Consider the following 56,618-nt stretch of genomic DNA (forward strand, 5'->3'; position numbering starts at 1 on the left):
CCACAACAAATGCACCGGCCTCGGCTGGGGGGTGAAATTCTCCAGTACCCGAATCAGCCGACCATTCGCCAGCTCGTCCGCCACCAGCACCTCCGGTTGTAACAGTAATCCAGCCCCGGCAATCGCCGCCATTCGCAGCCCGTACCCGTCGTTACAGCGCAAGATCGCATCGCGCTTCCAGCGCACCTCCCCCTCCATGCCCGGTAGCCGCCACTCGTTGCGCGCGGTCCACACCGTGTGCGACAGACAAAGATGATCCACCAGATCGTCCGGCGTTTGCGGCGTGCCGTTACGGGCTAAATAGTCCGGTGCGGCGCAGATCACCATTCGGTACGGGCAAAGGTATTTCGCCACCAGATCCTCGGTGTGAATGTCGCCGATACGGATCGCCAGGTCCACCCCCTCCTCCACCAGATCGACCATCCGGTTGGTCAGATCCAGCTCGACGCGCACCTCCGGGAAGCGCTGCAAAAAGGTGGCGGTCAGCGGGGCGATCACGCACCCGCCGAACGAGGTGGGCGCCGTCACCCGCAGCGTGCCCGCCGGGGCGGTACGCAGACGCTCTACCGAGCGTTCAGCGATGGCGACCTGCTCGATGACCCGCTTTGCCTCTTCAAACCAGACCCGCCCGGCATCGGTCAGACTCTGGCGGCGGGTGTTGCGCTCCAGCAGCCGGGTGCCAAGCTGCGCCTCCAGCCAGGCGATGTACTTCCCGACCATCACCGCCGACATCTCCAGCCGCGCCGCAGCACCGGTAAAGCTGCCGCTCTCCACCACCGCGATAAAAGTCTCCATTCCGCGAAGCTTATCCATATTGCAAACCTCTGGTTAGTAATGATCTAACTTTAGCCCAGTTTATCCCTCTTTTAATTTGCTAAACAATGAAGGCTCACAACATAAGGAGTCGGCTATGAAAATCGTCATTATTGGTGCCAGCGGTACGGTTGGTCGCGCAGTCACAGAAGAGTTAAGTCGTCGTCACGACGTCATTCGCGTGGGCCGCACGAAAGGCGATCATCAGGTGGATATCACCTCGCAGGCCAGCGTGCAGGCGCTGTTTGAGAAGATCGGCCCGGTGGATGCGATTGTCTCCGCCAGCGGCGGGCTGCACTTTGGCCCGCTTACGACCATGACCGACAGCGAATTTAACCAGGGGTTGCAGGACAAGTTACTGGGTCAGGTGCGCCTGGCGCTAACCGGCCAGCATTACCTGAATGAAGGCGGCTCGATTACCCTGATTAGCGGGATTGTGGCCCACGAGCCGATTGCCCAGGGCGTGAACGCCACCACGGTGAATGCGGCGCTGGAAGGCTTTGTTCGCGCTGCCGCCTGTGAACTGCCGCGCGGGATCCGCATCAACCTGATTAGCCCGACGGTACTGACCGAATCCGCCGAGGCCTACGACGGCTTCTTCCCGGGGTTTGAAAGCGTGCCCGCCGCGAGCGTGGCCCAGGCCTATCGCCGCAGCGTGGAAGGGGTGCAGAGCGGACGGGTGTATAAGGTGGGATATTAATGGCGATCGGGGCGAGTCGGCCTCGCCCCGGTTAATGTCACAGCCTGCGGCGAATTTTTTCCACCATCGCCGCGGTAGAGATCCCATAGCGGTCGTGCAGGGTCGGTAGCGCCCCGGCATCGAGGAAGGCATCCGGCAGTGCGACGGTATCGAAATCGACGTTCACGCGATGGCGCATCAGGAGCGAGGCCACCGCCTCGCACAGCCCGCCGACGCTGCTGTGGTTTTCCGCCACTACCACCAGCCTGCCCGGCTTCGCCGCCTGCGCCAGAATGGTCTCTTCGTCCAGCGGCTTGATGGTCGGCGAGTGAAGCACGGCCACGCTGATGTTATCTTTGCGCAGCTGTTTTGCCGCCTCCAGCGCCCGCATGGTCATTAACCCGGAGGCGATAATCAGCACGTCGCTCCCCTCTTCCAGCAGCGCGGCTTTACCGATGCGGAACTGGTAGTTGTACTGATCCAGCACCACCGGTACTTTGCCACGCAGCAGGCGCATATAGACCGGGCCATTGTGCGCCGCAATAGCGGGGACCGCCTGCTCGGTATCTATGGCGTCGCAGGGGTCGATAATGGTCATGCCCGGAATGCCGCGCATGATGGCGATATCCTCCGTTGCCTGATGGCTCGGGCCGTAACCGGTGGTCAGCCCCGGCAGCGCTGCGCAGATTTTCACATTGAGATGCTCTTCAGCGATCACCTGATGAATAAAGTCATAGGCGCGGCGGGTAGCAAATACTGCATAGGTGGTGGCGAAGGGGATAAAGCCCTCTTTTGCCATCCCGCCTGCGGCGCCCATTAACAGCTGTTCCGCCATCCCCATCTGGTAGAAGCGCTCCGGGTAAGCCTGGGCAAAAATATGCAGATCGGTGTACTTCGACAGATCTGCCGTCATGCCGACGATCTCCGGGCGTTGCTCCGCCAGCTTCACCAGCGCGTGGCCAAACGGCGCGGCGCGGGTCTCCTGACCTTCGTCGGCAATAGAGGCGATCATGGCCGAGGTGGTTAAACGCGGTTTTTTTTCGCTTGTCTGGCTCATCATTGCACTCCTTCCGGTTTGTTCGCGTCCAGTACCGCGAGCGCTTTTTGCCACTCGTCAGCGTCCACGCGTATGAAATGGTTCTTGTCGCGCTGCTCAAGGAAGGGCACGCCCTTGCCCATCAGGGTGTCGCACAGGATGACGCGCGGCTGGCTCTCCGGGTAGCGCTTCGCGTTATCAAAGGCTGCGACCAAAGATGGCACGTCATTACCGTTGACCCGCTGCACGTACCAGCCGAACGAGGTCCACTTATCTTCCAGCGGCTCAAAGCCAAGGATTTTGTGCGAGTTGCCGTCGGCCTGCTGACGGTTGATATCCACCAGCACGATCAGGTTCGACAGGCCGTAATGGGCGGCAGACATCGCCGCCTCCCAGGTAGACCCCTCGTCCAGCTCGCCGTCGGACATGGAGTTGATCACCCAGGCTGCACTGTTTTTATGCTTCAGCCCCAGGGCCATGCCCACGCCGATGCTTAAGCCCTGTCCCAGCGAGCCGCCGGAGATCTCCATGCCCGGCGTGTAGGTCGCCATACCGGACATTGGCAGACGGCTGTCGTCCGAGCCGTAGGTCTCCAGCTCCTCTTCAGGAATAATCCCCGCCTCGATCAGCGCCGCATAACAGGCGATGGCGTAGTGTCCGTGGGAGAGCAGAAAGCGGTCGCGTCCTTCCCATTCGGGTTCGTCGGGTTTGATGGACATGCCGTGGGCAAAAGCGGTGGCCAGCACATCTGCATAGCCCAGCGCCTGGCCGATATAACCCTGCCCCTGCACTTCCCCCATCCGCAGCGCATAGCGGCGAATGCGCCAGGCGGCAGCGGCAACCTGTTGTACTGTCGTATCAGTCATGTTGATGTCTCCTTAGTGGATCAGCATGCCGCCGTTCACGTCGAGCGTGATGCCGGTGGAGTAGGAAGAGAGATCGCTGCCCAGGAACAGCGCGGCCCGGGCAATATCCTGCGCATCGCCAAGACGGTTCAGCGGGATGCCCGCCAGAATGGCGGTTTTCATCTCATCGGAGAGTTTGCCCGCGGTGATATCGGTCTGAATCAGTCCCGGGGTGATGCAGTTCACGCGCACGTTATCCGGCCCCAGCTCGCGCGCCATGGCTTTTGCCAGCCCCAGCACGCCCGCTTTTGCCGCGCTGTAGTGCGGCCCGCCGAAAATGCCGCCGCCGCGCTGGGCCGATACCGAGGAGATACAGACGATACTGCCGGACTGCTGAGCGCGCATGGTGGGGATCACCGCCTGGGACATCAACAAGGTGCCACGCAGGCTCACGTCCAGTACCGCGTCATAGTTTTCGCGCTTAATATCCATCAGCTTGATGGGCTGGGTGATCCCGGCGTTATTTACCAGAATATCGATACGCCCGTATTTACCCAGCACCTGCTCGATAGCGGCGTTAACCTGCTGCTCGTTGCTGACGTTGGCCGCTAGGCCCAGATGGGCTGCTCCCAGGCTCGCCGCAGCCGCCTGGCTGGCGTCGGCATTTAAATCAATAATGACAACCTTTGCCCCCTGTTCGGCATATAATTTTGCGGTGGCAAAACCCAAACCGCGTACGGAGGCCGCGCCGGTAATAACGGCGACTTTATCTTTCAGTAGCATATATTTACTCCATGATCGTGAGGGGTATTAAATTTATTATTTCGGCTCTTCCAGCAGGAATATCACGAATAAACCAATGGCCGCGCAAATGCCGAAATAAATAAAGACGGAATTAAAACTTCCTGTTTTATCCAGCAGATAACCGGCCAGCATCGGTGAGACAAATCCGCCGAGATTGCCGCCGCTATTAATGATCGACGCGGCAATGGGATAGGTTTTACTGTCTGCCACGGCCATTCCGTAGGCCGTAAAGGCGGGCCAGCCGATATTCAGACAGAGACCGACAAAAAAGAGGCCGATGCAGACCGCCACGGTGCTTTGCGGAATATTGAGCATAATGATCATCATCACCACGGTGCTGATGGCGGTAAACATCATGGTCGGCTTGCGTCTGCGCCCCAGCAGCTTGTCCGAGACGTAGCCGCCGAAGATGGCCCCGATGAACCCACCGATGCAAGGCATGCTGGCGACCAGCCCCATACTCATGAAGGTAAAGCCCTTCTCTTTCACCAGATAGAGCGGGATCCAGGTGAGCAGGCCGTAAAGTACGCTCACCATCATGAAGTAGGCCACGCAGTCGCCCAGAATGTTCTTCGAGGTGAACAGCCCTTTTACCGTGCTTACCGGGGTGAGGTCGCGAACGCGGATCAGGCGGTCAAGCCCGCTAAAGCGCGGTGCGATGACAATATTTTCCCGGCGGGAGGTGGCCGTCTCTTGCCCTTGAGTAATGGTTTCCAGCTCGGCCCGGGAGACAAAGGCGCTTTCACCGGGTTTGGTGCGTACCAGCAGATACCAGACTACCGCGATAACCAGCCCCGGAATGGCGAAGGAGAAAAAGACCCAGCGCCAGCCCCAGGTCATGGCGATCCAGACCGCCAGCGGCGGAACAAAAATGGGCGCAAACATGGTTGCGGCGATATAGACGCCGGTGGCGGTGGCTTTCTCCTTCGGCGGGAACCAGTTGTTGATGGTCGAGGCCAGCCCCACCGGGCATGGCCCTTCCGTCAGCCCGAGGCCGAGACGAATAAACTTCAGCCCCAGTACCGATGTCGCCGTACCCATCAGCCAGGTGAAGGCAGAAAAGCCAAAAATGGAGAGCGCCACCATACCGCGGATGCCTTTTTTGGCGATAAAAAAGCCCGCCGGGATTTGGCTGAGTGCATAGCCCAGAAAAAACATACTGGCGATGGCACCGGCTTCGAAATTATTGATATGGAATTCGTCGATGATAAAGGGAAGTACGGCTCCGATATTTGTTCTGTCTGCATAATTAATGGCATACACAATAAATATCAACGCCAGTACCACGAAGCGATAATTGGTTTTTTTGGTCGCTATGTAGGGGGTAGCTTGTTCTATACGAGACATGTTTTACCTCATTATTCGAACAACGTGAGTCGTTTTAATTTCGTGTTCAACGTCAATATATCGGCTTGCATTTGAAACACCATGCAATAAAACTCATTTATTGCTGAGATAAATTTGATTCGCGATATACGTCATAAAAATAACGCGGAAATTGGCCGGGATATAATGCGCAGAAAAATGTGGCGGGGATCATGTTTAATCCATTCAGCCCGAATAACATTGCTGGCACCAGGCCAGAATGCTATGTTTTTTTACCGCAACAGATTCAAGGAGAACGGGTTATGCCCGCGCAGGATCGCCAGACGCTACCCTTACCCTCGCTGCGAAATATTCAGTCTTTCCTGGCGGTCGCCAATGCCCTGAGTATTCACCAGGCGGCCGAGCAACTTAACGTCACACCATCGGCGGTGAGCCATCAGATTGCGGCGCTGGAAGCCTGGCTGGGCAAAAAGCTGTTTATCCGCAGCGGCAAAGGCGTACTGCTTACGCAGACCGGGGAAAAGTACCTCCGTGACGTGTCGGCGGCCATGAGCGCGATTGGCCGCGCCACCGAGCAGGTAATGAAGGAAGCGGATAACCCGGTGCTGCGCATTCACTCTTCCCCCACTTTTGGCCTGACATGGCTGCTGCGCCGTCTGGGCAAGTTTCGCGCGCACTATCCTGATATCACCGTTAACCTGACCTGCTCGTATGAAAACCTGCAGTTCGCCCGGGATAACATCGATATCGATATTCGTCACGGCATCCCGGACTGGGACGCCTATCGGGTGATGACCATTAAAAACGATGCGCTGGTGGTGCTGGCCTCGCCGGACTATCTGCGCGAGCACCCGGTCGCGTCACCGCAGGATCTCCTGCAACAGGCGTTGATTTCCTCCACCAGCACCCTGGTTAACTGGGAAAAATGGTTCGCGTGGCACAACATCGACAGGCCCTGGCTCAACTTCAGCCTGAGCTTCGACCGTTCCTATATGAGCTTTGAAGCCGCCCGCATGGGACTGGGGTTTATTCTGGAAAGTAAAATGATGGCCACCGACCACCTGAACGACGGTTCGCTGGTAGAGGTGTTTCCCGCCGAGCCGGGTATTGCCATTAACGCGCATCATCTGGTGATGCCGCATATGAACGAGCGCAGCTGGAAGATCCAGCAGTTTGTCGAGTGGATTGACCGGGAGCTGCGATTATCGGGGTATCACCTGTAGCGCCAATACGATCTGTTGTCCTATTCCACAGGGAGGTCGCCTGTTCCCCTCACCCCAACCCTCTCCCCAAAGGGGAGAGGGGGCTGACCGTGCCAGTTTTTTGTGGGGATCCCTCGGCCCACCTGAGTCGCATGTTTCCCCTCACCCCAACCCTCTCCCCAAAGGGGAGAGGGAGCTGACCGTGCCAGTTTTTGTGTGAGGATCGCTTAGCCCACAGGGAGGTGGCATGTTTCCCCTCACCCCAACCCTCTCCCCAAAGGGGAGAGGGGGCCGACCGTGCCAGTTTTTGTGTGAGGATCGCTTAGCCCACAGGGAGGTGGCATGTTCGCCCCTCACCCCAACCCTCTCCCCAAAGGGGAGAGGGGGCCGACCGTGCCAATTTTTTGTGGGGAGCCTCAGCCCACAGGGAGGTCGCATTTTTCCCCTCACCCCAACCCTCTCCCCAAAGGGGAGAGGGGGCCGACCGTGCCCATTTTTTTGTGGGGATCTCTCAGCCTACCGTGCCCCAGACGAGGTTGCCGTTATGGAAGGTGGCGGTACGCGGGGAAATGCGCGCCACCGCTTCGGCGGAACAGGAGGCATCCACCAGCACAAAGCTGGCGGCATCCTGGGCTTTCGGCCATACCCGCTCGCCGTTGTCGTTCAGCGGCAGCACGTCGCCGGTCGCTATCCCTAATGCGCGAGAAAGCGTCTGCTCGTTCGGGCGAATATAGAGCTGGGCATAGAGGTTGGCTTTTTCCAGCATGTCGCCGAGGCCATACGGCGACCAGTGGTCGATCACGCTGTCGGTGCCGGTCATGACAAATACGCCTTTATCGCGCAGCTGCTTAAGCGGCATATGCAGGGTGCCAATTGGCACCGTGGAGGCGATAGTCACCTGCTGCGCCGCCATGCGGGTGGCGATCTCATCCACCTGCTGCTCGTTCATCGTTGCCAGCGCAAAGGCATGGCTGATGGTCAGCTTGCCTTTCAGCTCGGGGGTTTTCTCCACGGTCTGCACCATGTAGTTCACCGCCGCCACGCCCGCCGGGCTGGTTTCGTGCAGGTGGATATCCACCCCTTTGTCGTAATCAAGCGCAATCTGGAACATGAGGTCGAGGGATTTCTCCATCGCGCCATCGACGCTGGTGGGATCCAGCCCGCCGACGTAGTGCGCCCCGGCCTGCATCGCTTCGCGCATCAGCTTTTCAGCGTTCGAGAGCAACAGTCCGTGCTGCGGGAAGGCGACAATTTCACAATCGAAGCCAGGTTTACGCCGGGCCAGTACCGCCTGTAAATTTTCCAGGTTTTTCAGCCCGGAAACCGGTTCGATATTGCAGTGGCTGCGGGCGATGGTGGAGCCTTTCGACTGGATCAGATCGATTAACTTTTCTGCCCGCTCCTGAGTGTAGGGTTGCAGTTCCGGGAGCAGCTTCTGCTCAAGGCGGATCATATCCTGAATGGTGGTGCCCGCCGGACGGTTAAGCGAGCGCCACGGGCCGCCGTAGAAGGTTTTATCCAGATGGATGTGCATGTCGCGCATCGCCGGTAGCAGCAGCTTGCCGCCAGCATCGTAGTGCGGCAGCGTGGCGTCGGCGTGGCTGTTATTGTCCAGCAGCGCGGCGATTTTGCCGTCCTTGATCTCCAGCGTTTTCAGCTCGGTGCGGGTGCTGACGGCCACGTTGCCGTCAAAGTTAAACCCGGCCTCCAGCAGCACGTTGTCCAGATAGTAGTGTGTCGCGGTGATGTTCATCGGTTTGCCCGTCTCGCAGATCGGTTTCGCTGGGTCAGCAGCATACGCGACGGATCCGGTCGCGCCAAACAGGGCGCAGGCGGTGGCAGCAGTAGCGATTTTGCCGCTCTGGCTGAGAAACTCCCGGCGGCTTTTATTCTCTGTCATTGTCTCTTCCTTTTACTTACCTATTCACAACCAGCGGGCCGAAGCCTGCCAGGGTTAATTCATTACACTCACAGCGGACTAAAGCCCGCCGGGGTTAAACCACAACACATGCCGCGAGCTGAAGCGCGCCGGAGTTGAGTCACACCACACACAGCGGGCAGGAAGCCCGCCGAAGTTAAACTCAACACACGCAGCGGGCTGAAGCCCGCCGGGGTTAAGCCACAATATGGGTACCTGTTTCCCCGCGCAGCGCTGCGGGCAGACAGTCCGGCGAGGTGATGATTACCCGCATGCCGCCAGCTGAAGCCCGCCGAAGTTAAGCCACAACACACGCAGCGGACTGAAGCCCGCCGGGGTTAAGCCACAATATGGGTACCGGTCTCCCCGCGCAGCGCCGCAGGCAGGCAGTCCGGCGAGGTGATGATCACCCGCGTGCCGCCGTGGTGCAGGAATGCCAGGCTGGCAACGATTTTCGGCAGCATGCTGCCTGCCGGGAAGTGGCCCTCCTCCATGTAGCGCGTCATCTGCGCCACGTTCACCGTCTCCAGCGCCTGCTGGTTGGGTTTGCCGAAGTTAATGCACACTTTCTCCACGCCGGTGGTGATCACCAGCACATCGGCGCGGATCTCTCTGGCCAGCAGCGCGGTGGAGAGATCTTTGTCGATCACCGCATCCACGCTCTGGTAGTCGCCCTGTTCGGTACGCACTACGGGAATGCCGCCGCCGCCCGCGCCAATCACCACAAAGCCTTTTTGCGTAAGAGCCTTGATGGCGTCGGCTTCGACGATACGCACCGGCTGCGGCGAGGCCACCACGCGGCGGTATCCGCGGCCAGAATCTTCGACGAAATGCCAGTCGGGATGGGCCTGCTGAAGCGCGTCCCGCTGGGCCTCGCTGAAAAACGCGCCAATGGGTTTAGTGGGATGGGTAAAGCCGGGGTCGTTTTTATCCACTTCCACCTGGGTGACCACCGTCACCGCCTTTTGCTCGCCGCGAGCGGCAAGGCGGTTGTTCAGCGCCTGCTGGATCAGGTAGCCGATCCCGCCCTGGGTATCGGCCACGCAGTTTGCCAGCGGGGTGAGCGGCAGTCCTTCCCGCTCGTGGGCAATTTCGGCCCGGCGCAGATCCAGCCCCACCTGGGGACCGTTGCCGTGTGTAAGCACGATGTCATAGTCGGAGGCCAACATTTCCAGCACCGACTCCGCGACCGCTTTCACCGCCTGCGCCTGGTGTTCAATCGACTGGCTGGCGTTATCTTTGATAATGCTGTTGCCGCCGATGGCGACGACCATGAGTTGTTTCATACGTTTTCCTTCGTAACGGTGCGGTCTGGGCCCCTCACCCCTGCCCTCTCCCCCTAGGGGAGAGGGTGTAATCGTTCCCTCTCCCCTATGGGGAGAGGGTTAGGGTGAGGGGTCGCTCTTAAGCTTCAGAAACCGGTGCCGCCGCGCTCGCCGCTTCCCGGCTATCCAGCACATGCTTCACCACAAACATGCCGCTCATCATCAGATAGGCCAGCACGAAGGTCAGCGAACTGCCCTCGGCGAAGCCGACCACCGGGGCGTGGATCACCCCGAACAGGGCCAGCAGCGCACCGACGGCGGCAGCAACGGCACCGCGCAGCGGTTTATTGATGATGGCGAAGATGGCGATACAGCCCCACAGCATGCTGGCGAGGGGGGCACCGTTGCCAAGGTGCATCAGCCCTTCGTAGTAAATCCCTTTGCTGTGCAGCACGTCGGTGCCGATTTTCGCCGCGTTGGTGCCCGCCGCCCCCATCACGCTGTTCATCATGGTCAGCGCCCAGTTGGCGATCCACGGGAACAGGCAGATGAAGATAACGGGCACCTCCACTTTGGGCGTTTCCCTCACCACCTGGTTGGCGGTGACCACCCCGATAAAGACCAGAATCGGCACGATGGCGGTCATCGGGATGATGGCGAGCATAAAGGCCCCCAGCCCGAACAGCGGCACGATGAACATGGTCACGCCGGAGGCCAGCGTATAACCGATGCTCGCCCCCATCGCTTTCCAGCCCGCGTGGCCGACGTAGACCGTTACCGGGAACGGGTTACCCATCAGGCAGCCCAGCATGGAGGCCAGACCGTTGGCCAGCATCACCTTGCGGGTCGGGTACTCATCCCCTGCCGCGTGGGCGCTCTCAATGTTTTCCAGGTCAAAGATGTAGTTCGCCAGCCCCAGTGGAACCGCCGACGCCAGATACGGCAGCGCGTGCGGCAGCCCCTGCATAAAGCTGTCGATATGCACTTCCGGCGGGTTGAAGCCGAAGGAGGACATTGAGGCCTTGATCGCCTCCGGGCTTTGCAGGCCGGAGATCCACGCCAGTGCCGTACCGGCGATCAGCAGAAGCAGACCGGTGGGGATGCGGGCGAAGATCGGCTTTTTGCCAAACCAGTTGATGAAGATCAGCAGCAGCACGATGAATGACACAGTCGGCGCTTCGAACGCCTGCAGCATCGGGTTCATCGCCAGGAGCAGCAACCCTAAACCAGACAGGCACGACAGCAGCACGGTACGGGGGATCATCTTGCGGATGGTTTCACCCAGGAAGGAACCGCCCGCGAGGATCATCGCCTCCACGAAGCACCACACCAGGCCGATCTGGATGGCGAAATCGGCATCGCCGGTCTGCTGATAGACCGGCATCAGCACCAGAAAGGTGACGGTGAAAATCGACGGGGCGCTCGGCCCCGACGGCAGTGCGGTCACGTCGTTACGCCCGGTCTGGCGCGCCATCTGCAGACCAAACCACGCATAACAGACGCTCGCCACCAGTACCGCCAGCCCGAAGGCTGGCGCAATACGGCCATAAACAATCTCTTTCGGGATGCCGACGACAAAAATGAGCAGCCCCATCATGGTCAGCAGGTTCGTCAGGTTGTTGGTCATCAACCCGAAGTACGCCGCCCAGTCACCTCTTTTCCACTCCAGTTTCATGCTTTTCATGGATGCTTACCTTATAGGATGTAGCGATCGCGGAAGGTCAACAGCGCCTTTTCAAAACAGCTAAACGGCGGGTGAACGATGCCCGCCCCAATCATGCCGATCCCGGCGTCTTTATGGGCGATGGCGGTGTTGATCACCGGCAGAATGCCGCTGGCGGCCACGCGGGTGATGTCGATCGCCGTCGGAATGCCCATAAACGAGAGCAGCGGGATGGTGACATTCGGGTTTTCGCCGAGGGTGATCTCACGCATCTGGCGCGAGAAGTCGATGGCTTCTTCGACCGTGCCGCCTACCAGGGCAACAATCGCCGGGGCCGTCGCCATCGCAAAGCCGCCGATGCCGTAGGTTTCGGTAATCGCGCTGTCGCCGATATCTAACCCGGAGTCTTCCGGTTTGTAGCCCGCAAACATCGGGCCAATCACCTGCTGCGCCGGGCCGGTGAACCACTGCCCCGGCAGGCCGGAGATGCGCAGGCCAAACTCGTAGCCGTTGCGCGCCATGGTGGTGACCACGGTGCTGTACTCGATGCCGTGGGCGGCATCCAGCGCGGCTTTGCACATCGCCATCCACGTCGGGCCGGAGAAGTAGTCGCTGCTGGCGACAAACTCAAACACCTCGCGCTGCTGCTCCACCGGATAACCGGCCTGAATCAGACCCGGCGTCAGCGCCTGAATCAGCAGCGTGGTGCCGGCGTTGTTGCGGTTGTGGCACTCGTCGCCCATGTGCAGGGCCTGAGCCAGCATTAAACGCAGGTCGATTTCGCCGATGATCTTCATGGCATCACGCAGCATCGGGCCGAGCACGTCGCGCATCCAGTTCAGGCGGTCGATCACGCTCTGGTCGTTGGCACCCATGCGCAGGATCTTCGCCATCTGCTCGCTGAGGTTGGTGAAGGCGCGGTTGCCGTAGGTTTTGTTCTCGACGATGTGCATAAACATCGACGCGGAGGTGACGCCCGCCATCGAGCCCACGCAGTCGTGTTCGTGGCACGGCGAGAAGGTGATCTCCCCCGACGCCGCCACGCGCTCTGCGTCTTCGATATCTTTCGCCAGCCCTTCAAACACCAGCGCCCCGGTAACTGCCCCTTTCATCGCCCCGCACATGTTTTCCCATGAGACGGGCGGACCGGCGTGCAGGATGGTGGTGCGGGTCATGCCGGGCACCACGTTGATCGCCTGGTCATAACCCACCAGCACCGGGTGGGACTGAATAATGCGTTCAAGGGCGATGTTGTTGGCGGCGGCAATTTTGTCGGCCAGGGTTTTCTCCGCCAGTTGATCCAGGGCATCAACCACCTGCATATTGCCCTGCCCCGGTGGGGTCCAGTCGAGTTGGGTGACCGGAACGTGCTGCTTTTTCAGGTCGTCGCTGAACATGGCGATGCCGACGTTAATGACGTTCAGCGGCTGGTTAAATAAGGTGGTCATCAGGCTTTCTCCCCTTTGCAGACAAATTCACGTGCCAGTAATCCAGTGTTGGTACTGCTGCTGGCCCAGATCACCCCCGCATCGGTCAGTAGCTGGCACTGTTGGGTCAACGACGGGGTATCCTGGTCGGTGCCGAGCACGTAGCCCAGGATCTCAAGCGGCCGGTTGTCGGCACGGGCGATCGCCTGCGCCTCTTTGATCGCCTCGATCATCACCCCCACCGGATCGTCATGCGCGCCGAAGCCGAGCACGAAGTCCATCACGATCACCCCCACTTCGGGATCGCGCGCCTCCTGCAGCAGGCGGCTGATACGGTTGGTCGGGTCGATCATCGGGTGCGGCTTGCCGTTGGTGAAGTCATCATCACCAAAGTCGAGGAAGGTGTGCGCCTGGCTGACGTTAATATCCGCCAGACGTTTAGCCGGATCGGGCTGAATGTTGCTGTACACGTCGTCGTATTTTTCCAGCGCGGCGAACATCGCTTCGTCGCACAGGGTGCCGCCGCAGAACAGGCCGCGAATGTACTTCTGCTGCGGGGTCAGACGGGCGCGCACCTCTTCGATCAGCGGCCAGTTGAGCGGGTGCAGATCGAGCGATTCTTGTTTAATGCCGGTGAGCAGAACGGCTTTCAGCGCCGCGTCTTTGGTGCCGCGGGCGAACTGCAGGCCGTTTTCATCGGCAGGCGGTTCATTGCGGCCGAGGAAACAGGCGATGACAGGCTTACGACAGGCGCGGGCGCGGGCCAGCACTTTTTCGGCTACCGCAGGCGCAGGGGGTTTTGAGATCAGAACGATGACTTGCGTGGCGTCGTCGGCTTCCAGCATTGCGATGGCATCAAGCATCATCAGACCGCCGATTTTTTCACTCAGATCGCGACCGCCGGTGCCGATCAGCTGGGAGATACCGCCGCCGAATTCGTGGATGCGCACGCTCAGCTCCTGGCTGCCGGTGCCGGACGCGCCGACGATGCCAATGGTTCCGCGACGCACCGCGTTGGCAAAGCACAGCCCTGCGCCGTTAATGATGGCAGTGCCGCAGTCCGGCCCCATCATCAACAGCCCTTTTTCGTGGGCCAGCTGCTTGAGCGCCAGCTCGTCGTCGAGTGAGACGTTATCCGAGAACAGCATGACGTTAAGGTTGTTCTCCAGTGCCTGGCGCGCTTCGCGGGCGGCAAAGGTGCCGTTGACGGAGATCACCGCCAGGTTGGCGTCCGGGCGATGTGTTTTGGCGCTGGCGAGGGTGGCATAGCGCGCTTCGTGGCTACCCGCTTGCTCTTTACGGGCGAACAGGGCTTCGATGGCGGCCAGGGTGTCGTCGTTGGCGGCCTCACCTTTAATCACGATCATCAGATCGCCGTTTTTAGCGTCCTCTAATTCCGGCGTCAGCAGGCCGAGATTTTTTAGGACACCTTTATTCATTTCGGTGGCCATGGCGACAAAGGCCTGCTCGACACCGGGCAATTTATTCGCTTTGGTAGAAACCGACATCAGCGAAACAGAATCAAAATACGTATTCTTTTTTATCACGATTTTGGTGGGCATTACGTCCTCCTGAATGCGGGCAAAAGGGGGCCACATCAGGCCCGAAGGCATGATGGAAAAGGCTATTTTTTTTTCAGGCCAGCCTGAAACGGCTGGCCGGGGGTATTACGCGCCGGCGGCGATCAGCAGTTCGGCAATCTCGCTGAAGCCTTTTTCCCGCGCCAGTTCGAGGGGGGATTTGCCGTATTTATCGGTCATGTGCGGGTTGGCGCCGTGGTCGAGCAGCAGCTTGACGATCGCCTGCTGGCGGGGGCCGCCGTCATTCAGGACGATGGCTTCGAGCAGCGGGGTCCAGCCCACGAAGTTGGTATGGTTGACGTTGATGTCGGTGTGGGCCAGCAGCTCCTGGACCACTTCCAGATGGCCTTTCTCGCTGGCCGGGGTGATCCCCACGCCGCCGAAGCGCGTAAGACGATCGAGATCCGGGTTGGCTGGCAGCACCAGGCGCAGCAGAGTGAGATCGTTTGTCAGGCAACTGATCAGGAACGGGTTGAAACAGGTCTGATCCTGCTGGTCGATATTCGCCCCGGCGGCAATCAGTAATTCCACGCAGGGATAATGTTTATTCAGGCTGGCAATAATAATGGCGGTTCGTTTCTGACGGTTGGTGGCATTAATATCCACCCCTTTTTCCAGACAGGCTTTTAATGCTTCGGCATTCCCCTGTTCGGCAGCGAGCAGAAATTCGGTAACGAGTTCATTGCTGGACATATCCACACTCCTGATTTTCCTTTCTGATGGAGTGAGCATAGCAACGGCCTGGTCAGAAAAGAATCCGCTTAAAAATGATTCATCGACAGCGAATTCATTGTTGAGTTAAATTTAACAGTCCGGTCAAAATGTGCGTCTGTGCAACCTTTTCCTTATGTTTTACCGCTTTTTAAGCCCTTAAGCTGCATTCTTCTTATGTTTACGCAGCCCTTGCGCTGTGCGGCTCGCAGCAAATGTCCAGAACTGTGACCGGCGTCAAATGAGTTGTAACCGCGTTGTTAAAATATGTTCAAAACTGATGGGTGCCAGGAGCCATGATATGAATTCCATCTTTACCGAAGAGAACCTGCTGGCCTTCACCACCGCGGCGCGATTTGGCAGCTTTAGCAAATCCGCGGCCGAGCTGGGGGTCACCACCTCGGCCATCAGCTACACCATTAAACGTATGGAGACCGGCCTCGATGTGGTGCTGTTTGTGCGCAATACCCGCAGCATCGAGCTGACCGAATCGGGGTTCTACTTCTACCGCAAAGCCATAGACCTTCTGAATGATTTCCACGCCATCAAGCGCGGGATCGACACGATTTCCCAGGGGATTGAGACGCGGGTGCGGATCTGCATCAACCAGCTGCTCTATACCCCGCGCCACACCGCACGCTTATTGCAGGTGCTGAAAAAGCAGTTCCCGACCTGCCAGATCACGGTGACCACCGAGGTGTATAACGGCGTCTGGGATTCGATCATCAATAATCAGGCGAATATCGCCATCGGTGCCCCGGATACCTTGCTCGACGGAGGCGGGATCGATTACACCGAAATCGGCGCGATCCGCTGGGTGTTTGCCATCGCCCCGGAACACCCGCTGGCGCTGGCGCCCGAGCCGCTGGCGGAGAGCCAGCTGCGGCTGTACCCCAACATCATGGTCGAAGACACGGCGCATACCATTAATAAAAAAGTGGGCTGGCTGCTGCACGGCCAGGAGGCGATCCTGGTCCCGGATTTTAATACCAAGTGTCAGTGCCAGATCCTCGGGGAAGGGATTGGTTTTTTACCAGAACATATGGCCAGAGAGGCGGTGGAGGCGGGGCTACTGGTCACGCGGCGAATCAACAACCCGCGTCAGGACTCGCGCATGCTGCTCGCCACGCAGCATGCGGCTACCGGTCAGGTCACCCGCTGGATCAAACAGCAGTTTGCCCCCCAGGGGGTGTTGACCGGGATCTACAGCGATTTACTGTGGCGAACTTAGCTGCGGCTCTGCACCCAGAACGCATGAATAAGGCCAGGAATGTAGCCCAGCAGCGTCAGGATGATGTTCAGGATAAACGCCCAGCCAAAGCCTTTGCCCAGCAGTACGCCAAGGGGCGGTAAAATGATGGTAATTACGATACGCCAGAAACCCATAAATTCTCCATGCAAGCAGTCAGGTCATTGTATAAAAAGAGGTTTTAACTCTAAGCGTAGTGAGTCTACGCACAGCTGCCAGCCTTCGCGTGCAGTTTTACCCTCTTTTACCCTCTTTACACAGGTTTAGGCTGGCGATTTAGGAGTATTCCGCGCGTGGCGCTGTACCGCGGCCTGCGCCTGGGCTACTGTTAGGGACGAAACTATCATGAGGAGATAACTATGTTTTCTGTTGGCGATTATGTACAACCGCGTATGGGTGGTCCAAAGCTGAAAGTGATCGAAGTACACGACGATCAGATTGTGGCAGTACAGGCGAGTAACGAAGAAGGGGAAAAATATACCCTGAAGGCAGCGGACGTATCGCTGTATAAAGAAGATGGCGATTTTGGCGTCTGCTAAACAGACGCGACCGGGCGGCGTTAATCCGCCCGGTGGGTACGGATTAAATCAGGAAATCATCCAGTGATTTTCCTTCCGCCAGGGCAAGGGTAATCGGCTTCGGCGTACGACCCTGACCGGTCCAGGTTTTCACCTGACCATCGGTATCCGTAAAGCGATATTTTGCCGCACGCGCCTGGCGCTTCTTAGGCTGGGCCGGGGTGTTCAACAGGTTGGAACCCAGCAGGTCTTCTGCCGAAATACCGTCAGCTTTCATCTTCTCCAGCAGAGCGTTAATTTTCTGATTCTGCTCAGCGCGCTGCTGTTCAACTTCAGCCTGTTCATTACGCTTTTCTTCGGTGACGATGCGGAGCTTTTCGAGCATATCTTCCAGCACGTCCAGCGAGAATTCACGCGCCGTGGCGCGCAGAGTACGAATATTATTAAGATTCTGTAACAGCGAAGTCATATAAAATGAAAACCTTTTAAGTCGATAAAATAAGCAATAGCGGTCATGGTAATTCATTTGTTTATGAACATCCAGACGACAGTGCAGGAAAATATAATTTATCTCAAATTAAATGAAACAAAGAAATATAAAGTACGACCCCTTACTTTTTGTATGATTTATTCTTATAACCGGTTTAAGGTTTATTTAACTCCTGACCTTTTCCAGGGCTATTGCCCATTCAATTATTTTGATGGTATATCGAATATTCATTCATTCCTGCTGCATAAAGCAAAAATTCCTATTCCGCTATCTTTTGCTTCTCAACCGCAAACTCACAACATAACCCGCCAGCAAAGCGCAGCGTTATCACGTCGGAACACAGCTCATGCCAGAGGCTGAAATATAAAAATATAAGCCCTTGTTTATAGTGAAAAAAATAAAAGACCGAAGAGAAAATGCCGCCGCGCTCACAAAACCGGTTCGTTTAGAGCATTTTCCCGACAAAACGTCTTTAAATAAAAATTTATCGCTAATTGTAGGTTTTAATGCAGAGAGATACGCTATACACGAAAAATAAAGTAACCTAAAGCACTAGCCTGTCCCGCTTTAGCCTCTCTGATATACGACCCTGAAGGAGTCAGAACATGTTCTCTCGGCAGTCTCGCCTGCGTCACGCGGTAGCGGATACCTTTGCCATGGTGGTCTACTGTTCGGTGGTGAACATGCTGATTGAAATATTCCTCTCTGGAATGACCTTCGAGCAGTCGCTTTCCTCCCGTCTGGTAGCCGTCCCGGTGAATATCTTAATTGCATGGCCGTACGGTTTCTATCGTGATGCGGTGATGCGTTTTGCCCGGCGCTACTCCCCTACCGGCTGGATGAAAAATCTGGCGGACGTCGTTGCGTATGTCACTTTTCAGTCGCCCGTTTATGTCGCGATTTTGTTAACGGTGGGAGCCGACTGGCACCAGATCGCCGCGGCGGTAAGTTCAAATATCGTGGTATCGATGATGATGGGTGCGGTGTACGGCTATTTCCTCGATTACTGCCGACGTCTGTTCAAAGTCAGCCAGTATCATCAGGTCAAAGCGTAAGGCACGGCGACTGGCGAAAAGCCAGTCGCGTCGTTATTGCGAGTCGCCAAACAGGCCTTTCAGAAAACGTTCCAGCGCCATGCGGGAACTGAAGCCATGCGGAATACCATAATGTTCCTGGTTATTGCCCCCTAAATAGAGCGGGAACTGCTCATAATGGTCGCTGGTTTTCATCTCTGAGGCAGGCTCCGCAAAGGAAAGACTTCTCTCTTTCAGCGTGGGATGAATGATCAGCGCCGTGCGCCCCATACGTGCTTCGCGGTTCACATAAACATAATTATCGCCACGACGGTACCCGTATGCTTTTTGGGTTACCACATCCACGGTAAATCCCGCTTTTTCAAGTTCGCGCGCAACCTCATCCGGTCGTAAATACATATTCTTTCCTCATTATCATTCCTGCCCGGCAACCTTACCGTATTCAGCAATAGCAGTGCTTTCAGAAAAATCCATAAACGGCCTGATAAGCCGTGACCGGCTTCAGATATTAAAAAGGTGGTCTAAACTGTTAATTACCGCAAATTCAAGGGAGAAGCATATGTTTAACCGTTCAAACCGAAACGATGTTGATGACGATGTTCAGGATATCCATAACGATGTCAGGAAATTAGCGGATTCGCTGGAGAGCGTTTTGAAATCCTGGGGATCAGATGCGAAGGGCGAAGCGGATGACGCCAGACGTAAAGCCAAATCGCTGCTGCGTGAAACCCGTGCGCGTCTGCAGGGTCGCTCCACCGGCAAGCAGGCCGCCTGTGATGCCATCGGCTGCGCTAACACCTTTATTCGTGAACGTCCGATGTGTGCAGTAGGTACTGTCGCCGCGGTGGGGATCTTTATCGGTGCGCTGCTGGCTCTGCGCAAATAATCCCCGATTCCGTTCTATCGTCTTCGCCCCCATGCCCTCTGGTGTGGGGGTTTTTCTTTTTTAACCCCTGCGCGCGCCCTCTCCCGCTGAACGCATCCCCGGCAGTAAAATCCCGCATATTTTCCCATATCTTGTATGGTTGAAACTTATAGCAACTACATCTAGTATTTCCTTTAGTAAGAGAGACTCACGGTGACGCAGCAACTGGCGTCGGAATCCCATTCTAGATGGAAATACGAATCATGCGCATTATTATTTACACTCGAGCCGACTGCGTGCAGTGCCATGCCACCAAACGCGCGATGGAGAGCCGCGGCCTGGTCTTCGAGCAGGTGTTTGTTGACCAGGTTCCTGATGCGGCAGAGAGCCTTCGTGCCCAGGGGTTCCGCCAGCTGCCGGTGGTTATCGCCGGTGATACCCGGTGGTCGGGCTTCCGCCCGGACATGATTAACCGCCTGCCGCAGCCGGCACAGGCCGCCCGGGCATGAGCCTTCTCGTCTACTTCTCCAGCAGCTCGGAGAACACGCACCGCTTTATCGAGCGCGTGGGGCTGCCCGCCGTGCGGATCCCCCTGAACGAGCGGGAGCGGATCCAGGTAGACGAGCCTTTTATTCTGGTGGTGCCCAGCTACGGCGGGGGCGGAACGGCCGGGGCGGTGCCGCGTCAGGCGATCCGCTTTCTCAACGATCCGCACAACCGGGCGCTTATCCGCGGCGTGATTGCCGCTGGCAACCGTAATTTCGGTGAGGCATTCGGCCGCGCCGGGGATGTCATCTCACAAAAATGCGGCGTGCCGTACCTCTATCGCTTCGAGCTGATGGGGACGCAGCAGGACGTCGATAACGTGCGTAAAGGAGTGAACGAATTTTGGCAACGACAACCGCAGAGCGCGTAATGCAGCGATCAACCGATTTCCATGCGCTGAACGCCATGCTCAACCTGTACGATCGGGACGGGAAGATCCAGTTCAGCAAAGATCATGAGGCGGTGGACGCCTTTTTTAACGCCCACGTCTACCCCAACACCATGACCTTTTCCAGCCCGCAGGCGCGTCTCGATTATCTGGTCAGCGAGAGTTACTACGATCCGAAGGTCCTGTCGCGCTTCGATCCTGCCTTTGTGCTGGCGCTGTTTGCCCATGCTCACGCCAGCGGTTTTCGTTTCAAGACGTTCCTCGGCGCGTGGAAGTTTTACACCAGCTACACGCTAAAAACCTTCGACGGCAAGCAGTACCTTGAGCACTTTGAAGATCGGGTAGTGATGGTAGCCCTGACCCTCGCCCAGGGGGATGAAAACCTGGCCCGCCAGCTCACCGACGAGATGCTGGCAGGCCGTTTTCAGCCCGCGACACCCACCTTCCTCAACTGCGGAAAAGCCCAGCGCGGGGAGTTGGTCTCCTGCTTCCTGCTGCGCATTGAAGACAATATGGAGTCGATTGGCCGCGCGGTAAACTCGGCGTTGCAGCTCTCCAAACGCGGCGGCGGCGTAGCGTTTTTGCTTTCGAACCTGCGGGAAGCCGGGGCACCCATCAAGCGCATTGAGAACCAGTCTTCCGGGGTGATCCCGGTCATGAAAATGCTGGAAGATGCGTTCTCCTACGCCAACCAGCTAGGCGCGCGCCAGGGGGCCGGAGCGGTCTATCTGCATGCCCATCACCCGGATATTCTGCGTTTCCTGGATACCAAACGCGAAAACGCCGACGAAAAAATTCGCATTAAAACCCTGTCGCTGGGGGTGGTGATCCCGGATATCACCTTCCGGCTGGCGAAGGAGAACGCCGACATGGCGCTGTTCTCCCCCTATGACGTGGAGCGCCTCTACGGTAAGCCGTTTGGTGATGTGGCGGTTAGCGAGCTGTACGACGACCTGGTGGCAGACGCGCGCGTTCGCAAGACCTGGATGAATGCCCGCGACTTCTTCCAGCGGCTGGCGGAGATCCAGTTTGAGTCCGGCTATCCGTACATCATGTTTGAAGACACCGTTAATCGCGCTAATCCGATTGCCGGGCGCATCAACATGAGCAACCTGTGCTCGGAGATTTTGCAGGTTAACAGCGCCTCAACCTATGACGAGGATCTGGATTACACCCGGACCGGGCACGATATCTCCTGCAATCTGGGTTCGCTGAACATTGCCCATACCATGGACTCCCCCGACTTTGGCCGCACCGTCGAAACCGCGGTGCGCGGCCTGTCGGCGGTATCGGATATGAGCCACATCCGCAGCGTGCCGTCGGTAGAAGCCGGGAATGCCGCCTCGCACGCGATCGGCCTCGGGCAGATGAACCTGCACGGCTATCTGGCGCGGGAGGGGATCGCCTACGGCAGCCCGGAAGGGCTGGATTTCACCAACCTCTATTTCTACACCATCACCTGGCACGCCCTGCGTACCTCGATGATGCTGGCGCGCGAACACCGTCAGCGTTTCGCGGGCTTTGAACAGTCGCGCTATGCCAGCGGCGAGTATTTTAATCAGTATCTGGAAAACGACTGGCAGCCGAAAACGGAGAAAGTGCGCGACCTGTTTGCCCGCGCTGGCGTTACCCTGCCGACGCGCGAGATGTGGCAGCAGTTGCGTGACGACGTGATGCAGTACGGCATTTACAACCAGAACTTACAGGCGGTGCCGCCGACCGGCTCTATCTCCTACATCAACCATGCGACCTCGAGCATTCACCCTATCGTCTCGAAAATTGAGATCCGCAAAGAGGGCAAAACCGGGCGCGTCTACTACCCTGCCCCGTTTATGACCAACGACAACCTGGCCCTGTATCAGGATGCCTACGAGATTGGCCCGGAAAAAATTATCGATACCTATGCCGAGGCGACAAAGCACGTCGATCAGGGGCTGTCGCTGACGCTGTTCTTCCCCGATACCGCCACCACCCGCGACATCAACAAAGCGCAGATTTATGCGTGGAAGAAAGGGATCAAGACCCTGTACTACATTCGCCTGCGCCAGCTTGCGCTGGAAGGCACCGAAACAGAAGGCTGCGTGTCCTGCGCGCTGTAAGGAGAGAGGATGAAACTGTCACGGGTACAGGCCATTAACTGGAACAACATCGAAGATGACAAAGATCTGGAGGTGTGGAACCGCCTGACCAGCAACTTCTGGCTGCCAGAAAAGGTGCCCCTGTCTAATGACGTGCAGGCATGGGCCACGCTGACCCACGCCGAGCAGCAGCTTACCATTCGCGTCTTTACCGGCCTGACGCTGCTCGACACGGTGCAGAACACCGTGGGTGCGCCGGCCCTGATCGCCGATGCGCTGACGCCGCACGAAGAGGCGGTGATGTCGAACATCAGCTTTATGGAGGCGGTGCATGCCCGCTCCTACAGCTCGATCTTTTCGACCCTCTGTCAGACCAAAGACGTGGATGCCGCCTACCGCTGGAGCGAAGAGAGCGAGGCGTTGCAGCGCAAAGCCCAGCGGGTGCTGGAACATTATCGCGCTGATGAACCATTAAAGAAGAAGATCGCCAGCGTGTTTCTGGAGTCGTTCCTCTTCTATTCCGGCTTCTGGCTGCCGATGTACTGGTCGAGCCGCGGCAAGTTGACCAACACCGCGGATCTGATTCGGCTCATCATCCGCGACGAAGCGGTACACGGGTACTACATTGGCTATAAGTACCAGAAAGGGCTGGAGAAAGTGAGCGAGGCCGAGCGCGAGGCGTTAAAAAACTTTGCGCTGGATCTGCTGATGGATCTCTATGACAACGAACTGGCCTATACCGACGAGCTGTATGCCGGAACGGGCTGGGAAGAGGATGTGAAGGCGTTCCTCTGCTACAACGCCAACAAGGCGCTGATGAACCTGGGCTACGAGGCGCTGTTCCCACCGGAGATGGCCGAAGTGAACCCGGCGATCCTCGCGGCGCTGTCACCCAATGCCGACGAAAACCATGACTTCTTTTCGGGGTCGGGGTCGTCGTATGTGATGGGAAAAGCGGTCGAAACCGAGGATGAGGACTGGAATTTTTAAGGTCCATCCTGAATCTGGCTTAGCGAGATGTTGATCGAATGTAAATAAGTGACTAACATCCGTCCTTTCGGATAAAGAAAATGTCTGTCACCGATTCACTTCTCGCTTTCTCCTTCGCCGCCTTACTGCTGACGCTTACCCCCGGTCTTGATACCGCCCTTATCCTTCGAACGGCCTGCGCCGAAGGGGGAAAGAAAGCATTTCAGGCGGCGCTCGGCATTGATGCCGGCTGTTTCATCTGGGGGGCGCTTGTCGCACTCGGGGTGGGTGCGCTGCTGGCCTGGTCCGAACTGGCGTATACCCTTCTTAAAATCTGCGGCGCGGCTTACCTGAGCTGGCTGGGCTTACAGCTGCTGATGCGCCCCCGATCGTCATTCACTCAGAACGATGAAACGCCCGCTTCCCGAAGCAACTGGTTTGTAAAGGGGATGCTGGGGAACGTACTTAATCCAAAAATGGGCATTTTTTACGTCTCGTTTTTACCGCAGTTCATCCCGGCCGGGCATTCGCCTTTCATCTGGACATTTATTCTGGTCAGCATTCATGTGCTGATCGGCACCCTGTGGTCGGTGACGCTGATCCTGTCCACACAGCTGGCATCCGGCCTCCTGAAAAAAAAGCGCGTCATCATGGCGATGGATCGGGCCACCGGCGGGCTCTTTTTATGCTTTGCCGCCAGGCTGGCTTTCAGCAATCGGTGAGGCAATGCCGTCCGGTTTAAACGTAGCGATTTATTTATTACGCCCGGCAAAAATAAACGCAGCGCGGCCAGGCTAAATTCAGGCAATAAAAAACCCGCTCAGGGCGGGTTTATTTTTTATCAGTAGAGATTAACTGCTCAGGCTATTACCTTCATCGCTATCGTAATAACTACTGATAATTAACGCAGATTACAGAACTGTGACGTTTCCGGCAGCAGGACCTTTAGCGCCATTTTCAATGGTGAAGGAGATTTTCTGTCCTTCATCCAGAGTTTTGAAGCTGTCGCTCTGAATCGCAGAGAAATGTACGAAGACATCTTTGCTGCCGTCATCAGGGGTGATAAAGCCAAAACCTTTATCTGCGTTAAACCATTTTACTAAACCAGTCATTTTATTAGACATAGATAATTCCTTAATTATGAGCCACTTAATCGCGGCAGTGATGGCCTGTATTGAGAGAGTGTCTTACCTGGCACTTAGGAGGAGACTCATGAAGAAGGGTATCTGTGGATAACACCTGAAATGAGGACTGCTTTACTAAAACTGCTTTCGTAAGGTCTGTTTTCCAAACCGATGGCGCTATTAAGACACAGAAAAATTAGCTAAGCAATGTTTATATTATTTATTTTACCCATTCAAACACCCGGATGGCTGAACGGCTGATAAACGCCTTCGTTATTTTATTTTTCCTGACATTCGTATTGCTTAAATATATTCTCGGCTAAAAAATGCGTTGTCTCTTTTTTAAATTTAATGTGGCCCACAATCAGTGAGATATCTTTTTTTCCTGGCGGCAAAAGCAAAAAAAAGCAGCCCCGAAAGGCTGCTTTTGCAGGGTCTGGCATTACCCTCTTGCCAGCTCCTTCAGGTGCTTTTTCAGCCTGTGATATTCATCAATCACGTACTGCTCGGCACCCTGCTGGTCGGCAATCGGCTCCACGCGCACGGCACAATACTTATACTCCGGCGTTTTGGTAATCGGGCTGAGGTTCTCCGTCACCAGCTCGTTACAGGCCCCAATCCACCACTGGTAGGTCATGTACACCGCGCCGATATTCGGGCGATCGCTCACCTGCGCGCGGGTAATGACTTTGCCTTTGCGCGACGTGACCCACACCAGGGCTTCGTCCTCAATGCCGAGGCGCTTCGCGTCGGCGGTATTGATCTGCGCATAGCCCGGTTCGTCGGCCAGCGCCGCCAGCGCGGCACAGTTGCCGGTCATCGAGCGGCACGAGTAGTGACCGACCTCACGCACCGTCGAGAGCACCAGCGGGTACTCCTCGGTGAGCTTGTCGATCGGTGCCACCCAGTCACAGGTATAGAGTTGCCCCAGCCCGTTCGGGGTGGAGAATTCTTTTTCGAACAGGTAATCCGTCCCCTGATCGGCCTCTGACTCGTCGCGGCACGGCCACTGGATGTAGCCCAACTCGCCCATCTTCTCGTAAGTGGCACCCAGGAAATCCGGGCACAGATGACGGAGTTCATCCCAGATCTGCTGGGTGTTGTCATAGTGCATCGGATAGCCCATCCGGGTGGCGATCTCGCTGATGATCTGCCAGTCGGTTTTCAGGTCCCACTTCGGCTCTACCGCTTTAAAGAAGCGCTGGAAACCGCGGTCGGCGGCGGTGTAAACCCCTTCGTGCTCACCCCAGGAGGTGGACGGCAGGATCACATCGGCGGCGGCGGCAGTCTTGGTCATAAAGATATCCTGCACAATGACCAGCTCCAGCTCTTCAAAGGCTTTCCGCACCGCAGACAGCTCGGCGTCCGTCTGGAGTGGATCTTCCCCCATGATGTACGCGGCACGCACTTCGCCGTGAGCGACCCGGTGAGGCAGCTCGCTGATGCGATAGCCGGTATGGGCAGGCAGAGACGCCACGCCCCAGGCTTTGGCGAATTTGGCCCGGTTCTCCGGGTTGTTGATGTACTGATAGCCCGGATAGGTATCCGGCAGCGCACCCATGTCGCACGCGCCCTGCACGTTGTTCTGACCGCGCACCGGGTTAACCCCTGCATACGGCTTGCCGAGGTTGCCCGTGAGCAGTGCCAGGCTGGTCAGGGAACGCACGGTTTCCACGCCCTGGTAGAACTGGGTCACGCCCATGCCCCACAGAATGGCGGCGTTTTCCGCCGCGGCGTACATTCTTGCCGCCTGACGGATCTCCTGGGCGCTCACCCCGGTGATGGCTTCCACCGATTCCGGCGTATAGCCTTCGACGATTTTGCGATACTCCTCGAAGCCTTCAGTACGCGCCGCCACAAACGCCCGGTCGTACAGCTGTTCTTCAATGATCACATGCCCCATCGCGTTGAGCAGCGCGATGTTGGAGCCGTTTTTCAACGCCAGGTGCATATCGGCAATGCGCGCGGTTTCAATTTTGCGCGGATCGCAGACGATAATCTTCGCCCCGTTGCGTTTGGCTTTGATCACCCGGTTCGCCACGATGGGGTGCGAATCCGCCGGGTTATAGCCAAAAATAAAGACCATATCGGCTTTTTCTATACCGACAATGGAGTTACTCATTGCGCCGTTACCGACCGACTGGTGCAGACCTGCAACCGATGGGCCGTGTCAGACGCGCGCGCAGCAGTCGACGTTGTTCGTGCCGACTGCCGCGCGGGCAAATTTTTGCATGATGTAGTTGGTTTCGTTGCCGGTGCCGCGCGATGACCCGGTGGTCATGATTGCATCCGGGCCGTGTGCGGCTTTGATCGCGTTGAGTTTAGTGGCAACGTAATCCAGCGCTTCGTCCCAGGAGACGGCTTCCAGCTTGCCGCCGCGCTCGCGACGGATCATCGGCGATTTCAGGCGCGGGGTCAGGATTTGCGTATCGTTGATAAAATCCCAGCCGTAATACCCTTTCAGGCAGAGATCGCCCTGGTTGGTCTTACCCTGTGCTGCTTCAGCCTTGACGACTTTGCCGTTATTGACCACCAGGTTGATTTTGCAACCCGATGCGCAATAGGGGCAAACCGTGACGACTTTCTTCATCGGTAGTTGCTCCGTTAGTAATATGTCCTCAGCGGTATGCATGAAGTGTGCCAGCAAGCAGTTATAAGTTAACCCACTGAAAAAGAAGAGAAATAACGGAGGGAGAATGCGGTGCGCTGTCCATTCGTCAAAAATGCCATGACGAACGGACAGCGATGACGAGCAGCGCCTAGCGAACCACCAGCGCGTCGTAGCCTTTGAAGCGGTAGTTAATCAGCGAGGCGATCCAGCAGACGATAAACAGCCCGACCACGATAAACCCGGCGTTGCCCAGATTGTCGTTCAGCGCTGCCACGCTATTCCACAGCCCGCCCGTCAGGCCAAACTTATCGGCCAGCAGGCCCAGCGCTTCCAGCCCGCCGATAAACAGCGCCACCACCACCGACGTGCCGGTGATGGTGATGTTGTAATAGAGCTTGCGCTGCGGCTTATTGAAGGCCCAGCCATAGGCACCCACCATAATCAGGTTGTCGAGGGTATCAATCAGCGCCATGCCGCTGGTAAACAGCAGCGGGAACACCATGATCGCCCACACCGACATCCCGCTGGAGGCACCGGCTGCGGAGATCCCCAGCACGCCGATCTCCGTGGCGGTATCAAAGCCCAGACCAAACAGAAAGCCCACCAGATACATATGCCAGCTGCGGGTCACCAGGCGGAACGCCGAGCGGAACAGCCAGTTCATCACCCCGCCGTGGGCAAAGGAGACCGCTTCCGGCACCTTCTCACCGCGCTTCATTTTATTAAAGCTGCCCCAGACATCGCGCAGGATCACCAGGTTCACCAGCGCCATCGCCAGCAGGAAAAAGGCCGACACCGCCGTGCCGATCATGCCGCCGGTTTCGTGGAACCATTCCATATTGCGGCTGAAGGCCGTGGCGGTCGCCGCGATGGCGATGGAGGCCAGCACCACAATGGTGGAGTGACCCAGCGAGAACCAGGCCCCAATGCCACACGGGCGTTTGCCCTGCTGCATCATCTTGCGGGTAACGTTATCGATGGCGGCGATGTGGTCGGCATCCACCGCATGACGCAGGCCGTAGCACCAGGCCAGCAGGCTGGCCGCCATCAGCGACGGGGTGTTGTGAAAGATGTAAAACGCCGTCCCCCAGGCGACAACATTGGTGGCGATCAAAGCCAGCATCAGCGCCATGGCTTTAGGGTGGTTATTGAAGTATTTGATAAACATCGTGATATCCCGATTTAAGAAAAAGACGCGGCAGCGATCACCGCCTGTCCAAATGCAATCGCGCCGTCTCCGGCGGGCAGCCGCCCGGGAAACAGCACGGTAAAATCGCTCAGCCAGAAATGCAGGCGTTCCCGCAGGAGCCGGTTATGCAGGACCCCGCCGCTGCAAACGATAGTATTGAGGTTGCGCATCCAGGCATGCGACGCCGCCAGCGTTGCCAGCCCTTTTGCCAGCGCGTCGTGAAACGCCCAGGCGCGTTGTTCGGCACTGGCCTGCCAGCCCAGCCACTGTTGCCAGAACGTCGCCATATCCAGCTCGCCGTCGCGTACCGGCAACGTGACCGGATGGCTGACCGGCCCGCCACGGAGCGCCAGAGCCTCCAGCCGACAGGCGGCCTCCCCCTCGTAGCTAAGCTGCGCCGGGGCGCAACCTGTTGCGGCGGCCACGGCATCAAACAGCCGTCCGGTGGATGAGGCCGTTGGGCAATTCACCCCCCGCGCGATCGCCCGGGCCAGCGGCTGCCAGGGTTTATCCCGCAGCGCATCGGCCTCGGGCAGGGTCTGCCACTCGGGCACAAACGCCTGCCACTGGGCCAGCAGGTTGCGCCACGGCTGGCGCGCCGCCAGATCGCCGCCGGGCAGCGCCACCGCCGGCAGGCCGCCGAGCCGGTCACTGCGACGGTAGTTGACCCGCAGGCACTCCCCGCCCCACAGTGCGCCGTTTTCCCCCTGGCCGATACCGTCCAGCACCAGGGCGATCACATCCCCGCCGTCGCGCGGCCAGCCGTGTTCCGCCAGGCAGGCCGCGGCGTGGGCATGGTGATGCAGCACGCGATAGTGCGGATATGACATCTGCTCCCCCAGCAGGGTTGAGCGATAGCCGGGATGGGCATCGGTCACCACCCCCTCCGGGATAAACTGCCAGAGATCCTGCAACGCATTCAGGGCCTGCTGCCACTGGCCCAGCGCGTCGTCATCCCCCAGATCGCCCAGATGCTGGCTCAGGATCGCCTCCCCACCGCGCACCAGGCAGAAGGTGTTTTTCAGATCCGCCCCAAGACACAACAGCGACGGCACAGCGTCAAAACCGGGCGGCAATGGCAGCGCATCCGGGACAAAGCCCCGGGAGCGGCGCAGCATTTCCCCGCTGGCGCGCAGCACCGAGTCATCCATGCGCTGGACGATCTCGCGGTTATGCAGCAGCCAGCCGTCAGCAATGCCGGCCAGATCCTGTAATGCCCGGTCGTTGGTCAGCGCAGGCGGGCAGCCGTTCAGGTTGCCGGAGGTCATCACCAGCGGGCGATCCAGATCCTGCATCAACAGGTGCTGGAGCGGGTTCGCCGCCAGCATCACCCCCACCTCGTTCAGCCCCGGCGCGATGGCCTCGCAGCAGGCCAGGAGCCGCTTATCCACCAGCACAATCGGCGCGGCCGTTGAACGCAGCAGCGCCTGCGCCCCGGCGGGCAGGGCCTGGGCTAATCGCCCGGGAATCATCACCGCCAGCGGCTTCGCCGGACGCTGCTTGCGCTCGCGCAGGCGGTTGACCGCCTGCGCATCGCTGGCATCGCAGGCCAGATGAAAGCCGCCGAGGCCTTTTATCGCCACGATCCCGCCCTGCTTAAGCATCGCTTCCGCGGCCCGCAGGGCGTGGTCTTTCTCTTCCCGCGCTTCGCCGCACACCCAGCTAAGCTGCGGCCCGCAGTCCGGGCAGGCCACCGGCTGGGCGTGAAAGCGCCGGTCGGCCGGGTCGCGGTACTCCGCTTCGCAGGCCGGACACAGCGCAAACGCCGCCATGGTGGTGGCCGGGCGGTCGTAAGGCATCGCCCGGATAATGGTGAAGCGCGGCCCACAGTGGGTGCAGTTGATAAAGGGATAACGGTAGCGACGCTCGCGCGGATCGTTCATCTCGGCCAGACAGTGCGGACAGGTCGCGGCATCCGGCACCACCTGGGTGGTCATCTGCCCCTGCTGGCTCGGCAGAATGGTGAACGCCACCGGCAGCGGCGACCAGTGCCACGGCTGCTCGCTGATATCATCAATACGCGCCAGCGGCGGGCCACCGGCGGCCAGTTGGGTGATGAAGTCCTGCGTCTCACCGCTGAGACGCACCACCACGCCTGCCCCGTCGTTGCAGACGTCGCCCTTCAACCCCAGTTGCCGGGCCAGTTGCCAGACCCAGGGGCGGAACCCCACCCCCTGGACTTTGCCGCGAATGCGCAGCAGCGTGCCGTTTGTACACATGCGTTAACTCTCTACCGCCTCGCGCAGGCGTTGTTTCATGGCGCTGTAGGTGGTCTGGGCATAGTTTTCCGCCCAGGATTGATCGGCAATGGTATCGATCTTCACCGCGCAGTATTTGGTTTCGGGGGTTTTCGAGACCGGGTCGAGGTTGTCCTGGGTCAGCTCGTTGCAGGCCCCAATCCACCATTGATAGGTCATGTATACCGCCCCTTCATTGATGCGTTCGTTGACGTCGGCGCGGCTGATCACCTTCCCGCGGCGGGAGCTTACCCACACCAGCTGGCGATCGCGGATGCCGAGCTTTTCCGCATCCTGCGGGTTGATCTGCACAAAGCCCGGCTCATCGGCCAGGGTTTGCAGCGCCGCGCAGTTGCCGGTCATCGAACGGCAGGAGTAATGCCCCACCTCGCGCACGGTGCAGAGCACCAGCGGATAGTCGGCGTCCGGCATCTCTGCCGGTTTGCGCCACGGGGCGGCGAACAACTGCCCTTTGCCGCTCGGGGTGTCGAAGCGGTTGTCCGCGTAAAGCCACGGCGTGCCCGGATGATCGAGTGTCGGGCACGGCCACTGGATGTGTCCCATGTCGCCCATTTTTTCGTAGGTCACGCCGTAGAACAGCGGGCAGAGTTCGCGCATCTCGTCCCAGATCTGCTGGTTATCGCGGTACGCCATCGGGTAGCCCATCGCGGTGGCGATCAGGCTGATGATCTCCCAGTCGCGCTTGACGTTGCCCTTTGGCTCAACGGCTTTTTCAAAGCGCTGGAAACCCCGGTCGGCGCAGGTAAAGACCCCGCCGTGTTCGCCCCAGGAAGTGGCGGGCAGCAGCACATCTGCCGCCTCGGCGGTTTTGGTCATAAAGATGTCCTGCACCACCACGAAGTCGAGCGCGTCAAACCCTTTACGCACCAGGCCCAGATCGGCTTCGGTCTGGAGCGGATCTTCCCCCATGATGTAATAGGCTTTGACCTTGCCCTCCAGCGCAAGGTGCGGCACTTCGGTGATCCGCACGCCGACCTGGTCATCCATCAGGGCGGGATCGACTCCCCACGCCCGGGCGAATTTCTCGCGCACATGCGGGTCCGTCACGTTCTGATAGCCGGGGAACTGGTTGGGGATCACCCCCATGTCGCACGCGCCCTGCACGTTATTCTGCCCGCGCACCGGGCCGACGCCGCAGTGCTCGCGCCCGAGGTTGCCGGTGAGCAGCGCCAGGGTAGAAAGCCCTTTCACCACGTCAACCGCCTGCCCGAACTGGGTGACGCCCATCCCCCACATCACGGTAGCGGACGGCGCGGCGGCGTAGATGCGCATCGCCTCACGGATCTCCCGGGCGCTGACGCCGGTAATCTCCTCGACATTTTCCGGGGCGTACTCACTGACCGTTTCGCGCAGCACGTCCAGCCCCTCGGTGTAGCGGGCCACGTAGTCGGCGTTATAGAGGTTTTCGTCCAGCAGGGTGTAGATGAAGGCGTTCACCAGCGCCATGTTGCAGCCGTTGTGGATCTGCAGATGCCGGTCGGCAATGCGCGCAGTTTCGATTTTGCGCGGATCGCAGACGATCACCCGCGCGCCGTTCTGTTTCGCTTTGATCACCCGCCGGGCGACGATCGGATGCGAGTCGGCGCAGTTGTAGCCGAAGATCAGCAGGCATTTTGAGTTTTCGATATCGCTGATGGAGTTGCTCATCGCACCGTTGCCCAGCGTCTCCTGCAACCCGGCCACGCTCGGCCCGTGGCAGACGCGGGCGCAGCAGTCGACGTTGTTGGTGTTGAGCACCCCGCGGGCGAACTTCTGCATTACGTAGTTGGTTTCATTCCCGGTGCCGCGGGACGAGCCGGTGGTCATGATGGCGCGCGGGCCATAGTTGGCCTTGATTTCGCTCAGACGTCGGGCGGTATAGCGAATGGCCTCCTCCCAGGAGACCGGCACAAACTTGCCGCCTCTCTGGTAGCGGATCATCGGCTGGGTGAGGCGCGGCGTCAGCAGCCGGGTATCGTTGAGAAAATCCCAGCCGTAATAGCCTTTCAGACACAGCTGATTCTGGTTGGTGACGCCCTGCGCGCCTTCGGCACGAACAATTTTATTGTTATCAACGACAAGTTTTAATTTACAGCCCGCACCGCAGTACGGGCAGACGCTGGTGATTTTTTTCATCAGTAACAGACCTGCTAAAAGTGAAAAGAAGGCAGAGGCTTACAGCATCTGCGAGGAAAGTGTGTCCATCGCCGCACGGCGGCGTTTTTCCAGACTCAACTGCTCAAGCTTCTGCCTGTCGATACAGACGATGGCATTGGTCGGGCAGGCCTGAATGCAGGCGGGGCCGTCCGGCTGGTGGTAGCAGAGGTCGCACTTGTTGGCCTCGGCCTTTTCCGACATCACATTCAGCCCGGCGCCGATGCTGCGCACAACCGGACGCAGCACCACTTCCATCGCGCCGTACGGGCAGGCCACCACGCAGGTTTTGCACCCGATGCAGCGCTCCTGGTGGACGTGAACAAAATCGTTATCGCGGGTGATCGCCCCGTTCGGGCAGACGCTGGCGCAAGGGGCGTCTTCACACTGGCGGCACATGGTGGCCGTGGAGACGTTGACGCCTTTAATGACATGAATGCGCGGCAGGAAGTTCTGCGGGGTCAGCGAGGCGCAGTCCTGAGTGTCGTGGTGCGACACCACGCAAGCCACTTCACAGGTACGACAGCCGATGCATTTGCTGGCATCGGCGATGATGAAACGGTTCATCCTTAATCTCCGGGAATGATGGTTAGCTTGCCGGAGGTATGCATGAATCGGGCCAGAAATTAATATCTTGAAATTAAAAGGTTTTATTTGGAGGGGTGGGTGTCATCGACATAAGTGACGATGACAGTGTTGACGGGTTTGCTGTAGGGGGTGAAAGCGCCGGGAAGATTATTCATTTGAAAAGCGACGTCATTGGCATGGTAGATCGGGCAAGCAAAGCACCCCCAGCATGGCCTTTCTGGAAGGATGCTCGCAAACCTTAAAGTAACCTTATGTAATTCAGGGTTAAGACTTTTAATCCCGAAATCAGGCTCGTAAAGTGACGGCGTTGCGGCACATCCGCAATCGGGCGTAGGAACCCGTGTTCCACATAGCGATATTTATATGTCGCGACAGTGCTTATCCCGTAAAATCACGGTGGCGCTGGCGGAGCAGCCGAAAGGCTGGCCGTTTTCTATGTGGGCGGTATTCCTACCTCCGTCAGCGCTACCCTCCGAGCGTAGGAACTCACTGGGTAGTTAAATGGACTACACGTAGAGGATGTCATGATGACTACTATTTCAACCCTGACTTACCCGCAATCTGACGAACAGATTATTCCCCCTTCCCTGACTATGCCGCTTTCTGCTGCTGCGGATCTCTTCGAGGTCGCCGATCGCTGCGCCGCGCTGGTGAGCGTATTGATTGAAACGGACGACAGAGCCTCCCGCACTACGCTCTGCGAAGGTCTGCTGCACGCGCTGCACCTGCTGCGTGAACGCTGTGATGCTGAACTTCCGCCACACCTTATCGCCCAGTTGATCCAGGGGGAAACGCTTAACTCCTGTATGCCGGACTGCTGGCAGGAGACCGCGCCCCAGGTGGATTATGCGCTGGCTTTGGTGCAGGCAATTCTGGGTGGAACCTTGCCCGCAAGTGTCGAGAAAGAACTGGCGGGGCTGCTGCACGATCTGGTCTGGCTGCTGAATGAGTTTGTGAAGGAGCCGTATATCAGGGTGCATTGAGTGTGAGTGGAAGTTGGTGAAGGCTGACTGATTTCAGGTTTGATAAGGGGCTATGGTTGGCCCCTGAATGGGGTTGAGGATGGGGTTGGCATTGGGCGGTTGTAGTGTTTGACTTTTTATACGCTAGCAGTATTGGTGGTGGCATTCATCGTTTGAACTCACAGCCAAAAGTGGATTTACTGAAGAGCCGCAAGGTCAGCTAAGAGCGAAAAACGGACATTAGTATTGACTGTGAATTCACTTACTAGAGCCATCCAGGGGCTATGATACGTCTATTTACCAATGGCGGTGGAGTGAAGATAATAGGCGATAAAAATCCATAACATCATGAAATAAGTGTAGATTACAGATAAAATCTTTATTCACGTCTCTATATGCCCAAACTCACGTTCTATGCAATAAAGAATTCACTAGAATACTAGAAGAAGGTGTGACCAGTTTCTCAACATCAGGTGTGTAAGCAACACAAACTATCTCGGTTAAGCTACAAACAGTATGTGATAACTCTCAACTGGATCTGGAAATTTCCTTTCATTCCAAAGAATGATTAGATCTTAGGCAAGTCTATTAGCATAAGTTTAAGCAATTAAGCCGATTCTAAAGCCAGCGAAATCGTATCATCGGTAACATATGATTATATCTCACCAAAAATACGTAAGTATTTCGAAACTGATCACAATAACGTTATATCAGGTCAATAACTTTCCTTCAATTCTTTTTTCTCTATCATCTTTAAAAGATTTAGCTCATCCCACTTGACAAACCAGTAAAATTTGAGCAGAGACGCTAGATCATTCTCGATCTCAGAGTGTGTCCTTTGCTTTTTTGGCTCAAAACACTTGAGATATTTTTTATAAATAAGCCTTCTTGTTTTTATTGACACAAATGGGCAAGACATTACATCCAAAAATAAATGTGCTTTTTCTGAAGACTGTAACAAATCCATATCCGAGCATAGTAAATCTACAATTTTTCCCTCAACTATACCTTTGAGTTCTTGGAATGGATTCCTATTTCGAAAATAGAAAAGCAATGAAATTATCGTAAAATAATCCAATTTCTTTTTATGCAAAATCCCATTAAAGAAAGATGTGTTTATCAGGTAGTTATCTCCAAAAAATGTTGCTGCCAAAATTAAATTTACTTTTTCAATAGATATGTAATCATCAATAAACAATCCATTGTCATTATCACCAAAATTGATATTCTCTGCAGTGTTTACCAGTGATGTCATAAAAATATTGCTATAATCAGTAGAAATCTCTTTCAAATAATTATTAACGATAATCATCGTTTTAGATAATTTGTATGAGGATGATACTGTTGGGTTTACGCTGAAAAAGAACAACATTAAATCAGATAACGTAAATATGACATCTTTTATTTTTTTAACTTCCTCATTTTTACCTTCTCCAAAAGAAAAGTAATGGATGAGCGATATTAATCTTTTAGATAATGAGGATAATATATATGCCGACACATCTGAATATGAAGACTGACGATCTAAGCATATAGACTTTATATTATTAATCATATAAATTTTTAAATCATGCTTACTTCTTATGTTATTAAGTGTAATAACACCTTCGTCTTTTTTATATAATTTTGATTCCAAACTTTGAATCAATTCATTAATCTTAATAATCAATCCCGTTTTGCTGGTGCAGAATGGTCTAGAATATTTTTTGAATTTATTTACATTTAACTGAAGATTAAACTCATTTAACCTCATGTTAATGGTTTTAGATATCATTTCAGCATTAGATTCATTGTTGCAAAATACAATAAAATCATCTACATACCTTAATATAACATAGTCTTTTTTATTTACCCACCCATGCTCATTCATAAGGTCCGACTCAATATTATTGTCGATACGCTGGAAGATTAATTCTGCAAATACCCGACTAAATTCTGAACCTATTGGGATACCATTTGTTTCATTATTATTGCTTCGTTGCATTAGTGTGTCTAACTCTTGACCAAATTGATTGCCATTAGCCACATGCTTACGAATAAAAGTTTTATTTTTTAAAGCCCAAGATACGGAATGAGTATAAATACTATCAAAACAATGGGATACATCCAACATCCACATTGTTGAGAATCTTTTCTCAAGATCAAAAAAAACTTTACTTTGAAATAATTTATATATTCTATTGAAACCACCATATGAAAAATATGAAGAAGAATATCTCCTCATTAATTCATCCTCAGTCGTTTCAATATCCTCTCCTTTGTATCTTTCCGCTTCATTTCTCTCATATAAAAAAAATGAATTGGCAACCTTCTTAGGAAATCTTATTGAATAATTACTTTTTGAGGAGTTATAGGTTATTACTGACGAGTAATTTTTGTAAAATTCACAGTAATTAAGTTGAGATCTAGGGTGAATTAAAGAAAGGCGTCTTAAACTAAAAACATCCTTAACAATGCAATAACCGAAAGGAAAACTTTGTTTTCTCTTTTTTTGTTCTCTTTCATCAACAGAGATAGACAAATCCAATGAAGGATTGATAATGTTTTTTAAGAAAGATGAAAAAGGGGTGAAATCTGTCGATACTCTATAGTTCACCTCAAAATCGGCTAAATTCACATAAAGCCCATCATTTGAGAAAATAATCGGGCAATCAGCGGGCTGAGTATCACACAATAAAGCCCTGGTGTAATCCTTCTTATCAAGTTTGATATTCTTTTTCAGAGCCATATTTTTGTAATCTCTGTATAACGTTTGAAATTATATTTTCTGTAAACTCTTTCAGAAAAACCTTTTGTAAAATTATTTCGCAACAACTCTTTTCTTTGGCTTAGGGTCAAGGAATATTTGGAAACATTACTTAAACGCCCTTTATTTGACATGGCACAATATATTAAAAATTTATCAAGTTGCTCTAATGCCTTAGAGTTTTCATCTAACCTTGCGTTACTATAATATATTCCAGTACTAATTTTGCTTTTCTCAATTGAACTCAATGATTTAATTTTTCTATTTAAATCTCTATTACTTGTTAGAAAAGAAATCCTGTCTAGCAGTAATTTATAATCACCATTATTTTTAAATGCATAGAAAGATCTTGATATTCTGGTCTTTATTTTTTTTAGTCTACTATTTGATAGATCAACAACTACACGTCTATATATACTGTTTACTGCATTTTTTGATAATGCCGTATCCACAATTGAAAAAGAATACCCAAGAAAATCAAATTTATGAAGTAACTTATCATTATTATTATCACCTTTACTTCTTTTAGGGATCAATGGAGAAATATTTAGCTTGTCTTTATTTATCCTCAAACCGTTAGGAAGAAACAATTCCACCTGTTTCATAAAAGAAACTTGTTCTTCATTTCCACTTGAAACAATTACCATGTCATCTACAAATCGCGAGTAATAAAATACTTCCGGATGCCGATTAATATTGTAGTCAAACTCAGACAAATATAATTCAGAGAGCATCGGACTAATTTCAAGGCCTCTAGGCAAACCTTTTGTTTCATGAATACGCTCACAGGCTTTAAGATACCACTCTAAAAGATTTTTTGTATGTCTAGATAGTCTCGACTCATCATGCATATATTTAAAAAGCTGAGGCAAGTGAATTGATTCAAAAAAAGATTTTATATCTAGTCGATAAACCTTAAATTTCGTACCTTCCTTAAGATAAATCTTTAACTCATCGATTATTTTATTTCTTTGCTTGGGCAATAATGATTCCAAGCACTTCAAGTTAGAATTACAATGCCTTAATATCAATTTCTCTTTTAAGTTAGATGCGGAATAAACACAGCGTCCTTTTACATTTAATTTTTTGACACTTACTCCAGAGCGAAAATTTTCATCAGCAATCAACATTGCCTCATTGATTAATAACTCTAATCCTTTACTATTTATTTTACTAAAGTAAAAACTTTTCTCAGATTCACTTAAATTACGCTTAAGTGCAGATGAAGTAAATGGCTGCCGGTTCATTGAAACCTCTCAATACTATTTTTTTATGCTTTTTATAACTTTTTAAATCGTTAGGCGCAATCCTATACTTGCTCGACACTGAGTGACCGTCCGCTTTTGGCACAAAGCGGTCCCTCATAATAGTTCTCAGGCTACCGCCGCACATCAACCCCAGCCTTTTGAAAATCCGGATACATCTTTGAATTGTTAAACCCCGGGAGCTTCGCTTTTTCGGCTTCCATTTTTAACGACACACAGTAGCCTTTGTTGCCGCCCTGATCACCCGCGTCTGTGCGCCCCAGAAATCCCGATCTTCCCAGCGCCCAGAACTGCAACTCCCTATTGCCGAGGTTTTGTGGCATCACGAAGGCTGTAACGGTGTGCAACCTGATGCCAGGCTCACCACCACTGCAAGCATGAACATCTCCCCTGGCATTTCACATGCTCCGACTCCCAGAACACTTATCCTCATGCATCCATTAAAATCCCTGGCGCGTTTTATCCCGCATCCTGGATTATCAGACAACGGCAGTTAATTTTTCCCTGCTCAACACACAAAAAAGAGTCCGCATCTCCGCGAACCCTTTCCCCATAACCCCGTTAACCAGAGCGCCTACAACTCCCCAAACGCCCTCCCCCCATCCCTATCCACCAGACTTTCATAAACCCTCTCGACGGCCCCCTTCACCTTCTCCGTCATCGGATAATAAAACCCTACAATATCCGGCTGTATCCCGAGGAAAATCACCTCCCCCACATCCCCCTTCAGCTGATCCACCAGGTAGTTCAGCGGCATATTGTGGGTCGTCATCATAAACATCTCGGCGATGTCGTCCGGGTCGATGCGGCGGATCTCGCCGGGGTTCAGCCCCATATCCGTCGCATCGACAATCAGCAGGCGCGCCGGGCGCAGCTCGCGGATGGCGACCACGTCGTTTTCCGGGGCGCTGCCGCCGTCGAACACCACCCAGTCACCGCGGGGTGCTTCGCGGCACATCTCGGCCAGCAGCGGACCGGCACCGTCGTCGCCCATCATGCTGTTGCCGACGCAGAGTAAAACATCAGTCACGTTGCCTCCGAACCATCAGATAGATGGCGTTTTCCTGGTGAATGGCATGGAGCATGCCAAGCAATGCTTCGCTCCACGCCTGCTGTTGCGCCGTCTGCCGCGCCATTGCGGCGTCGAAGGCGCTGGCCAGCATCACGATATGATTAGCGTCGATGACGATCTCCCCGTAGCGCGGCACGCCCTCCATTTTGCGCCGCGCCTCGCTGCCCGTTTCCAGGGTGGCGATCCACGCCAGGTAGTCCTCCCACGGACAGGTCAGCGCCGCTTCCAGGCAGTCGATCACCCCCAGATGGTGGCCGATGGCCAGCCCGTAGTAGATCACCTGTTGGGCGTCATCGGGGGTGTTGTCATTTTCGTCAATGAACTTGCGGCTGAGCTGGCTGAACACCACGGTTTCGCTCATCAGATACGCTCCTGCCCGACCACCTCAAGGAGGTTCGCCACAATCTCATTCAAGCGCGGGTCGTTCTCCTGAGCCAGCCAGGCCGCCACGCTTTTATCTCCATCCACCAGATGGCGCATAAAGTCGTCGGCGATCTGGCGGCCATAGCGGTAGCCCGCCAGACGGCGCGCGGCGCGGTCGATGCGTACCCGCAGGGGCTGAACCATCTCCGGGTGCAGCAGTTCCGCGGGCTGGTTGTCCAGGCTGCCCGGTTCGCGGGCGTGGATTTTTTGCTCCAGCAGCCCCAGCGCCATGGCAAAGCCATACAGGGTGGCGGCAGGCGATGGCGGGCAGCCGGGGATGTACACGTCCACTGGCACGATTTTGTCGGTGCCGCCCCAGACGCAATAGAGGTCGTGGAAGATGCCGCCGGAGTTGCCGCACGCGCCATAGGAGATACAGATTTTAGGATCCGGGGCCGACTCCCACGCGCGCAGCGCCGGGGAGCGCATCGCGCGGGTGACTGCGCCGGTAAACAGCAGAATGTCGGCGTGGCGTGGGGATGGCACCACTTTGATGCCGAAGCGTTCGGTATCGAAAATCGGCGACAGGGTGGCGAAGATCTCGATCTCGCAGCCGTTACAGCCGCCGCAGTCCACACGGTAGACGTAGGCCGAGCGCTTGATTTTTTTCAGCAGCGAGGCCTTCATGCTGGCGATAGACTCATCCACCGTCACCGGCACCGGGATCCCCTGTTCGTTACGTGGGCCTAAGAGTTCGCTCATCGTGTCGCTTCCTTCATCTCGCGGGTCAGATGGATTTTGTCCGAGGGGGTCAGCCCTTGCAGGCGTTTGCAGTCCGGGCAGGTCTCAAAACTTTCCCGGTGACGTTCCGCGCGTTTGTCGCCGTTGTGGCGCAGCAGTTCGATCACGTAGTCGATCTCTTTCTGCACCGCGTACGGGCGCTCGCACACCCGGCAGTGGCAGATGTCGAAGCGCGACTGCTGGAGGAAATCGGCCTTACTCCACACCGCCAGCTCATACTCCTGGGAGAGTTTAATGGCGGTGGTCGGGCAGACCTCCTCGCAACGTCCGCAGAAGATGCAGCGCCCCAGATTGAACTGCCAGAACAGCGCGCCGTTCTTTAAATCGGTCTCCACCGTCAGCGCATTGGACGGACAGGCGTTCACGCACGCCGCGCAGCCGATACACTGCTTAGGGTCGTGCTCCGGCTTGCCGCGCATATTTTTGTCGACCGCAATCGGCTGGAGGGGATACGACTCCGTCACCGTGCCGGTTTTGATGACTTTTTTGATAAAGGTAAACATGGGTGCTCCGGGTTATTTCAGCGGCGAGTTTTTGCGTTCGATGCTGTAGCGTTCCAGTTCTTTATAAGGAACCACCTTGCTCTTCTTCTTGCGCACGTCCACCACCGTCATGCGGTCGGTGCAGGAGTAGCACGGGTCGAGGCTGCCGATAATCAGCGGCGCATCGGAGACCGTGTTGCCCCGCAACATGTAGCGTAGCGTCGGCCAGTTGGCGTAGGTGGCCGCCCGGCAGCGCCAGCGCCACAGCTTCTGGTTGTCGCCGGTCATGCTCCAGTGGATATCGTCCCCGCGCGGCGCTTCGCTAAAGCCCAGCGCAAAACGGTTCGGGATATAGGTAAAGCCTTCTACCATCAGCTCGCCGCCCGGCAGGTTGTCGAGGCCAAAATCAATCATGTTCAGGGCGGTGAAGACTTCGTTGATGCGCACTTTCAGGCGGGAGATCACGTCGCAGCCCTGCTCGGTGTGGACCTCCATCGGCAGCAGGCCGTACCCGACAAAGGGGTGATCGGCGCGGGTATCGCGGGCGTGGCCGCTGGCGCGTACCATCGGGCCGACGTTGCTGAAGTCGCGGGCGATCTGCGGGTCGAGGCGACCCACGCCAACGGTGCGCTGGTCGATATTCGGCGTGCTCAGCAGGATATCCACCAGATCCTGCACCTCGCGGCGCATCTGCTGTGCCAGCAGACGGGTGGCGATCATGTCGTCTTTCAGCAGGTCGCGACGGATGCCGCCGATCAGGTTCAGGCCGTAGGTTTTACGCGCCCCGGTGAGGATCTCCGCCATCTTCATCGAGGTCTCACGCACGCGGAAGAACTGCATAAACCCGGAGTCAAAGCCGACAAAGTGGCAGGCCAGGCCGAGGTTCAGCAGGTGCGAATGCAGGCGTTCCACCTCCAGCAGGATGGCGCGGATCATCTGGGCGCGTTCCGGCACCACGATCCCCATCGCATTCTCCACCGAGGTGGTGTAGGCCGTGCTGTGGGCAAAGCCGCAGATACCGCACACGCGATCCGACAGGAAGGTGACTTCGTTGTAGCCCATGCGGGTTTCGGCCAGCTTCTCCATGCCGCGATGGACGTAGAACAGGCGGTAGTCGGCGTCGATGATGTTCTCGCCGTCAACGAACAGGCGGAAGTGGCCCGGCTCATCGGAGGTGACGTGCAGCGGGCCAATCGGCACCACGTTGTTTTTCTTGTCCCCGACTTCGTTGATGAACTCGTAAGTTTCTTTGTCGGTGGTCGGGGCCGGACGCTGACGGTAATCCATGCTGTCTTTACGCAGCGGATAGAGTTCGTCCGGCCAGTCATCCGGCAGCACCAGACGGCGCTCGTCCGGCAGGCCGACCGGGATCAGGCCATACATGTCGCGCACTTCGCGCTCGCCCCACACCGCAGCCGGTACGCGCGGGGTGACGGACGGGAACTCCGGCTTATCGGCGTCCACTTCCACGCGCACGGTCAGCCAGCAGCGGGTGCCCTGCTCCATCGACAGCACGTAGTACACGGCATAGCTGCCGCAGAGCTGGCGTTCGTCGTTGCCAAACAGCACCGACAGCCAGCCGCCCTGCTTGTAGTACAGGAACTCGACCACTTCCGGCAGGTAGTTAACTTTCACCGTCACGGTGATTTGGTCTTTGGTCTGCCAGGCTTCATCCAGCACCACGCCAGGGAAGGCCTGATGCAGGGCGGCAAGATAGTGTTGACCAACTTTTTCTTCAGACATGGGGATTCTCTACAGTCACGCCGCCAGCAAGGAGACGAAAGCTAAAAATGCCAGACCAAAACCGGTCCAGGTTATCCGGGAGGTGGCGTTAAAGCGCAGACGCGCCATGCTGTTCTCGAACAGCGCAATCACCAGTACGCCCGCCACCAGCTTGATCGCTGCGATGACCAGCGCCAGCAGCAGACCGCCTGCGGAGAAGTGCGTCATCTGCCCCCAGGGGATAAACACCCCGACGAACATCTGCAGCACCACCAGCTGTTTCAGGCTGATGCCCCACTTGAGCAGGGCAAAACCCGCGCCGCTGTATTCCGACAGCGGGCCTTCCTGTAGCTCCTGCTCCGCCTCGGCGAGGTCAAACGGCAGCTTGCCCATCTCGATAAAGGTGGCGAAAGCGCAGGCGCACATCGCCAGAATCAGCGTCAGGCTGTGCGCCACCGGCCAGTGATAAATCGTCGCGGTCACCGCGCTGATGTGGGTCGTGCCTGCCACCTGGGCGGCGACCCACAGACTCAGCAACAGGATCGGCTCTACCAGCACGCCGAGCATCGCTTCGCGGCTGGCACCGATCCCGGTGAACGGGCTGCCGGTATCCAGCCCGGCAATGGCGAAGAAAAAGCGGGCGATGGCAAAGAGGTAGATCAGGGTGATCAGATCCCCCAGCGCAGGCAGTGGGGAGCTAACGGTGATCACCGGCAGCGCGGTGGCAATGGCGAGCATCACCGCCACCATCACAAAGGGCATCAGACGGAAGACCCAGCCGGAGGCCGCCGGGGCCACGCTCTGGCGGCCCAGCAGTTTGATCAGATCCCGGTACTCCTGGAAGATATCCGGCCCGCGACGGGTATGCAGACGGGCACGCGCCACGCGAGTAATGCCCGCCAGCAGCGGCGCCATGGCAAACAGCACCAGCGCCTGAAGCAATGCATAAATGAGGGTCATGTTCAGGCTCCTCGGGAGATAACGACAACCACCAGCACCGCCAGCTCAATCAGGGCGATACGGTGGAACAACACGGCGGTGCTGCTGCACTGCCAGCCGGGGATAAAGCGGACCGGGTTAAGCCACTTGCGCAGCTTCAGCACCGGGGCAAAGGACTCTTTCACCGGCATCGCAAAGCCGTGGGCGGTGATGACCATCGCAGCTTCGTGATCGTAGCCGCAGACCCAGGCAAAGCCGCGGGAGCGGTTCGGCAGGCGATCGCCTTTGCAGAGCACCATCAGGATGAACGGCAGCAGCAGACCGGCGAGCAGCAGGAGGGTAATCATCGGCTGCGACACCGTGGAGATCTCGCCGCCGCTCACCGGGAACAGCTGGCTTACGATGGGCAGGAACCAGGGGGCCGCCACGCCGCCTGCCACGCAGCACAATGCCGCCAGCACGGTGCTGGCGGTCATCAGCCAGGGCGCGCAGCAGGCGTTTTCCGCCTCCTTCGTGCGCGGTGCGCCCAGGAAGGTGACGCCATAGACTTTCGCCATACACATCACCGCCAGCGCGCCGGTGATCGCGAGGCCGGTCGCCAGCAGCGGCCCCAGCAGGCGGGCGATAAAGGCGTCGTGGGTGCCGAGGTTAAAGAAGGACTGATAGATCACCCACTCCCCGGCAAAACCGTTCAGCGGCGGCAGGGCCGCCATCGCCATCAGCCCCACCAGCATCGCCAGCGAGATGAGCGGCATTTTTTTGCCGATGCCGCCCAGCTTCTCGATATCGCGATGGCCGGTGCGATACCACACCGCGCCCGCGCCGAGGAACAGCGTGGTTTTAAACAGCCCGTGGCTGACCAGATGGTAGAGGCCACCGGTGAAGCCCAGCGCAATCAGCAGATTGCTGTGCAGCGCAATACCGGTGACGCCCGCCCCGAGGCCGAGCAGGATAATGCCGATGTTTTCCAGGGTGTGGTACGCCAGCAGGCGCTGGATGTTGTGCTCCATCAGGGCGTACAGCCCGCCGATAAAGGCGGTGAGCATCCCCATCACCAGCAGCAGCACACCCAGCCACAGCGGAGGCAGCGCGCCACTGAGGGAAACGGTGAGCATGCCGTAGAGACCGACCTTCATTACCACCGTAGAGAACAGCGCGGCAGCGGGGGCGCTGGCATTGGCATGCGCCTGCGGTACCCAGCCGTGCAGCGGGATCACCCCGGCCAGCAGGCCAAAACCCGCCAGCCCTGGCAGCCAGATGCTGGCCCCCGGTGCCTGCGCGGTTGCCAGCGCACTCATCGCCCCAAAGTTCAGGGTGCCGTAGTAGCTCCACGCCTGCCAGCAGGCGATGGCCAGCAGGACCGTCCCCAGACGACCCAGCACAAACCATAGCTTGCCGGACTGGGCGCAGCCGGTGAGAAACGCGCCACACAGGGCCATCACTTCCGCCATCACCACCAGCCAGCCGAGGTTATCGACCATAATGGCGGCCACGGCAGCGGCCATCAGCAGGTTGGTCAGCAGGCCGTTGGCTTTCGCCTGCGGGTGGCGGTGCCAGGCAATGGTATACAGGCTGACCAGGCACGCTGGCAGGCCAATGGCGATAAGCCATATCGCGCGGATACCGGTCATCTGCATGCCGATGTGCAGCCAGGCCATCTCTGCGTACAGCGGCCCGGTTTGTGAAGCGATCAGCGCGATCGCCCCTGCCCCCACCGTCATGGCGCTGGCCATCGCCCCGCCGATCCCGGCGATAGCGCCGCTGAGCGGCTTGTGGGCACAAATCACCCACGCCAGCACGGCGCTTATCACATAGATGCCCAGCGCCGGGTTAATTAACGAAAAGGCGTTCATCAAAGCTCTCCTTGTTGCGACTGGAACAGCGACAGATCGCCCAGATACGTATGCAGGGTGAGTTCGCGCTTGTTCCGGCTGGCGCGCGCGATGTCCTCGTTGTTAATCAGACGCAGGGATTTGGTCGGGCAGGTGCGCACGCACGCCGGGCCGTCGGGGTCGAAGTAGCACAGGTCGCACTTCACCCCGATGGCGCGCACGCCGGGCACCCAGTCCAGGAACGGGCTGACGCGGGCGGGTGCCGGAGCGGCCATCGGTGCCTTGCTGGTATTACAGTTGGCAGGAATGGCCCGCGGGCGGCTCCCGGCAAACTCGACGGCGCCAAACGGGCAGGCAATACCGCACAGCTTGCAGCTGACGCACAGGCTTTCATTGAGCTGGATGGCTCCGTCAATCCGGGTGATGGCATTGACCGGGCACACCTGGGCGCAGGGGGCGTCTTCGCAGTGATGGCAAAGCTGCGGCGCAGAGTCGGTGTTGTTACGCATCACTTTCAGTCGCGGCTGGCTTTGCAGGCCATGCTGGCGATGGTTTTCTGAGCAGGCTGCTTCACAGGTATGGCACCCGATACACAGCGTGGGATCAGCAATTACAAAACGATTCACCTGGTTTCCTCTGGTGATAGTCATTTTTGACGAAAAATGGCGGAAGTGTCATTTTCGACACCTGACGACATCGCATTCAGACGGCGGCGTGGTGCTGCGCAAGTGTCGCCAGCGTCAGTGATTCGCCGCGTTCGGTTGCGGCGTACAGCGCGGCGTAGACCCCGTTGATTTTCTCGAGGAAATGGTCGAGCACCGCCTCGCGCTGGTCGATGGCGATGGTGCCGTCCAGCATCCCGTCGTCGCTCAGTCGGGCTCGGCCAATCAGCACGCTCTCCTCGTTGTCACGCGCTTCGATGGTGTAATTGAAGATATGCCCGTTAAACGCCTGCTCAGGCGTCACGCGGATAAGGAAGTGGTCGAACAGCCAGAAACCAAGCCCGCTGTCGTTATTGCAGCCCACACTCAGGTAGAGACTGGCTTTAGAAAGGGTAATGGCCTGAACAAGGGAGTTGCCGTAGTGGTTCCAGTGGGCGCGGAGCGTCCGCTGTTGTCCGGCAATAAAATGGGCTTTTTCGCTCAATTCGGTAAGTGTCATGGTGTTATACCTGATGCGTCCTGTATAAAGAGTTCGCTTCACTAAGCACATTTCATGCCATTTTTTAACTTACTGATTTAAGACACATTTAAATTCTAAAGCCCGCCCATTCACAAAAAATGACATGTCATTTCGTCATCTTTGTCAGGCCCGTTATTACTTTCCGCTTTTCCCTCTCTAAAAGATGGCATCAATATTGCTTTACCCGGCAAGACTCCACCGGGAATAGCACAATGCACGAAATTACCCTCTGCCAGCAGGCGCTGGAATTGATCGAACAACAGGCCCATCAGCATCACGCGAAACGGGTGACAGATGTCTGGCTGCGCGTCGGTGCCTTTTCCTGCGTGGAAAGCAGCGCGCTGCAATTTTGCTTTGAGCTGGTGTGCCGCGGCACCCTGGCCGAAGGCTGCGGGCTGCATCTGGAAGAACAGCAAGCGGAATGCTGGTGTCAGGACTGTCAGGAGTACGTCCAGTTGCTTACCCATCGCGTACGACGCTGCCCGCAATGCGGCGGCGCAAGTCTGAATATCGTCGCTGACGACGGACTGCATATCACGCGTCTGGAAATTGAACAGGAGTAAACCATGTGTACCACCTGCGGTTGCGATAGCGGCAACCTCTATATAGAAGGTGACGAGCGGAATGCGCATTCCGCTTTTCGCAGCGCCCCTTTCTCCCCGGCACCACGTCAGGCGTTTCACGTCACGCGGATTGGCGGCGGGGATTTTGCCCCCACAGAACAGCAGCCGGGTCAGCTGGATTACGGCCAGGGGGTCGCGGGCACCCATGCGCCGGGCCTGAGCCAGCGTAAAATGGTTGAGATTGAAATCGACGTGCTGAGCAAAAATAATCAGCTCGCCCAACGCAACCGCCAGCGGTTCAGCGCCCGGCAACAACTGGCGCTGAATCTGGTCTCCAGCCCCGGGTCCGGTAAAACCACCCTGCTCACCGAGACCTTAAAGCGCTTACAGCATCGCGTGTCCTGCGCAGTGATCGAAGGCGATCAGCAGACCGTGAATGACGCCGAGCGGATCCGCGCCACCGGCACCCCGGCGATCCAGGTCAACACCGGCAAAGGCTGTCACCTGGACGCACAGATGATCCATGATGCGATGCAGCGCCTGCCGCTGGACGACGGCGGCATTATGTTTATCGAGAACGTCGGCAATCTGGTCTGCCCGGCCAGCTTCGATCTTGGTGAGCGCCACAAGGTGGCGGTGCTCTCCGTCACCGAGGGCGAAGATAAACCGCTGAAATATCCGCACATGTTTGCCGCAGCCTCCATCATGCTGCTCAATAAAGTTGACCTGCTGCCGTACCTTAACTTTGACGTGGATAGATGCCTCGCCGCCGCGCGGGAAGTGAACCCGGATATTGCGATCCTGCTTGTCTCCGCCACGCGGGGAGACGGCATGGATGCCTGGCTTAACTGGCTGGAGGCGCAGCGATGTGCATAGGCGTTCCCGGTAAAATCAGCGCCATCGCGGACGGTATGCAGGCCAGAGTGGAGGTCTGCGGCGTGCTGCGCGATGTGGATCTCACCCTGGTCGGCGCATGCGATGAAAACGGCAACAGCCGTCTCGGCCAGTGGGTGCTGGTGCATGTTGGCTTCGCCATGAGCGTGATTAATGAAGAGGAGGCGCTGGACACCCTCGCCGCGCTACAGAATATGTTTGACGTCGAGCCGGACGTCGGCCCGCTGCTGTTTGGCGAGGAGTCCCGCTGATGCGTTTTGTTGACGAATACCGCGACCCGCAAAAAGTGATGCGCCTGATTGAGACGCTTAACGCCCGGGCCAACGCCTTGCCTTACACCCCGCAGCGCCCGCTGCGGATTATGGAGGTGTGCGGCGGCCACACTCACGCCATCTTTAAGTTCGGCCTGGATCAGCTCCTGCCGGAAAATATCGAGTTTATTCACGGCCCTGGCTGCCCGGTGTGCGTCCTGCCGATGGGGCGGATCGACACCTGCATTGAGATCGCCAGCCACCCGGAAGTGATCTTCTGTACCTTCGGCGATGCAATGCGGGTGCCGGGTAAAGACGGCTCCCTGCTGGATGCCCGGATGCGCGGCGCGGATGTGCGGATTATCTACTCCCCCACCGACGCGTTGAAGCTGGCCCAACAGCACCCGGAACGTAAAGTGGTGTTCTTCGGCCTCGGGTTCGAAACCACCATGCCCGCCACCGCCCTGACCCTGCGTCAGGCGAAAGCGGCCAACGTGCAGAACTTCTTCTTTTTCTGCCAGCACATCACCCTGATCCCGGTGCTGAAAAGCCTGCTGGAACAGCCGGAAAATGGCATCGACGCCTTTCTGGCACCCGGCCACGTCAGCATGGTGATTGGCACCCACGCCTACGATTTTATCGCAGATGAATATCAGCGCCCGCTGGTGGTAGCCGGGTTTGAACCGGTGGATCTACTGCAAGGAGTGTTAATGCTGGTTGAGCAGAAAATCGCGGGCGTGAGCGAGGTAGAAAATCAGTATCGCCGCATCGTGCCGGAAGAGGGTAACCCGCTGGCGCAGGCGGTTATCGACAAGGTGTTTACCATCGAAGGCGAAAGCGAATGGCGCGGGCTGGGGGTAATTGATCACTCCGGCGTGCATCTTACCGACGCGTATCGCCAGTTTGACGCCGAGCGCCACTTCAGCACCCGCGCACAAGACATCTGCGACGATCCTCAGGCACGCTGCGGCGCGGTATTGACCGGGCGCTGCAAACCGGCCCAGTGCCCGTTATTTGGTAATAAATGCACGCCGCAAAGCGCCTTTGGCGCGCTGATGGTGTCATCAGAAGGGGCGTGTAGCGCCTGGTATCAGTACCGTTCTCAGGAGTGTGAAAGTTGAAACAGATAACCCTCGCCCACGGGAGCGGTGGACAGGCCATGCAGCAGCTGATCGGTGAGCTTTTTATGCGCGCCTTTGCCAACCCGCTTTTGAACGAGCAGGAAGATCAGGCCCGCATTCCCCTTCAGGAACTGACCGCCCAGGGCGATCGGCTGGCCTTTTCCACGGACAGCTACGTTATCGACCCGCTGTTTTTCCCCGGCGGCGATATTGGCAAACTGGCTGTCTGCGGTACGGCTAATGACGTGGCCGTCAGCGGCGCAATTCCGCGCTGGCTCTCCTGCGGCTTTATTCTGGAGGAGGGGCTGGAGATGGCGACGCTGGAACGCATCGTCGCCAGCATGGCCGCGACAGCCGCGGCGGCGGGTATTACCATCGTGACCGGCGATACCAAAGTCGTCCCCCGTGGGGCGGCGGATAAAGTGTTTATTAACACCGCCGGTATCGGTTCGATTCCCGCAGGCGTAAACTGGGGCATGCGCCAGATTGCGGCGGGCGATGTGCTGCTGGTCAGCGGCACGCTGGGGGATCATGGTGCCACCATCCTGAATCTGCGTGAAGGTTTAGGTCTGGATGGCGATCTGCACAGTGACTGCGCCGTGCTGACGCCGCTCATTCAGGCGCTTCGGGCAGAGCCGGGCATTAAAGCCCTGCGCGATGCGACCCGCGGCGGTGTGAATGCCGTCGCCCATGAGTTTGCCGCCAGTAGCGGCTGTGGCATTGAATTACAGGAGAGCGCCCTGCCCGTGAAGCCCGCCGTGCGCGGCGCGTGCGAGTTGCTGGGACTGGATCCGCTCAACTTTGCCAACGAAGGCAAGCTGGTGATTGCCGTCGGACGCCATGAAGCGGAGCGCGTGCTAGGCTTAGTACGTCAGCATCCTCTGGGCCAGGACGCGGCCATCATTGGCGAGGTGGTAGAGCGTAAAGGCGTCCGGCTTGCCGGGCTTTACGGCGTGAAGCGAACCCTGAATTTGCCGCATGCCGAACCGCTACCGCGCATTTGTTGACCCCGGCAGCACCTATTCGCTTCTCATTTTTCTGGATATAACGCATGTCGTATACACCCACGAACGATCCCCTCGATCAAGGATTGTTCGATATTACCCGAACCCTGCTGCAACAGCCGGATCTCTGCGCCCTCGCGCGGTCACTGGCCTGGCATGCCCGGCAGATGAACCTGGCCGATCGCGCGAATATTCTGCTCTGGCAGTCAGAGCAGCGTCGCGTTTATCTGTACAGTACCGACGAGCAGGATCGGGATATCCGCTATGAAGATGAGCCGCTGCTGGCAAACGGGCCTTTTCGCCGCATGCTGTCGCGCCCGGACGTGCTGCACTGCCAGGCAGAGACCTTTAAAGAGACCTGGCCGGCGCTGGCTCGCCTCGACCTGTACGCCCCCCTGGCCCACTATTGCCTTACGCCACTGGCGGCCGATGGTCGGATCTTTGGTGGCTGCGAGTTCCTGCGTAACAACGATCGTCCCTGGAGCGACAGCGATTTTTCCCGGCTGCAAACGCTGACTCAGGCGGCGGGTCTGGCGGTCGAGCAGTTGATGGCCCGCCAGAACAGCAGCGACAGCTATGAGGTGCTGTGCCGGGAACGCAACGACTTTCGTCTGCTGGTCGCCATCACTAACGCGGTGCTGTCAAAACTCGACCTCGACGAGCTGGTGACGGAGGTTTCCCGGGAGATCCAGCGCAACTTCGGCATTGATTCCATCAGCATGGTGTTGCGCAGCGAGCGCAAGGGCAAGCTCCTGGTCTATTCCACCCATTACCTGGATAAAAACGCCCCGCTGTACGATCAGAGCGAGGTGGACGAGAAAGGCACGCTGTCTGAAAAAGTCATGCGTAACAAAAAGATGCTGATGCTTAATCTGCACAGCCGGGATCAGCACGCCCCTTACGAACGCATGCTGTTTGATATGTGGGGCGAACAGGATCAGACCCTGTGCCTGTTCCCGCTGATCTTCCGCGAGCGGATCCTCGGCACCCTGAAGCTGGCGCAGTGCAAGGCGCAGGTGTTTACGGCTTCGAATCTGGAACTGCTGAACCAGATTGCCGAACGCATCGCTATTGCCGTGGATAACGCCCTCTCCTACCGCGAAATCAGCCATCTTAAGGAGCGGCTGATCGACGAGAACCTCGCCCTCACCGAGCAGATCAATAACGTCGCCACCGATTTTGGCGAAATTATTGGCCGCAGCTCGCCGATGATGACGGTGATGAAGCAGGTGGAGATGGTCGCGCACAGCAACAGTACGGTGCTGATTCTGGGCGAGACCGGCACCGGCAAGGAGCTGATTGCCCGCGCCATTCATAACCTGAGCGGGCGTAGCGATCGCCGGATGGTGAAGATGAACTGCGCGGCAATGCCCGCCGGGCTGCTGGAAAGCGATCTGTTCGGCCACGAGCGCGGAGCTTTTACCGGTGCCAGTGCCCAGCATATTGGCCGCTTTGAACTGGCGGACAAAAGCACGCTGTTTCTCGATGAAGTGGGGGATATGCCGTTAGAGCTTCAGCCCAAGCTGCTGCGTGTGCTCCAGGAGCAGGAGTTCGAGCGGCTCGGCAGCAACCGCACCATCCACACCGACGTGCGCCTTATTGCCGCAACTAACCGCGACTTAACGCAAATGGTCGCCGATCGTGAGTTTCGCAGCGACCTTTACTACCGGCTCAACGTGTTCCCGATCTTCCTGCCGCCGCTGCGGGAACGCCCGGAAGATATCCCGCTGCTGGTGAAGTCATTCACCTCCAAAATTGCTCACCGGTTAGGGCGCAATATCGACAGCATCCCGGCGGATACGCTGCGTCAGCTCAGCAAGATGGAGTGGCCAGGCAACGTGCGCGAGCTGGAAAACGTGATTGAGCGCGCCGTGTTGCTCACCCGCGGTAATGTCCTGCAACTGTCGCTACCGGATATCGATTATCCCCGGTTTGTCAGCGCTACGCCGCCGGAGACGGCAGTCAGTACGCTTCGTGAAGGCGAAGAGGAATATCAACATATTATGCGCGTGCTGAAAGAGACTAACGGCGTGATCGCCGGACCAAGAGGGGCGGCCCAACGCCTGGGCCTGAAGCGCACCACACTTCTGTCGCGCATGAAGCGCCTGGGCATTGATAAGAACGATCTTTTGTAAGGCGCAGGGGGGAAATATCACCGGCATGAGAGCAATATTATTCTCATGATTTTGGGGTGATATTTCCCGGCCCTCACCCGCGTCATTCTTCTGTCATATTCTTCTGTATTTTTGTTCTCTCTTCGCGAATTTCGCCTCAATAAGACATTTCTTAAGAAAAACTCATACCGCGCCCAGCCCTTATCTCATGGGAAATTGCGCCGGTTCGCGCGCGGCAAAAATCATGCCACAAGCCAATTCAGGGTTGTCTCAGATTCTGAGTATGATAGGGTATGGCCGGTTAATTATATTCACTGGTAAATATATCGACGTAAATAAATAACGGGACATTCTTTATTGCATGGCAATTAAATTAGAAGTTAAGAATCTTTATAAAGTATTTGGCGAGCACCCGCAGCGCGCATTCAAATATATTGAAAAAGGACTTTCAAAAGAACATATTCTGGAAAAAACCGGGCTGTCGCTTGGCGTTAAAGACGCCAGTCTGGCCATTGAAGAAGGCGAGATTTTTGTCATCATGGGGTTATCCGGTTCGGGTAAATCCACTATGGTTCGCCTTCTCAATCGCCTGATTGAACCCACCCGCGGACAGGTGCTGATTGATGGCGTGGATATCGCCAAAATATCGGACGCCGAGCTTCGCGAGGTGCGCAGAAAAAAGATCGCGATGGTGTTCCAGTCGTTCGCTTTGATGCCGCATATGACGGTGTTAAATAACACCGCCTTCGGTATGGAATTGGCCGGTGTACCGGCCAGTGAGCGTCAGGAAAAAGCGCTGGATGCCCTGCGTCAGGTCGGGCTGGAAAATTATGCCCACGCCTACCCGGATGAACTTTCTGGTGGGATGCGTCAGCGCGTGGGATTAGCCCGCGCATTAGCGATCAATCCCGATATATTATTAATGGACGAAGCTTTTTCGGCGCTCGACCCGTTAATTCGTACCGAGATGCAGGACGAGCTGGTAAAACTGCAATCGCGGCATCAGCGCACTATTGTCTTTATTTCCCATGATCTTGATGAAGCCATGCGAATTGGCGACCGCATTGCCATTATGCAAAACGGCGAAGTGGTGCAGGTGGGAACCCCGGATGAAATTCTGAATAATCCGGCGAACGATTACGTGCGCACCTTCTTCCGTGGCGTGGATATTAGTCAGGTATTTAGCGCCAAAGATATTGCCCGCCGCACCCCGAACGGCATTATCCGCAGAACCCCAGGCTTCGGCCCGCGCTCGGCGCTGAAGCTGTTGCAGGATGAAGACCGCGAATACGGCTATCTGGTTGAACGCGGTAATAAATTTGTTGGTGTTGTCTCCATCGATTCCCTGAAAACCGCCCTTGGCGAAAACCAGGGTATCGATGCGGCGTTGATTGACGCTCCGCTTGCCGTGGACGCCGAAACGCCGCTCAGCGAGTTGCTCTCTCATGTTGGCCAGGCGCCTTGCGCGGTGCCGGTAGTCGGAGAAGAACAACAGTACGTCGGCATCATCTCAAAACGGATGCTGCTGCAGGCTTTAGATCGCGAGGGGGCAAACAATGGCTGATCAATCTAACCCGTGGGGCACCACAGACGCCGCTGACAACGCGGCACAATCCGCTGATGCGTGGGGTTCCACCCCGGCTACGCCAGCACCTGGCGCTGACAGCGCGGCACAATCCGCTGACGCGTGGGGTTCTTCCCCGGCTGCGCCAGCACCCACCGATGGCGGCACGGCTGACTGGCTGACCAGCGCCCCGGCACCGGAACCTGAGCATTTCAACATTATGGATCCGTTCCATAAGACGCTGATCCCGCTCGACCGCTGGGTAACCGAAGGGATCGACTGGGTGGTGACCCACTTCCGTCCGGTTTTCCAGGGCATTCGTGTGCCGGTGGATTACATCCTTAACGGCTTCCAGCAGCTGATGCTGGGCATGCCAGCACCTGTGGCTATCGTGCTGTTCTCGCTGATTGCCTGGCAGTTTGGCAGCGCGGGGATGGGCGTGGCGACGCTGATCTCGCTGATCCTGATCGGTGCGATCGGTGCCTGGTCGCAGGCGATGATCACCCTGGCGCTGGTGCTGACCGCCCTGCTCTTCTGCGTGGTGATCGGCCTGCCGATGGGGATCTGGCTGGCGCGCAGCCCGCGGGCGGCCAAAATTATCCGGCCGCTGCTGGATGCGATGCAGACTACCCCGGCGTTTGTCTATCTGGTGCCGATTGTGATGCTGTTTGGCATCGGCAACGTGCCGGGCGTGGTGGTGACCATTATCTTCGCCCTGCCGCCTATTGTGCGTCTGACCATTCTGGGGATTAACCAGGTGCCTGCCGATCTGATTGAAGCCTCGCGCTCGTTTGGTGCCAGCCCGCGTCAGATGTTGTTTAAGGTTCAGCTCCCGCTGGCGATGCCGACCATTATGGCCGGTGTGAACCAGACCCTGATGCTGGCCCTGTCGATGGTGGTGATCGCCTCGATGATCGCTGTCGGCGGTCTTGGCCAGATGGTCCTGCGCGGCATTGGCCGTCTCGATATGGGGCTGGCCACCGTGGGCGGCGTGGGGATCGTGATCCTCGCCATCATTCTTGACCGCCTGACCCAGGCTGTCGGTCGTGATTCACGCAGTCGCGGCAACCGTCGCTGGTATACCACCGGCCCTGTCGGGTTAATCACCCGTTTTTTCCCTAAATAATTCGGGTTGCAGGAAGGCGGCCAGAGAGCGAATCCCCAGGCACACAGATAACGCTGTGGCTGGGGTAAGCGATCAGAGCCAACGCACCTGCAACGTAAATGATGACGGGTACATTTCTAAAATAAGGAACAACGATGCGACATAGCGTAATTTTTGCCACAGCGTTTGCCACCTTTGTCTCTACCGGCACATTCGCCGCTGAACTGCCTGGCAAAGGCATTACCGTGCAACCGGTACAGAGCACCATCTCCGAAGAGTCGTTCCAGACCGGGCTGGTCAGCCGGGCGCTGGAGAAGCTGGGTTATACCGTCAATAAGCCCAGCGAAGTGGATTACAACGTGGGCTATACCTCGATTGCCTCCGGCGATGCCACCTTTACTGCCGTGAACTGGCAGCCGCTGCATGACGATATGTACGCCGCGGCGGGCGGTGATAAGAAATTCTACCGTGAAGGGACGTTCGTTTCCGGTGCGGCACAGGGTTATCTGATCGACAAGAAAACTGCGGATCAGTACCACATCACCAACATCGAACAGCTGAAAGATCCCAAGATTGCCAAACTGTTTGATACCAATGGTGACGGCAAAGCCGACATGATGGGCTGCTCCCCGGGCTGGGGCTGTGAGGCGGTGATTAACCATCAGAACAAAGCCTTCGATCTGGCCAAAACCGTGGATGTCAGCCACGGCAACTACTCGGCGATGATGGCCGATACCATTGCCCGCTTTAAGGAAGGCAAGCCGGTCATCTATTACACCTGGACGCCGTACTGGGTCAGCGACGTGCTGAAGCCAGGTAAAGATGTGGTATGGCTGCAGGTGCCGTTCTCCTCTCTGCCGGGCGAGCAGAAGGATATCGACACCAAACTGCCGAACGGTATGAACTATGGCTTCCCGGTTAACACCATGCACATCGTTGCGAACAAAGCCTGGGCTGAGAAAAACCCGGCCGCAGCGAAGCTGTTCTCGGTAATGAAGCTGCCGCTGGCGGATATCAACGCCCAGAACGCGATGATGCATGCGGGCAAATCGTCTGAGGCCGATGTTCAGGGTCACGTTGATGGCTGGATCAAAGCCCACCAGCAGCAGTTTGATGCATGGGTAAATGAGGCGCTTGCAGCGCAGAAGTAAGTGCGCGCGGTTTCCCCTCACCCTAACCCTCTCCCCTGAGGGGAGAGGGAACCTGATTACCCTCCCCCCCCCTTTGGGGAGAGGGTATCTGAGCATCTTCTAACCTCTGAAGGGAGAGGGGATCTGAACACCTTTTATCCTCTGAAGAGAGAGAACCTGAATACCTTCTTTCCTTT

General features: G+C 56.7%; 53 protein-coding genes and 2 pseudogenes (1 of these 55 cut by a window edge). 21 read left to right on the plus strand and 34 right to left on the minus strand.

The annotated features are described in order from the left end of the window. Positions 1–813, minus strand: the 5' portion of a protein-coding gene (locus tag ABIE02_RS13170) for a LysR family transcriptional regulator (RefSeq protein WP_164540924.1). Its footprint begins 81 nt before the window's first position; 813 of the gene's 894 nt are visible here — the first part of the coding sequence; the start codon lies at positions 811–813; its stop codon lies beyond the left edge, outside the window. Positions 814–910: 97 nt separating this feature from the next. On the opposite strand from ABIE02_RS13170, the gene ABIE02_RS13175 reads away from it, so the two are divergent. Next, positions 911–1,513, plus strand: coding sequence for a short chain dehydrogenase (locus tag ABIE02_RS13175; protein WP_032613438.1), 603 nt, complete (start codon positions 911–913; stop codon positions 1,511–1,513). 37 nt (positions 1,514–1,550) lie between these two features. On the opposite strand, the gene ABIE02_RS13180 is transcribed toward ABIE02_RS13175, so the two are convergent. Genes ABIE02_RS13180 through ABIE02_RS13195 form a run of 4 tightly spaced genes read right to left on the minus strand, consistent with a single transcriptional unit; the run spans position 1,551 to position 5,524 of the window. Next, positions 1,551–2,549, minus strand: coding sequence for a transketolase family protein (locus ABIE02_RS13180; RefSeq protein ID WP_103792513.1), 999 nt, complete (start codon positions 2,547–2,549; stop codon positions 1,551–1,553). After that, positions 2,549–3,394: a transketolase gene (locus tag ABIE02_RS13185; RefSeq protein WP_032613440.1), complete on the minus strand. Its 846-nt coding sequence runs from the start codon at positions 3,392–3,394 to the stop codon at positions 2,549–2,551. The genes ABIE02_RS13180 and ABIE02_RS13185 overlap by 1 nt, the downstream gene beginning before the upstream one ends. A gap of 12 nt (positions 3,395–3,406) precedes the next feature. Continuing rightward, positions 3,407–4,156, minus strand: coding sequence for an SDR family NAD(P)-dependent oxidoreductase (locus ABIE02_RS13190; protein WP_150872201.1), 750 nt, complete (start codon positions 4,154–4,156; stop codon positions 3,407–3,409). Positions 4,157–4,192: 36 nt separating this feature from the next. Beyond that, complete coding sequence (locus ABIE02_RS13195) at positions 4,193–5,524, minus strand: MFS transporter (RefSeq protein ID WP_059307341.1); 1,332 nt, start codon at positions 5,522–5,524, stop codon at positions 4,193–4,195. A gap of 281 nt (positions 5,525–5,805) precedes the next feature. Here ABIE02_RS13195 and ABIE02_RS13200 point away from each other — a divergent pair, with 281 nt between their 5' ends. Then, positions 5,806–6,726, plus strand: a complete 921-nt coding sequence (locus ABIE02_RS13200; RefSeq protein WP_059307340.1) for a LysR substrate-binding domain-containing protein — start codon at positions 5,806–5,808, stop codon at positions 6,724–6,726. 490 nt (positions 6,727–7,216) lie between these two features. Here the strand turns inward: ABIE02_RS13200 and ABIE02_RS13205 are convergent, their stop codons facing one another. The 7 genes and pseudogenes from ABIE02_RS13205 to ABIE02_RS13235 form a co-directional block, all read right to left on the minus strand. After that, positions 7,217–8,605: an amidohydrolase family protein gene (locus tag ABIE02_RS13205; RefSeq protein ID WP_234549208.1), complete on the minus strand. Its 1,389-nt coding sequence runs from the start codon at positions 8,603–8,605 to the stop codon at positions 7,217–7,219. A gap of 214 nt (positions 8,606–8,819) precedes the next feature. Next, positions 8,820–8,903 (minus strand): annotated as a pseudogene (locus ABIE02_RS13210) (hypothetical protein); the annotation flags it as partial. A 58-nt stretch (positions 8,904–8,961) separates the two neighbouring features. After that, positions 8,962–9,909: a carbamate kinase family protein gene (locus tag ABIE02_RS13215; RefSeq protein WP_151586234.1), complete on the minus strand. Its 948-nt coding sequence runs from the start codon at positions 9,907–9,909 to the stop codon at positions 8,962–8,964. Between the two features lie 118 nt (positions 9,910–10,027). Continuing rightward, positions 10,028–11,572, minus strand: a complete 1,545-nt coding sequence (locus ABIE02_RS13220) for a hypothetical protein (RefSeq protein ID WP_059307337.1) — start codon at positions 11,570–11,572, stop codon at positions 10,028–10,030. A gap of 11 nt (positions 11,573–11,583) precedes the next feature. Further along, positions 11,584–12,999, minus strand: a complete 1,416-nt coding sequence (locus tag ABIE02_RS13225) for a DUF1116 domain-containing protein (RefSeq protein ID WP_336995054.1) — start codon at positions 12,997–12,999, stop codon at positions 11,584–11,586. Then, positions 12,999–14,540: an acyl-CoA synthetase FdrA gene (fdrA, locus tag ABIE02_RS13230; RefSeq protein ID WP_032613472.1), complete on the minus strand. Its 1,542-nt coding sequence runs from the start codon at positions 14,538–14,540 to the stop codon at positions 12,999–13,001. The genes ABIE02_RS13225 and fdrA overlap by 1 nt, the downstream gene beginning before the upstream one ends. A gap of 105 nt (positions 14,541–14,645) precedes the next feature. Beyond that, a complete protein-coding gene (locus tag ABIE02_RS13235) occupies positions 14,646–15,251 on the minus strand; it encodes an ankyrin repeat domain-containing protein (protein WP_032613474.1) in 606 nt (201 codons plus the stop codon). A gap of 319 nt (positions 15,252–15,570) precedes the next feature. On the opposite strand from ABIE02_RS13235, the gene ABIE02_RS13240 reads away from it, so the two are divergent. Further along, positions 15,571–16,500, plus strand: coding sequence for a LysR substrate-binding domain-containing protein (locus ABIE02_RS13240; protein ID WP_336995055.1), 930 nt, complete (start codon positions 15,571–15,573; stop codon positions 16,498–16,500). Here the strand turns inward: ABIE02_RS13240 and ABIE02_RS13245 are convergent. After that, positions 16,497–16,655, minus strand: a complete 159-nt coding sequence (locus tag ABIE02_RS13245) for a YqaE/Pmp3 family membrane protein (protein ID WP_032613478.1) — start codon at positions 16,653–16,655, stop codon at positions 16,497–16,499. The genes ABIE02_RS13240 and ABIE02_RS13245 overlap by 4 nt on opposite strands. 222 nt (positions 16,656–16,877) lie before the next feature. Between ABIE02_RS13245 and ABIE02_RS13250 the strand changes: the two genes are divergently transcribed. After that, on the plus strand, positions 16,878–17,057 hold the full coding sequence (locus ABIE02_RS13250; protein ID WP_059307334.1) for a hypothetical protein: 180 nt from the start codon (positions 16,878–16,880) through the stop codon (positions 17,055–17,057). Positions 17,058–17,100: 43 nt separating this feature from the next. On the opposite strand, the gene stpA is transcribed toward ABIE02_RS13250, so the two are convergent. Next, on the minus strand, positions 17,101–17,505 hold the full coding sequence (gene stpA / locus ABIE02_RS13255; protein ID WP_032613482.1) for a DNA-binding protein StpA: 405 nt from the start codon (positions 17,503–17,505) through the stop codon (positions 17,101–17,103). Between the two features lie 626 nt (positions 17,506–18,131). Between stpA and alaE the strand changes: the two genes are divergently transcribed. Then, entirely contained in the window at positions 18,132–18,581 is a 450-nt protein-coding gene (alaE, locus tag ABIE02_RS13260; protein WP_032613484.1) for an L-alanine exporter AlaE, read from the plus strand. A gap of 33 nt (positions 18,582–18,614) precedes the next feature. Here alaE and ABIE02_RS13265 read toward each other — a convergent pair whose 3' ends face one another. After that, positions 18,615–18,959, minus strand: coding sequence for a DUF2002 family protein (locus tag ABIE02_RS13265; protein WP_032613486.1), 345 nt, complete (start codon positions 18,957–18,959; stop codon positions 18,615–18,617). A 160-nt stretch (positions 18,960–19,119) separates the two neighbouring features. Between ABIE02_RS13265 and ABIE02_RS13270 the strand changes: the two genes are divergently transcribed. From ABIE02_RS13270 to ABIE02_RS13295, 6 genes are all read left to right on the plus strand, one after another. Beyond that, on the plus strand, positions 19,120–19,446 hold the full coding sequence (locus ABIE02_RS13270; protein ID WP_032613488.1) for a DUF883 family protein: 327 nt from the start codon (positions 19,120–19,122) through the stop codon (positions 19,444–19,446). A 227-nt stretch (positions 19,447–19,673) separates the two neighbouring features. Further along, a complete protein-coding gene (gene nrdH, locus ABIE02_RS13275) occupies positions 19,674–19,934 on the plus strand; it encodes a glutaredoxin-like protein NrdH (protein ID WP_071886424.1) in 261 nt (86 codons plus the stop codon). Continuing rightward, positions 19,931–20,341 (plus strand): class Ib ribonucleoside-diphosphate reductase assembly flavoprotein NrdI, encoded by a 411-nt coding sequence (nrdI, locus tag ABIE02_RS13280; protein ID WP_077226180.1) that lies wholly within the window; start codon positions 19,931–19,933, stop codon positions 20,339–20,341. The genes nrdH and nrdI overlap by 4 nt, the downstream gene beginning before the upstream one ends. After that, positions 20,314–22,458: a class 1b ribonucleoside-diphosphate reductase subunit alpha gene (nrdE, locus tag ABIE02_RS13285; protein WP_336995056.1), complete on the plus strand. Its 2,145-nt coding sequence runs from the start codon at positions 20,314–20,316 to the stop codon at positions 22,456–22,458. The genes nrdI and nrdE overlap by 28 nt, the downstream gene beginning before the upstream one ends. A 9-nt stretch (positions 22,459–22,467) precedes the next feature. Beyond that, positions 22,468–23,427 (plus strand): class 1b ribonucleoside-diphosphate reductase subunit beta, encoded by a 960-nt coding sequence (gene nrdF, locus ABIE02_RS13290; RefSeq protein ID WP_117386739.1) that lies wholly within the window; start codon positions 22,468–22,470, stop codon positions 23,425–23,427. Positions 23,428–23,507: 80 nt separating this feature from the next. Then, the gene (locus ABIE02_RS13295) at positions 23,508–24,128 is read left to right on the plus strand and encodes a LysE family translocator (protein WP_103792524.1); all 621 of its coding nucleotides are present in this window, start codon (positions 23,508–23,510) and stop codon (positions 24,126–24,128) included. 189 nt (positions 24,129–24,317) lie between these two features. On the opposite strand, the gene cspE is transcribed toward ABIE02_RS13295, so the two are convergent. From cspE to hydN, 7 genes are all read right to left on the minus strand, one after another. After that, complete coding sequence (gene cspE, locus ABIE02_RS13300; RefSeq protein WP_032613504.1) at positions 24,318–24,530, minus strand: transcription antiterminator/RNA stability regulator CspE; 213 nt, start codon at positions 24,528–24,530, stop codon at positions 24,318–24,320. Positions 24,531–24,808: 278 nt separating this feature from the next. Further along, positions 24,809–24,973: a hypothetical protein gene (locus ABIE02_RS13305; RefSeq protein WP_336995057.1), complete on the minus strand. Its 165-nt coding sequence runs from the start codon at positions 24,971–24,973 to the stop codon at positions 24,809–24,811. After that, positions 24,973–27,120 carry a formate dehydrogenase subunit alpha gene (fdhF, locus tag ABIE02_RS13310; protein WP_103792525.1) on the minus strand — a complete coding sequence of 716 codons (2,148 nt, stop codon included), beginning with the start codon at positions 27,118–27,120 and terminating at the stop codon, positions 24,973–24,975. The genes ABIE02_RS13305 and fdhF (ABIE02_RS13310) overlap by 1 nt, the downstream gene beginning before the upstream one ends. 169 nt (positions 27,121–27,289) lie before the next feature. Beyond that, positions 27,290–28,309, minus strand: a complete 1,020-nt coding sequence (locus tag ABIE02_RS13315; protein WP_336995058.1) for a HoxN/HupN/NixA family nickel/cobalt transporter — start codon at positions 28,307–28,309, stop codon at positions 27,290–27,292. A 14-nt stretch (positions 28,310–28,323) separates the two neighbouring features. After that, positions 28,324–30,549 carry a carbamoyltransferase HypF gene (gene hypF, locus ABIE02_RS13320; protein ID WP_336995059.1) on the minus strand — a complete coding sequence of 742 codons (2,226 nt, stop codon included), beginning with the start codon at positions 30,547–30,549 and terminating at the stop codon, positions 28,324–28,326. Positions 30,550–30,552: 3 nt separating this feature from the next. After that, positions 30,553–32,703 (minus strand): formate dehydrogenase subunit alpha, encoded by a 2,151-nt coding sequence (gene fdhF, locus ABIE02_RS13325; protein WP_336995060.1) that lies wholly within the window; start codon positions 32,701–32,703, stop codon positions 30,553–30,555. Positions 32,704–32,742: 39 nt separating this feature from the next. Next, positions 32,743–33,288: an electron transport protein HydN gene (hydN, locus tag ABIE02_RS13330; RefSeq protein ID WP_032613517.1), complete on the minus strand. Its 546-nt coding sequence runs from the start codon at positions 33,286–33,288 to the stop codon at positions 32,743–32,745. Positions 33,289–33,836: 548 nt separating this feature from the next. On the opposite strand from hydN, the gene ABIE02_RS13335 reads away from it, so the two are divergent. Then, positions 33,837–34,292: a hypothetical protein gene (locus tag ABIE02_RS13335; RefSeq protein WP_336995061.1), complete on the plus strand. Its 456-nt coding sequence runs from the start codon at positions 33,837–33,839 to the stop codon at positions 34,290–34,292. Positions 34,293–34,986: 694 nt separating this feature from the next. On the opposite strand, the gene drt3b is transcribed toward ABIE02_RS13335, so the two are convergent. The 12 genes and pseudogenes from drt3b to ABIE02_RS13395 form a co-directional block, all read right to left on the minus strand. Beyond that, positions 34,987–36,999 carry an antiviral reverse transcriptase Drt3b gene (gene drt3b / locus ABIE02_RS13340; protein WP_336995062.1) on the minus strand — a complete coding sequence of 671 codons (2,013 nt, stop codon included), beginning with the start codon at positions 36,997–36,999 and terminating at the stop codon, positions 34,987–34,989. Next, positions 36,990–38,264 (minus strand): antiviral reverse transcriptase Drt3a, encoded by a 1,275-nt coding sequence (drt3a, locus tag ABIE02_RS13345; protein WP_336995063.1) that lies wholly within the window; start codon positions 38,262–38,264, stop codon positions 36,990–36,992. Before drt3a ends, drt3b begins: the two co-directional genes overlap by 10 nt. Positions 38,265–38,395: 131 nt before the next feature. Then, positions 38,396–38,661, minus strand: a pseudogene (locus ABIE02_RS13350) (tolA family protein). A 195-nt stretch (positions 38,662–38,856) separates the two neighbouring features. Continuing rightward, a complete protein-coding gene (gene hycI / locus ABIE02_RS13355; protein WP_336995064.1) occupies positions 38,857–39,312 on the minus strand; it encodes a hydrogenase maturation peptidase HycI in 456 nt (151 codons plus the stop codon). Continuing rightward, positions 39,305–39,715 carry a formate hydrogenlyase maturation HycH family protein gene (locus tag ABIE02_RS13360; RefSeq protein ID WP_144839306.1) on the minus strand — a complete coding sequence of 137 codons (411 nt, stop codon included), beginning with the start codon at positions 39,713–39,715 and terminating at the stop codon, positions 39,305–39,307. The genes hycI and ABIE02_RS13360 overlap by 8 nt, the downstream gene beginning before the upstream one ends. Then, positions 39,715–40,479 (minus strand): NADH-quinone oxidoreductase subunit B family protein, encoded by a 765-nt coding sequence (gene nuoB, locus ABIE02_RS13365; protein ID WP_059349865.1) that lies wholly within the window; start codon positions 40,477–40,479, stop codon positions 39,715–39,717. The genes ABIE02_RS13360 and nuoB overlap by 1 nt, the downstream gene beginning before the upstream one ends. Next, on the minus strand, positions 40,476–41,021 hold the full coding sequence (locus tag ABIE02_RS13370) for a formate hydrogenlyase complex iron-sulfur subunit (RefSeq protein WP_077226167.1): 546 nt from the start codon (positions 41,019–41,021) through the stop codon (positions 40,476–40,478). Before ABIE02_RS13370 ends, nuoB begins: the two co-directional genes overlap by 4 nt. Before the next feature lie 12 nt (positions 41,022–41,033). Next, positions 41,034–42,743, minus strand: a complete 1,710-nt coding sequence (gene hycE, locus ABIE02_RS13375; RefSeq protein WP_336995065.1) for a formate hydrogenlyase subunit HycE — start codon at positions 42,741–42,743, stop codon at positions 41,034–41,036. Between the two features lie 15 nt (positions 42,744–42,758). After that, positions 42,759–43,682 carry a respiratory chain complex I subunit 1 family protein gene (locus ABIE02_RS13380; protein ID WP_336995066.1) on the minus strand — a complete coding sequence of 308 codons (924 nt, stop codon included), beginning with the start codon at positions 43,680–43,682 and terminating at the stop codon, positions 42,759–42,761. Positions 43,683–43,684: 2 nt separating this feature from the next. Then, entirely contained in the window at positions 43,685–45,514 is a 1,830-nt protein-coding gene (hycC, locus tag ABIE02_RS13385) for a formate hydrogenlyase subunit 3 (RefSeq protein WP_336995067.1), read from the minus strand. After that, complete coding sequence (locus ABIE02_RS13390; RefSeq protein ID WP_336995068.1) at positions 45,514–46,119, minus strand: 4Fe-4S dicluster domain-containing protein; 606 nt, start codon at positions 46,117–46,119, stop codon at positions 45,514–45,516. The genes hycC and ABIE02_RS13390 overlap by 1 nt, the downstream gene beginning before the upstream one ends. Before the next feature lie 76 nt (positions 46,120–46,195). Then, the gene (locus ABIE02_RS13395) at positions 46,196–46,654 is read right to left on the minus strand and encodes a hypothetical protein (protein WP_032613542.1); all 459 of its coding nucleotides are present in this window, start codon (positions 46,652–46,654) and stop codon (positions 46,196–46,198) included. A 233-nt stretch (positions 46,655–46,887) separates the two neighbouring features. On the opposite strand from ABIE02_RS13395, the gene hypA reads away from it, so the two are divergent. The 9 genes from hypA to proX all read left to right on the plus strand — a co-directional run bounded on the left by hypA (position 46,888) and on the right by proX (position 56,442). Further along, positions 46,888–47,238, plus strand: a complete 351-nt coding sequence (gene hypA, locus ABIE02_RS13400) for a hydrogenase maturation nickel metallochaperone HypA (protein ID WP_032613544.1) — start codon at positions 46,888–46,890, stop codon at positions 47,236–47,238. A 3-nt stretch (positions 47,239–47,241) separates the two neighbouring features. After that, a complete protein-coding gene (hypB, locus tag ABIE02_RS13405; RefSeq protein WP_117386725.1) occupies positions 47,242–48,114 on the plus strand; it encodes a hydrogenase nickel incorporation protein HypB in 873 nt (290 codons plus the stop codon). Beyond that, positions 48,105–48,383: a HypC/HybG/HupF family hydrogenase formation chaperone gene (locus tag ABIE02_RS13410; RefSeq protein WP_144839315.1), complete on the plus strand. Its 279-nt coding sequence runs from the start codon at positions 48,105–48,107 to the stop codon at positions 48,381–48,383. Before hypB ends, ABIE02_RS13410 begins: the two co-directional genes overlap by 10 nt. Then, positions 48,383–49,504 (plus strand): hydrogenase formation protein HypD, encoded by a 1,122-nt coding sequence (gene hypD, locus ABIE02_RS13415; protein WP_336995069.1) that lies wholly within the window; start codon positions 48,383–48,385, stop codon positions 49,502–49,504. Before ABIE02_RS13410 ends, hypD begins: the two co-directional genes overlap by 1 nt. Next, positions 49,501–50,511, plus strand: a complete 1,011-nt coding sequence (gene hypE, locus ABIE02_RS13420) for a hydrogenase expression/formation protein HypE (protein WP_032613552.1) — start codon at positions 49,501–49,503, stop codon at positions 50,509–50,511. The genes hypD and hypE overlap by 4 nt, the downstream gene beginning before the upstream one ends. Before the next feature lie 44 nt (positions 50,512–50,555). Next, positions 50,556–52,643 (plus strand): formate hydrogenlyase transcriptional activator FlhA, encoded by a 2,088-nt coding sequence (flhA, locus tag ABIE02_RS13425; RefSeq protein WP_032613554.1) that lies wholly within the window; start codon positions 50,556–50,558, stop codon positions 52,641–52,643. A 340-nt stretch (positions 52,644–52,983) separates the two neighbouring features. Next, on the plus strand, positions 52,984–54,186 hold the full coding sequence (proV, locus tag ABIE02_RS13430; protein ID WP_032613556.1) for a glycine betaine/L-proline ABC transporter ATP-binding protein ProV: 1,203 nt from the start codon (positions 52,984–52,986) through the stop codon (positions 54,184–54,186). Next, positions 54,179–55,312 carry a glycine betaine/L-proline ABC transporter permease ProW gene (gene proW, locus ABIE02_RS13435; protein ID WP_032613558.1) on the plus strand — a complete coding sequence of 378 codons (1,134 nt, stop codon included), beginning with the start codon at positions 54,179–54,181 and terminating at the stop codon, positions 55,310–55,312. Before proV ends, proW begins: the two co-directional genes overlap by 8 nt. Before the next feature lie 134 nt (positions 55,313–55,446). Next, on the plus strand, positions 55,447–56,442 hold the full coding sequence (gene proX, locus ABIE02_RS13440; protein WP_077226157.1) for a glycine betaine/L-proline ABC transporter substrate-binding protein ProX: 996 nt from the start codon (positions 55,447–55,449) through the stop codon (positions 56,440–56,442). Positions 56,443–56,618 lie beyond the last annotated feature (176 nt).

It is taken from the genome of Leclercia sp. 1548 (assembly GCF_050435045.1).
GTDB classification, from domain to species: Bacteria; Pseudomonadota; Gammaproteobacteria; order Enterobacterales; family Enterobacteriaceae; genus Enterobacter; species Enterobacter adecarboxylatus.

Excerpts from the sequence above, each read along its gene's own strand:
- ABIE02_RS13315 (WP_336995058.1), bottom strand. The coding sequence starts at position 28,309 with ATGTTTATCAAATACTTCAATAACCACCCTAAAGCCATGGCGCTGATG.
- ABIE02_RS13250 (WP_059307334.1), top strand. The coding sequence starts at position 16,878 with ATGTTTTCTGTTGGCGATTATGTACAACCGCGTATGGGTGGTCCAAAG.
- ABIE02_RS13270 (WP_032613488.1), top strand. The coding sequence starts at position 19,120 with ATGTTTAACCGTTCAAACCGAAACGATGTTGATGACGATGTTCAGGAT.
- flhA (WP_032613554.1), top strand. The coding sequence starts at position 50,556 with ATGTCGTATACACCCACGAACGATCCCCTCGATCAAGGATTGTTCGAT.
- proW (WP_032613558.1), top strand. The coding sequence starts at position 54,179 with ATGGCTGATCAATCTAACCCGTGGGGCACCACAGACGCCGCTGACAAC.
- drt3b (WP_336995062.1), bottom strand. The coding sequence starts at position 36,999 with ATGGCTCTGAAAAAGAATATCAAACTTGATAAGAAGGATTACACCAGG.
- ABIE02_RS13190 (WP_150872201.1), bottom strand. The coding sequence starts at position 4,156 with ATGCTACTGAAAGATAAAGTCGCCGTTATTACCGGCGCGGCCTCCGTA.
- cspE (WP_032613504.1), bottom strand. The coding sequence starts at position 24,530 with ATGTCTAATAAAATGACTGGTTTAGTAAAATGGTTTAACGCAGATAAA.
- nrdI (WP_077226180.1), top strand. The coding sequence starts at position 19,931 with ATGAGCCTTCTCGTCTACTTCTCCAGCAGCTCGGAGAACACGCACCGC.
- ABIE02_RS13215 (WP_151586234.1), bottom strand. The coding sequence starts at position 9,909 with ATGAAACAACTCATGGTCGTCGCCATCGGCGGCAACAGCATTATCAAA.
- fdhF (WP_336995060.1), bottom strand. The coding sequence starts at position 32,703 with ATGAAAAAAATCACCAGCGTCTGCCCGTACTGCGGTGCGGGCTGTAAA.
- ABIE02_RS13175 (WP_032613438.1), top strand. The coding sequence starts at position 911 with ATGAAAATCGTCATTATTGGTGCCAGCGGTACGGTTGGTCGCGCAGTC.
- drt3a (WP_336995063.1), bottom strand. The coding sequence starts at position 38,264 with ATGAACCGGCAGCCATTTACTTCATCTGCACTTAAGCGTAATTTAAGT.
- ABIE02_RS13185 (WP_032613440.1), bottom strand. The coding sequence starts at position 3,394 with ATGACTGATACGACAGTACAACAGGTTGCCGCTGCCGCCTGGCGCATT.
- hypF (WP_336995059.1), bottom strand. The coding sequence starts at position 30,549 with ATGTGTACAAACGGCACGCTGCTGCGCATTCGCGGCAAAGTCCAGGGG.
- ABIE02_RS13295 (WP_103792524.1), top strand. The coding sequence starts at position 23,508 with ATGTCTGTCACCGATTCACTTCTCGCTTTCTCCTTCGCCGCCTTACTG.
- ABIE02_RS13305 (WP_336995057.1), bottom strand. The coding sequence starts at position 24,973 with ATGCCAGACCCTGCAAAAGCAGCCTTTCGGGGCTGCTTTTTTTTGCTT.
- alaE (WP_032613484.1), top strand. The coding sequence starts at position 18,132 with ATGTTCTCTCGGCAGTCTCGCCTGCGTCACGCGGTAGCGGATACCTTT.
- ABIE02_RS13195 (WP_059307341.1), bottom strand. The coding sequence starts at position 5,524 with ATGTCTCGTATAGAACAAGCTACCCCCTACATAGCGACCAAAAAAACC.
- ABIE02_RS13220 (WP_059307337.1), bottom strand. The coding sequence starts at position 11,572 with ATGAAAAGCATGAAACTGGAGTGGAAAAGAGGTGACTGGGCGGCGTAC.
- ABIE02_RS13235 (WP_032613474.1), bottom strand. The coding sequence starts at position 15,251 with ATGTCCAGCAATGAACTCGTTACCGAATTTCTGCTCGCTGCCGAACAG.
- ABIE02_RS13205 (WP_234549208.1), bottom strand. The coding sequence starts at position 8,605 with ATGACAGAGAATAAAAGCCGCCGGGAGTTTCTCAGCCAGAGCGGCAAA.
- fdrA (WP_032613472.1), bottom strand. The coding sequence starts at position 14,540 with ATGCCCACCAAAATCGTGATAAAAAAGAATACGTATTTTGATTCTGTT.
- hydN (WP_032613517.1), bottom strand. The coding sequence starts at position 33,288 with ATGAACCGTTTCATCATCGCCGATGCCAGCAAATGCATCGGCTGTCGT.
- ABIE02_RS13200 (WP_059307340.1), top strand. The coding sequence starts at position 5,806 with ATGCCCGCGCAGGATCGCCAGACGCTACCCTTACCCTCGCTGCGAAAT.
- ABIE02_RS13370 (WP_077226167.1), bottom strand. The coding sequence starts at position 41,021 with ATGTTTACCTTTATCAAAAAAGTCATCAAAACCGGCACGGTGACGGAG.
- ABIE02_RS13225 (WP_336995054.1), bottom strand. The coding sequence starts at position 12,999 with ATGACCACCTTATTTAACCAGCCGCTGAACGTCATTAACGTCGGCATC.
- ABIE02_RS13410 (WP_144839315.1), top strand. The coding sequence starts at position 48,105 with ATGTGCATAGGCGTTCCCGGTAAAATCAGCGCCATCGCGGACGGTATG.
- hypD (WP_336995069.1), top strand. The coding sequence starts at position 48,383 with ATGCGTTTTGTTGACGAATACCGCGACCCGCAAAAAGTGATGCGCCTG.
- nrdF (WP_117386739.1), top strand. The coding sequence starts at position 22,468 with ATGAAACTGTCACGGGTACAGGCCATTAACTGGAACAACATCGAAGAT.
- ABIE02_RS13265 (WP_032613486.1), bottom strand. The coding sequence starts at position 18,959 with ATGTATTTACGACCGGATGAGGTTGCGCGCGAACTTGAAAAAGCGGGA.
- ABIE02_RS13180 (WP_103792513.1), bottom strand. The coding sequence starts at position 2,549 with ATGAGCCAGACAAGCGAAAAAAAACCGCGTTTAACCACCTCGGCCATG.
- stpA (WP_032613482.1), bottom strand. The coding sequence starts at position 17,505 with ATGACTTCGCTGTTACAGAATCTTAATAATATTCGTACTCTGCGCGCC.
- hycE (WP_336995065.1), bottom strand. The coding sequence starts at position 42,743 with ATGTCTGAAGAAAAAGTTGGTCAACACTATCTTGCCGCCCTGCATCAG.
- ABIE02_RS13245 (WP_032613478.1), bottom strand. The coding sequence starts at position 16,655 with ATGGGTTTCTGGCGTATCGTAATTACCATCATTTTACCGCCCCTTGGC.
- hycC (WP_336995067.1), bottom strand. The coding sequence starts at position 45,514 with ATGAACGCCTTTTCGTTAATTAACCCGGCGCTGGGCATCTATGTGATA.
- ABIE02_RS13395 (WP_032613542.1), bottom strand. The coding sequence starts at position 46,654 with ATGACACTTACCGAATTGAGCGAAAAAGCCCATTTTATTGCCGGACAA.
- ABIE02_RS13380 (WP_336995066.1), bottom strand. The coding sequence starts at position 43,682 with ATGACCCTCATTTATGCATTGCTTCAGGCGCTGGTGCTGTTTGCCATG.
- ABIE02_RS13335 (WP_336995061.1), top strand. The coding sequence starts at position 33,837 with ATGACTACTATTTCAACCCTGACTTACCCGCAATCTGACGAACAGATT.
- ABIE02_RS13240 (WP_336995055.1), top strand. The coding sequence starts at position 15,571 with ATGAATTCCATCTTTACCGAAGAGAACCTGCTGGCCTTCACCACCGCG.
- proX (WP_077226157.1), top strand. The coding sequence starts at position 55,447 with ATGCGACATAGCGTAATTTTTGCCACAGCGTTTGCCACCTTTGTCTCT.
- ABIE02_RS13360 (WP_144839306.1), bottom strand. The coding sequence starts at position 39,715 with ATGAGCGAAACCGTGGTGTTCAGCCAGCTCAGCCGCAAGTTCATTGAC.
- proV (WP_032613556.1), top strand. The coding sequence starts at position 52,984 with ATGGCAATTAAATTAGAAGTTAAGAATCTTTATAAAGTATTTGGCGAG.
- hypB (WP_117386725.1), top strand. The coding sequence starts at position 47,242 with ATGTGTACCACCTGCGGTTGCGATAGCGGCAACCTCTATATAGAAGGT.
- nrdH (WP_071886424.1), top strand. The coding sequence starts at position 19,674 with ATGGAAATACGAATCATGCGCATTATTATTTACACTCGAGCCGACTGC.
- hypA (WP_032613544.1), top strand. The coding sequence starts at position 46,888 with ATGCACGAAATTACCCTCTGCCAGCAGGCGCTGGAATTGATCGAACAA.
- nuoB (WP_059349865.1), bottom strand. The coding sequence starts at position 40,479 with ATGAGCGAACTCTTAGGCCCACGTAACGAACAGGGGATCCCGGTGCCG.